This window comes from Polynucleobacter sp. JS-JIR-II-50 (assembly GCF_018687895.1).
Lineage (GTDB): Bacteria > Pseudomonadota > Gammaproteobacteria > Burkholderiales > Burkholderiaceae > Polynucleobacter.
In genome coordinates this window covers 854,618-910,450 of record NZ_CP061307.1, presented here as the reverse complement: position 1 = coordinate 910,450, position 55,833 = coordinate 854,618, and the positions used below count along the sequence as shown (strand labels likewise).

At 46.1% G+C, this 55,833-nt stretch carries 65 protein-coding genes, 3 tRNA genes and 1 riboswitch (2 of these 69 only partly in view); of the genes, 18 read left to right on the top strand and 50 right to left on the bottom strand.

Annotation, left to right across the window (positions count from 1 at the left end; all coding sequences use genetic code 11):
* The 3 genes in view from FD963_RS04800 to FD963_RS04790 are tightly spaced (at most 18 nt apart) and all read right to left on the bottom strand, a layout consistent with a single transcriptional unit that may run on beyond the window.
* On the bottom strand, positions 1-1,778 hold the 5' portion of the coding sequence (locus tag FD963_RS04800) for a DUF3857 domain-containing transglutaminase family protein (RefSeq protein ID WP_215363506.1). It extends 130 nt beyond the left edge of the window; the window shows 1,778 of its 1,908 coding nt (coding positions 1-1,778); the start codon lies at positions 1,776-1,778; its stop codon lies off the left edge, out of view.
* Positions 1,775-2,164 (bottom strand): hypothetical protein, encoded by a 390-nt coding sequence (locus tag FD963_RS04795; protein WP_215363504.1) that lies wholly within the window; start codon positions 2,162-2,164, stop codon positions 1,775-1,777. Before FD963_RS04795 ends, FD963_RS04800 begins: the two co-directional genes overlap by 4 nt.
* 18 nt (positions 2,165-2,182) lie before the next feature.
* Positions 2,183-2,470, bottom strand: a complete 288-nt coding sequence (locus tag FD963_RS04790) for a hypothetical protein (protein WP_215363502.1) — start codon at positions 2,468-2,470, stop codon at positions 2,183-2,185.
* A gap of 110 nt (positions 2,471-2,580) precedes the next feature.
* Here FD963_RS04790 and FD963_RS04785 point away from each other — a divergent pair, with 110 nt between their 5' ends.
* From FD963_RS04785 to FD963_RS04765, 5 genes are read left to right on the top strand one after another with little or no spacing between them, the layout of a single operon-like run.
* Positions 2,581-2,895: a hypothetical protein gene (locus tag FD963_RS04785; protein ID WP_215363500.1), complete on the top strand. Its 315-nt coding sequence runs from the start codon at positions 2,581-2,583 to the stop codon at positions 2,893-2,895.
* A 3-nt stretch (positions 2,896-2,898) separates the two neighbouring features.
* Positions 2,899-3,090 (top strand): hypothetical protein, encoded by a 192-nt coding sequence (locus FD963_RS04780; RefSeq protein WP_215363498.1) that lies wholly within the window; start codon positions 2,899-2,901, stop codon positions 3,088-3,090.
* A gap of 10 nt (positions 3,091-3,100) precedes the next feature.
* Positions 3,101-3,406: a hypothetical protein gene (locus FD963_RS04775; RefSeq protein WP_215363495.1), complete on the top strand. Its 306-nt coding sequence runs from the start codon at positions 3,101-3,103 to the stop codon at positions 3,404-3,406.
* Positions 3,403-3,960 (top strand): hypothetical protein, encoded by a 558-nt coding sequence (locus tag FD963_RS04770; RefSeq protein WP_215363493.1) that lies wholly within the window; start codon positions 3,403-3,405, stop codon positions 3,958-3,960. The genes FD963_RS04775 and FD963_RS04770 overlap by 4 nt, the downstream gene beginning before the upstream one ends.
* Positions 3,957-4,373 carry an HAD domain-containing protein gene (locus FD963_RS04765; RefSeq protein ID WP_215363491.1) on the top strand — a complete coding sequence of 139 codons (417 nt, stop codon included), beginning with the start codon at positions 3,957-3,959 and terminating at the stop codon, positions 4,371-4,373. The genes FD963_RS04770 and FD963_RS04765 overlap by 4 nt, the downstream gene beginning before the upstream one ends.
* A 7-nt stretch (positions 4,374-4,380) precedes the next feature.
* Here the strand turns inward: FD963_RS04765 and FD963_RS04760 are convergent, their stop codons facing one another.
* The 5 genes from FD963_RS04760 to FD963_RS04740 are packed head-to-tail and all read right to left on the bottom strand — an operon-like array spanning position 4,381 to position 6,154.
* Positions 4,381-4,794, bottom strand: a complete 414-nt coding sequence (locus FD963_RS04760) for a hypothetical protein (protein ID WP_215363490.1) — start codon at positions 4,792-4,794, stop codon at positions 4,381-4,383.
* A 19-nt stretch (positions 4,795-4,813) separates the two neighbouring features.
* Positions 4,814-5,164, bottom strand: coding sequence for a hypothetical protein (locus FD963_RS04755; RefSeq protein ID WP_215314936.1), 351 nt, complete (start codon positions 5,162-5,164; stop codon positions 4,814-4,816).
* Positions 5,157-5,624: a hypothetical protein gene (locus FD963_RS04750; RefSeq protein ID WP_215363488.1), complete on the bottom strand. Its 468-nt coding sequence runs from the start codon at positions 5,622-5,624 to the stop codon at positions 5,157-5,159. Before FD963_RS04750 ends, FD963_RS04755 begins: the two co-directional genes overlap by 8 nt.
* Positions 5,625-5,969, bottom strand: a complete 345-nt coding sequence (locus tag FD963_RS04745; RefSeq protein WP_215363486.1) for a hypothetical protein — start codon at positions 5,967-5,969, stop codon at positions 5,625-5,627.
* A complete protein-coding gene (locus tag FD963_RS04740; protein WP_215310583.1) occupies positions 5,969-6,154 on the bottom strand; it encodes a hypothetical protein in 186 nt (61 codons plus the stop codon). Before FD963_RS04740 ends, FD963_RS04745 begins: the two co-directional genes overlap by 1 nt.
* Positions 6,155-6,265: 111 nt before the next feature.
* On the opposite strand from FD963_RS04740, the gene FD963_RS04735 reads away from it, so the two are divergent.
* Entirely contained in the window at positions 6,266-7,237 is a 972-nt protein-coding gene (locus tag FD963_RS04735) for a YafY family protein (RefSeq protein ID WP_215363483.1), read from the top strand.
* Between the two features lie 5 nt (positions 7,238-7,242).
* Here FD963_RS04735 and FD963_RS04730 read toward each other — a convergent pair whose 3' ends face one another.
* From FD963_RS04730 to FD963_RS04700, 7 genes are all read right to left on the bottom strand, one after another.
* Positions 7,243-7,701 (bottom strand): hypothetical protein, encoded by a 459-nt coding sequence (locus FD963_RS04730; RefSeq protein ID WP_215363480.1) that lies wholly within the window; start codon positions 7,699-7,701, stop codon positions 7,243-7,245.
* Complete coding sequence (locus FD963_RS04725; protein WP_215363477.1) at positions 7,691-8,179, bottom strand: hypothetical protein; 489 nt, start codon at positions 8,177-8,179, stop codon at positions 7,691-7,693. The genes FD963_RS04730 and FD963_RS04725 overlap by 11 nt, the downstream gene beginning before the upstream one ends.
* On the bottom strand, positions 8,169-8,444 hold the full coding sequence (locus FD963_RS04720; protein WP_215363475.1) for a hypothetical protein: 276 nt from the start codon (positions 8,442-8,444) through the stop codon (positions 8,169-8,171). Before FD963_RS04720 ends, FD963_RS04725 begins: the two co-directional genes overlap by 11 nt.
* An 88-nt stretch (positions 8,445-8,532) precedes the next feature.
* Positions 8,533-8,895, bottom strand: coding sequence for a hypothetical protein (locus FD963_RS04715; protein WP_215363473.1), 363 nt, complete (start codon positions 8,893-8,895; stop codon positions 8,533-8,535).
* A gap of 110 nt (positions 8,896-9,005) precedes the next feature.
* A riboswitch (SAM-I-IV-variant riboswitch) is annotated at positions 9,006-9,103 on the bottom strand.
* A 28-nt stretch (positions 9,104-9,131) separates the two neighbouring features.
* Positions 9,132-9,659: a hypothetical protein gene (locus FD963_RS04710; protein WP_215363471.1), complete on the bottom strand. Its 528-nt coding sequence runs from the start codon at positions 9,657-9,659 to the stop codon at positions 9,132-9,134.
* Positions 9,660-9,681: 22 nt separating this feature from the next.
* Positions 9,682-11,139, bottom strand: a complete 1,458-nt coding sequence (locus tag FD963_RS10345; protein ID WP_251367324.1) for a DUF2779 domain-containing protein — start codon at positions 11,137-11,139, stop codon at positions 9,682-9,684.
* Positions 11,140-11,144: 5 nt separating this feature from the next.
* Positions 11,145-11,690 (bottom strand): HD domain-containing protein, encoded by a 546-nt coding sequence (locus FD963_RS04700; RefSeq protein ID WP_215363863.1) that lies wholly within the window; start codon positions 11,688-11,690, stop codon positions 11,145-11,147.
* 178 nt (positions 11,691-11,868) lie between these two features.
* Between FD963_RS04700 and FD963_RS10410 the strand changes: the two genes are divergently transcribed.
* Positions 11,869-12,072 (top strand): sigma factor-like helix-turn-helix DNA-binding protein, encoded by a 204-nt coding sequence (locus FD963_RS10410; protein ID WP_215363469.1) that lies wholly within the window; start codon positions 11,869-11,871, stop codon positions 12,070-12,072.
* Between the two features lie 21 nt (positions 12,073-12,093).
* Complete coding sequence (locus tag FD963_RS04690; RefSeq protein WP_215363467.1) at positions 12,094-12,357, top strand: hypothetical protein; 264 nt, start codon at positions 12,094-12,096, stop codon at positions 12,355-12,357.
* 31 nt (positions 12,358-12,388) lie between these two features.
* Here the strand turns inward: FD963_RS04690 and FD963_RS04685 are convergent, their stop codons facing one another.
* The 8 genes from FD963_RS04685 to cysS form a co-directional block, all read right to left on the bottom strand.
* On the bottom strand, positions 12,389-13,564 hold the full coding sequence (locus FD963_RS04685; RefSeq protein WP_215363464.1) for a hypothetical protein: 1,176 nt from the start codon (positions 13,562-13,564) through the stop codon (positions 12,389-12,391).
* 86 nt (positions 13,565-13,650) lie between these two features.
* Complete coding sequence (locus tag FD963_RS04680; protein ID WP_215314920.1) at positions 13,651-13,890, bottom strand: hypothetical protein; 240 nt, start codon at positions 13,888-13,890, stop codon at positions 13,651-13,653.
* A gap of 172 nt (positions 13,891-14,062) precedes the next feature.
* Positions 14,063-14,157: transfer RNA gene (locus FD963_RS04675), tRNA-Ser, on the bottom strand.
* Positions 14,158-14,229: 72 nt separating this feature from the next.
* Positions 14,230-15,480: an aspartate kinase gene (locus FD963_RS04670; protein ID WP_215363462.1), complete on the bottom strand. Its 1,251-nt coding sequence runs from the start codon at positions 15,478-15,480 to the stop codon at positions 14,230-14,232.
* 61 nt (positions 15,481-15,541) lie between these two features.
* Positions 15,542-16,852 carry a tRNA lysidine(34) synthetase TilS gene (tilS, locus tag FD963_RS04665; RefSeq protein ID WP_215363460.1) on the bottom strand — a complete coding sequence of 437 codons (1,311 nt, stop codon included), beginning with the start codon at positions 16,850-16,852 and terminating at the stop codon, positions 15,542-15,544.
* Positions 16,818-17,789, bottom strand: a complete 972-nt coding sequence (locus FD963_RS04660) for an acetyl-CoA carboxylase carboxyltransferase subunit alpha (RefSeq protein WP_215363458.1) — start codon at positions 17,787-17,789, stop codon at positions 16,818-16,820. The genes tilS and FD963_RS04660 overlap by 35 nt, the downstream gene beginning before the upstream one ends.
* 9 nt (positions 17,790-17,798) lie before the next feature.
* Complete coding sequence (locus FD963_RS04655; RefSeq protein WP_215363456.1) at positions 17,799-18,473, bottom strand: DNA-3-methyladenine glycosylase; 675 nt, start codon at positions 18,471-18,473, stop codon at positions 17,799-17,801.
* Entirely contained in the window at positions 18,473-19,894 is a 1,422-nt protein-coding gene (gene cysS / locus FD963_RS04650) for a cysteine--tRNA ligase (RefSeq protein ID WP_215363454.1), read from the bottom strand. Before cysS ends, FD963_RS04655 begins: the two co-directional genes overlap by 1 nt.
* 60 nt (positions 19,895-19,954) lie before the next feature.
* On the opposite strand from cysS, the gene FD963_RS04645 reads away from it, so the two are divergent.
* The 3 genes from FD963_RS04645 to FD963_RS04635 are packed head-to-tail and all read left to right on the top strand — an operon-like array spanning position 19,955 to position 22,123.
* Entirely contained in the window at positions 19,955-20,869 is a 915-nt protein-coding gene (locus tag FD963_RS04645; RefSeq protein ID WP_215363451.1) for a M48 family metallopeptidase, read from the top strand.
* Positions 20,841-21,344, top strand: coding sequence for a peptidylprolyl isomerase (locus FD963_RS04640; RefSeq protein ID WP_215363448.1), 504 nt, complete (start codon positions 20,841-20,843; stop codon positions 21,342-21,344). Before FD963_RS04645 ends, FD963_RS04640 begins: the two co-directional genes overlap by 29 nt.
* Entirely contained in the window at positions 21,341-22,123 is a 783-nt protein-coding gene (locus FD963_RS04635) for a UDP-2,3-diacylglucosamine diphosphatase (RefSeq protein ID WP_215363445.1), read from the top strand. The genes FD963_RS04640 and FD963_RS04635 overlap by 4 nt, the downstream gene beginning before the upstream one ends.
* Before the next feature lie 32 nt (positions 22,124-22,155).
* Here the strand turns inward: FD963_RS04635 and FD963_RS04630 are convergent, their stop codons facing one another.
* Positions 22,156-22,944: an inositol monophosphatase family protein gene (locus tag FD963_RS04630; RefSeq protein WP_072582299.1), complete on the bottom strand. Its 789-nt coding sequence runs from the start codon at positions 22,942-22,944 to the stop codon at positions 22,156-22,158.
* 140 nt (positions 22,945-23,084) lie between these two features.
* On the opposite strand from FD963_RS04630, the gene FD963_RS04625 reads away from it, so the two are divergent.
* Together FD963_RS04625 and cysE are read left to right on the top strand one after the other, a co-directional pair.
* Positions 23,085-23,837, top strand: a complete 753-nt coding sequence (locus tag FD963_RS04625) for an RNA methyltransferase (protein WP_215363442.1) — start codon at positions 23,085-23,087, stop codon at positions 23,835-23,837.
* A 23-nt stretch (positions 23,838-23,860) separates the two neighbouring features.
* Complete coding sequence (cysE, locus tag FD963_RS04620; RefSeq protein WP_215363440.1) at positions 23,861-24,625, top strand: serine O-acetyltransferase; 765 nt, start codon at positions 23,861-23,863, stop codon at positions 24,623-24,625.
* A gap of 97 nt (positions 24,626-24,722) precedes the next feature.
* On the opposite strand, the gene FD963_RS04615 is transcribed toward cysE, so the two are convergent.
* On the bottom strand, positions 24,723-25,322 hold the full coding sequence (locus FD963_RS04615; protein ID WP_215363861.1) for a peptidylprolyl isomerase: 600 nt from the start codon (positions 25,320-25,322) through the stop codon (positions 24,723-24,725).
* A gap of 55 nt (positions 25,323-25,377) precedes the next feature.
* Here FD963_RS04615 and FD963_RS04610 point away from each other — a divergent pair, with 55 nt between their 5' ends.
* Both FD963_RS04610 and FD963_RS04605 read left to right on the top strand, forming a co-directional pair.
* Positions 25,378-26,610 carry a cupin domain-containing protein gene (locus FD963_RS04610; RefSeq protein WP_215363438.1) on the top strand — a complete coding sequence of 411 codons (1,233 nt, stop codon included), beginning with the start codon at positions 25,378-25,380 and terminating at the stop codon, positions 26,608-26,610.
* A gap of 109 nt (positions 26,611-26,719) precedes the next feature.
* Positions 26,720-26,890: a hypothetical protein gene (locus tag FD963_RS04605; protein WP_215363436.1), complete on the top strand. Its 171-nt coding sequence runs from the start codon at positions 26,720-26,722 to the stop codon at positions 26,888-26,890.
* A gap of 61 nt (positions 26,891-26,951) precedes the next feature.
* On the opposite strand, the gene bamC is transcribed toward FD963_RS04605, so the two are convergent.
* The 9 genes from bamC to FD963_RS04560 form a co-directional block, all read right to left on the bottom strand.
* Entirely contained in the window at positions 26,952-28,097 is a 1,146-nt protein-coding gene (gene bamC, locus FD963_RS04600) for an outer membrane protein assembly factor BamC (RefSeq protein ID WP_215363858.1), read from the bottom strand.
* Complete coding sequence (gene dapA, locus FD963_RS04595; RefSeq protein WP_215363856.1) at positions 28,097-28,969, bottom strand: 4-hydroxy-tetrahydrodipicolinate synthase; 873 nt, start codon at positions 28,967-28,969, stop codon at positions 28,097-28,099. Before dapA ends, bamC begins: the two co-directional genes overlap by 1 nt.
* Positions 28,970-29,046: 77 nt before the next feature.
* Positions 29,047-29,610, bottom strand: coding sequence for a bifunctional 2-polyprenyl-6-hydroxyphenol methylase/3-demethylubiquinol 3-O-methyltransferase UbiG (locus tag FD963_RS04590; RefSeq protein WP_215363434.1), 564 nt, complete (start codon positions 29,608-29,610; stop codon positions 29,047-29,049).
* A 9-nt stretch (positions 29,611-29,619) separates the two neighbouring features.
* Positions 29,620-30,822: a tryptophan--tRNA ligase gene (locus tag FD963_RS04585; RefSeq protein ID WP_215363432.1), complete on the bottom strand. Its 1,203-nt coding sequence runs from the start codon at positions 30,820-30,822 to the stop codon at positions 29,620-29,622.
* Positions 30,823-30,875: 53 nt separating this feature from the next.
* Positions 30,876-31,727: a 3',5'-nucleoside bisphosphate phosphatase gene (locus tag FD963_RS04580; protein WP_215363430.1), complete on the bottom strand. Its 852-nt coding sequence runs from the start codon at positions 31,725-31,727 to the stop codon at positions 30,876-30,878.
* Between the two features lie 9 nt (positions 31,728-31,736).
* Complete coding sequence (zapE, locus tag FD963_RS04575) at positions 31,737-32,840, bottom strand: cell division protein ZapE (protein WP_215363428.1); 1,104 nt, start codon at positions 32,838-32,840, stop codon at positions 31,737-31,739.
* A complete protein-coding gene (lpdA, locus tag FD963_RS04570; RefSeq protein ID WP_215363425.1) occupies positions 32,841-34,277 on the bottom strand; it encodes a dihydrolipoyl dehydrogenase in 1,437 nt (478 codons plus the stop codon). It lies immediately after the preceding gene.
* A gap of 12 nt (positions 34,278-34,289) precedes the next feature.
* Entirely contained in the window at positions 34,290-35,492 is a 1,203-nt protein-coding gene (gene odhB / locus FD963_RS04565; RefSeq protein WP_215363422.1) for a 2-oxoglutarate dehydrogenase complex dihydrolipoyllysine-residue succinyltransferase, read from the bottom strand.
* Between the two features lie 48 nt (positions 35,493-35,540).
* Complete coding sequence (locus FD963_RS04560) at positions 35,541-38,396, bottom strand: 2-oxoglutarate dehydrogenase E1 component (protein WP_215363420.1); 2,856 nt, start codon at positions 38,394-38,396, stop codon at positions 35,541-35,543.
* A 299-nt stretch (positions 38,397-38,695) separates the two neighbouring features.
* On the opposite strand from FD963_RS04560, the gene FD963_RS04555 reads away from it, so the two are divergent.
* Entirely contained in the window at positions 38,696-39,394 is a 699-nt protein-coding gene (locus FD963_RS04555; RefSeq protein WP_215363418.1) for an excisionase family DNA-binding protein, read from the top strand.
* A gap of 81 nt (positions 39,395-39,475) precedes the next feature.
* Here FD963_RS04555 and FD963_RS04550 read toward each other — a convergent pair whose 3' ends face one another.
* From FD963_RS04550 to FD963_RS04475, 16 genes are all read right to left on the bottom strand, one after another.
* Positions 39,476-39,760, bottom strand: coding sequence for an H-NS family nucleoid-associated regulatory protein (locus FD963_RS04550; RefSeq protein ID WP_215363416.1), 285 nt, complete (start codon positions 39,758-39,760; stop codon positions 39,476-39,478).
* A gap of 183 nt (positions 39,761-39,943) precedes the next feature.
* Positions 39,944-40,357, bottom strand: a complete 414-nt coding sequence (locus FD963_RS04545) for a PaaI family thioesterase (protein ID WP_215363414.1) — start codon at positions 40,355-40,357, stop codon at positions 39,944-39,946.
* A gap of 37 nt (positions 40,358-40,394) precedes the next feature.
* Positions 40,395-40,471: transfer RNA gene (locus tag FD963_RS04540), tRNA-Pro, on the bottom strand.
* 24 nt (positions 40,472-40,495) lie between these two features.
* Positions 40,496-40,846: a MerR family transcriptional regulator gene (locus FD963_RS04535; RefSeq protein WP_215361724.1), complete on the bottom strand. Its 351-nt coding sequence runs from the start codon at positions 40,844-40,846 to the stop codon at positions 40,496-40,498.
* A complete protein-coding gene (locus FD963_RS04530; protein ID WP_072582283.1) occupies positions 40,824-41,147 on the bottom strand; it encodes an integration host factor subunit alpha in 324 nt (107 codons plus the stop codon). Before FD963_RS04530 ends, FD963_RS04535 begins: the two co-directional genes overlap by 23 nt.
* Positions 41,148-41,200: 53 nt before the next feature.
* Complete coding sequence (gene pheT, locus FD963_RS04525; protein WP_215363411.1) at positions 41,201-43,657, bottom strand: phenylalanine--tRNA ligase subunit beta; 2,457 nt, start codon at positions 43,655-43,657, stop codon at positions 41,201-41,203.
* 24 nt (positions 43,658-43,681) lie between these two features.
* Positions 43,682-44,728, bottom strand: a complete 1,047-nt coding sequence (pheS, locus tag FD963_RS04520) for a phenylalanine--tRNA ligase subunit alpha (protein ID WP_215363409.1) — start codon at positions 44,726-44,728, stop codon at positions 43,682-43,684.
* Positions 44,729-44,753: 25 nt separating this feature from the next.
* A complete protein-coding gene (gene rplT / locus FD963_RS04515) occupies positions 44,754-45,119 on the bottom strand; it encodes a 50S ribosomal protein L20 (protein ID WP_011902675.1) in 366 nt (121 codons plus the stop codon).
* A gap of 25 nt (positions 45,120-45,144) precedes the next feature.
* Positions 45,145-45,342: a 50S ribosomal protein L35 gene (gene rpmI, locus FD963_RS04510; RefSeq protein ID WP_046330084.1), complete on the bottom strand. Its 198-nt coding sequence runs from the start codon at positions 45,340-45,342 to the stop codon at positions 45,145-45,147.
* A 127-nt stretch (positions 45,343-45,469) separates the two neighbouring features.
* Positions 45,470-45,994, bottom strand: coding sequence for a translation initiation factor IF-3 (gene infC / locus FD963_RS04505; protein ID WP_174249837.1), 525 nt, complete (start codon positions 45,992-45,994; stop codon positions 45,470-45,472).
* A 42-nt stretch (positions 45,995-46,036) separates the two neighbouring features.
* Positions 46,037-47,959 (bottom strand): threonine--tRNA ligase, encoded by a 1,923-nt coding sequence (gene thrS, locus FD963_RS04500; RefSeq protein WP_215363406.1) that lies wholly within the window; start codon positions 47,957-47,959, stop codon positions 46,037-46,039.
* A 124-nt stretch (positions 47,960-48,083) separates the two neighbouring features.
* Positions 48,084-48,160: transfer RNA gene (locus tag FD963_RS04495), tRNA-Val, on the bottom strand.
* 18 nt (positions 48,161-48,178) lie between these two features.
* Entirely contained in the window at positions 48,179-50,212 is a 2,034-nt protein-coding gene (locus FD963_RS04490; RefSeq protein WP_215363403.1) for a bifunctional (p)ppGpp synthetase/guanosine-3',5'-bis(diphosphate) 3'-pyrophosphohydrolase, read from the bottom strand.
* Positions 50,213-50,239: 27 nt separating this feature from the next.
* Positions 50,240-52,114, bottom strand: coding sequence for an alpha/beta fold hydrolase (locus tag FD963_RS10405; protein ID WP_215363400.1), 1,875 nt, complete (start codon positions 52,112-52,114; stop codon positions 50,240-50,242).
* 35 nt (positions 52,115-52,149) lie between these two features.
* On the bottom strand, positions 52,150-52,800 hold the full coding sequence (locus tag FD963_RS04480) for a CoA transferase subunit B (protein ID WP_215363397.1): 651 nt from the start codon (positions 52,798-52,800) through the stop codon (positions 52,150-52,152).
* Between the two features lie 58 nt (positions 52,801-52,858).
* Positions 52,859-53,560, bottom strand: coding sequence for a CoA transferase subunit A (locus tag FD963_RS04475; RefSeq protein WP_215363394.1), 702 nt, complete (start codon positions 53,558-53,560; stop codon positions 52,859-52,861).
* 158 nt (positions 53,561-53,718) lie between these two features.
* On the opposite strand from FD963_RS04475, the gene FD963_RS04470 reads away from it, so the two are divergent.
* Entirely contained in the window at positions 53,719-55,389 is a 1,671-nt protein-coding gene (locus tag FD963_RS04470) for an electron transfer flavoprotein-ubiquinone oxidoreductase (protein ID WP_215363391.1), read from the top strand.
* 83 nt (positions 55,390-55,472) lie between these two features.
* Positions 55,473-55,833, top strand: partial view of a lactoylglutathione lyase gene (gloA, locus tag FD963_RS04465; protein ID WP_215363388.1) — the 5' portion only. The gene runs 26 nt beyond the window's last position; 361 of the gene's 387 nt are visible here — the first part of the coding sequence; the start codon lies at positions 55,473-55,475; the stop codon falls past the right edge of the window.

Below are 55,833 nucleotides of genomic sequence, written 5' to 3'. Positions count from 1 at the left end.
TTGTTCTTTACTTCGTTATAGGTAGCTTCATACTCAATGCCGCCCTTCTTATAACTGACATTAGGTGGAATACGCGTTACCTTGGTGTTGTTAGGAAATCTGATCTGATAGGACTCCCCCACCATTCTGGTAGAACAAACGTATGGCACGGTGAACTTCTCGGGCGGTCTATCGTTAGCAATAGCAGCCAACTCTCCAGGTGCCAAGCCAATAGGCACTGTCATTGCGCCAGGTCCTGGGACATTTGCTATCGCGTCTAAAGTGAACTCAGTATCGGTTGTAAAGGGTTTGTCTAGGTCATAGACATAACTAGTAGTGATCTTGCCTTCACCCGTCTGCCTAAATTTAGCCAACTGGTTTTTCACCAGCTTTTCTGAGTAGGATGTTTCAGCACCCTCATATTTATAACGAGCATTGATTGCTGCACTTCCAAAGTACATTGTGTGAGCCTTACCCGTAATACGCCCATCTTTCTCTATCTGCATAGAAATGCCAGTTGCCATCTCACTATCTTCTTTCTTAGGCTTGGGTGTACGCCCTACCTTTGCTAATTTAGTGAGTAGCACAGGCTTATCCATCTCATCCGAGGGCAACGTACCGTAGCTCGCCATCTCATCAGTAGAGTCTAGATAGAGATTCCAGGCTGGGATGTAGGTAATGACGTGATTAAATGGCCCGAGGACGGGATACTTTGGCAAGGTGTAGGCATTCCCTGAGTTAATCAATACACTGGTGGCATCGATTCCCTTGGCTGCTAGTAGTGTGATCAAGAGAGCGTTGTGATCTTTGCAGTCACCATAGCGGTTTTTCAGAACGCTATTGGCATCGTGCGGCACGATTCCACCATCAGCAAGATAGATCGCGACATACCGAATGTTTCTGGCTACCCAGTGATAGATTGCTTTGGCCTGTTCTTTTTTGAGGTCCAGTTTTGGATCATTTTGAACTTTCTTCTCTAGGCCTTTAGTAATTTCATCGGCCTGCTTCTGAATTTCTGGGGTGATGATGAATTTATCTTTAATGCGCTCTTCATAAGCCTTGGCAAAAGCTTCTTGACTTGGGAAGCTGGAAATATAAATGTGTGGAGCATAGTCGTTACTAGAGACCTGATATGGCTCTTTTTTCTTCATCTTGAGGTTTTGATAGGTGTAGCTCACATGACGTACGCCATCAACCACTTCATCTTTCGTTTGTTTAACGTCTTTAATGTCGGTATAGAGTTTTAAGTCTTCTGGATAACTGAGGTTGTACTCATAAGACTTCACTTCCACATTAGGCGAGAAGATTAACCTAGTATAGAAATAGCCTGGCAATAGAGGCTTATAGGTAGTGAGCTTAGTCTTGTAATAGGTCTTTGAGCCTGGCGTTACCTTTGGAAAGATGATGATCTTGTGTTTTTGATCGGAGAACATTGCTGCACCCGAGCTATTGTCATCTTCTACCGTACGTATGGCATTGGCAGCTACCGGGATCTTTTCTCCCTTAGGGGTGATTGTGTATGCCTCAAGTACCTCTAACTTAGATAGCGTGGAGTTATATGGCAAGTCGGCCTGTGACTCGGAGTCAACGACCAATTGAGACTTCACTAGAGTAGTTAGCTCATTGAACTCCACAACAGTTCCGTCTGGCTGAATAGTTTCCGTGATCACCGCCTTTTCAATTGCAGTAAGGGACTCTAGCTCTCCTCTGCCTGCACTGGTTATGCCAACATTAGCGAGTAATAAGAATCCTAGAAGGACTGCCGCAAGACTGCTGATAGATTGCACTGCGAATTTCATGGAGATTCCTTATTATTCGTACTCCTACTGGCAATCTCACCAGGCTCAGTTCCCCTCAAAAATGCAGTGCGGGTCTCTCTATCAAAATCAATCCAGTCGCATAGCAAGGTGGCACCACCCATTTCAAATACGCACATATCTTTCCAGCATTTTCGACCTTCTCTAGTGACAATGCCTTCAAAGCCCTTAGCCTCCCACTTCTCAACCAAACTCTCAATATCCATTGGGTTCATAGCGCCATCCCGAAACAAATGGTCGTCATACCAAACGCGACCGCCAATTAAGTTTTGATGATCTTTTAAACACTGCTCCCAACCACCGGGATATTTATCTCGGATAGTTTGGATGGGCACGATAAAGTCGATAAATTCAGTAGCAATTGACATCGAGGGATCCTATTCTTTTTACCTACGAACATAGTTGCGAATATAGGCTTTTCGTTTATTCACTTCACTGGTGAAAATAATTCCTGCGCTGTCATAGACCATCGCTAACGGCTCTTGCAGAAGCGTTTTCTCTGGCAAATAGGGGTTGCCATTACCATCCCTGAGCCTAAATTTAGGCAAACCCAAGATCTTTGAGGTATCAACATAGGCGGCAACTGCCAATGGCCTTGATAAAGGCACAGTGGATTGCCCGGTTGGAGAAACCTGCAGTGGCATGAAGGTAACGAATACAAGGGTACTTAGCATGGGCTCTTTATGAAATTTGTTAGTTTTTTCATTTTCTTGAGCCACTAGCTCATTAGGTGATCTTGTGGGTTTTTATTCTGAATCCACTGAAACTTTTTTAGGAGCTCCCTTTGAAATACCTCATCACCCTACTTTTGATTGCCCAAGCGGTTCTTTTGGTGCGCGGAGCTTCTGCCCAGGCTATTTATGGTCCGACTGGTGAATACCGCGGATATAGCCAAACATCGCCAAGTGGCGTAACTAATGTCTATAACGCTACCGGCCAAAATGTTCAGTCATTTCAGACTGATAACGGGCAGACAAATTTTTACAGCCCTCAGGGCACGTATCGAGGAACTTCCACTACCCCTATTTACGCAACCCCTAATACCTCGATTAATACTCCGCGCCAAGCACCTCAGGCGCCTTCAGTGAAAGGTTGGTAAGAAATGAAAAGATTACTTATTGCCGCCTTGTTGGCGAGCTTCATGATCCCTAGTTTTGCAAGGACTGATGGTGGAGGTAAGAAGACTTCGCAAAAATATAACAACCCGAGTGGTCATGAGAATTGCTACTACTGCTGGAAGGACTTAAGTACGACCTATACGCCCTCCCGCCACAAATACGCTAAAAAATCTTAAGGAGATCCAAATGAAACGATTACTTTTTATTGGCACCCTTCTTATCTCTAGCCTCAGCCATGCCCAAGTAACTATTTGGGAAAACTCGCCTTTCAATTACAACAATAGTCAGTACAACTACAACAACAGTTCGTATAACTACAATAACTCGCCATATAACTACAACAACAGTCAATACAACTACAACGCCAATAACGGCGTCTACGACAACAGCGGCAACCGTATTGGGTATGAGACCCAATCTCCGACAGGCGTAACTAATGTCTTTGATAACAACGGAAATCGGATTGGCTACTCGCCCAGCAAAAGACAATGATTGCAGAAATGATCATCGATACCGAGGAGTTTCTGGCGGTATTGAAACGATTAAAGCCCAGAAAAACGACGAAGGCTTCTTTAGCTGAAGAGCTTTATATTGCGCTCTTTAATGGTGAGGCCATCTTCTGTGTCAGAGGAGTTCAAACTAGATGCTTGGTTGAGAAAGCAATCAATTGGCGTGGCTACATTGAAGTTAATTCTGGGGTTGTACTGTCATTCTTGGCTGCACGTCCTGCGGGGCCGAATATTAAGCTGAGCGTTCGTGGTGATGTATTTCAGATAGAGAACATTAAAGTACCCTGTAAGACCATGCAATCCCCAGAGTGGATTACTGCTATGAGCTTTGAGGCCCACTTACATGATGACCCGAAAGCCAAACCTCACACCATCAATTTGTATTGCCCAAAATGCGGCAAGAAGCGCGGGGAATTCTTTAAACAAAAGATTGTGAAGCAAAGAGAACTGGGTGATCCACCGCCCCCAAAATATCCAAGCTCTAGAAGGTGCGCCGCTTGTAGGCACGAATGGCTAGAATTTAACGACCTGTTATGAATAAATTACTCTTCTTAGATTTTGATGGAGTACTTCACCCAACCCACTTCGCCGGTGAAGACCCTTTCAATAGGGTTCATCTACTTGAGGAAACTCTTGAAGGATCAAATATCGGTATTGTGATTTCTTCGAGTTGGCGCTTTACACACAGTCTTGAAAAGCTACAGAAACTATTACCAAACTCAATTTCCAGTCTGGTTATTGGCGTTACTGGATCACCAGTCATTGGCAAACATCCGCGCTATCAGGAAATTCGGGCCTTCTTACAATCTCATGGACATAGTAACTGGAGAGCTTTAGATGACTCCTACTGGGAGTTTCCAACTCCATGCCCAGAACTCATTCGCTGCAACCCAAATACCGGAATCTCAGAAAAGCAGATTCAAGAATTACGTCATTGGATGATTGCGTGACGACTGCTTATTGACCGTAAGTATTCCACCCGCCAGCACCATTGGGTAGAGTTTGTATGAGGTTTCCATTAGGCGTGTAGGTGTTGTAACCACCTGCACCACTCGGCAATGTTTGAGTCACCCCTCCATTGGGTCCATAGGTGTTGTAACCACCCGCACCATTTGGCAAGGTTTGCGTGAGCTGTCCATTCGGTGAATACGTGTTGTATCCGCCGGCGCCGTTAGGCAGTGTCTGAGTCAACTGTCCATTTGGCGAATAGGTGTTGTATCCGCCGGCGCCGTTGGGTAGTGTCTGAGTGAGCGCTCCGTTGCGGCCATAGGTGTTATAGCCACCCGCTCCATTTGGTAATGTCTGAATAGGTTGGGCGAAAGCAATGTTGCTTGCAACGCTTAATACAGCAAGGATGATTAATTTTTTCATGGTGTTTTTTCTTCAGTAATTAGAGCGCCATTGGCTCTAGATTAGGTTCGGGCTCATAGTCCTCGAACTCAAAACGCATTTGCCCAGATAAAGGGGTAAGACATCGCAAGAATCGATCTGGCACCAAACCCACTTTCTCATGCCTTAACTCCCCTTTTTTGGGTAGGTGATAACAAATCGTATGGCCCTGAGCCAATACTTGTACGCGCCAGATTGGCATGACCTCTGTATCAAAGCCTGGCCAACGCATCAAGCCCATAGGCTCAATCACCTTAACAATCAAGCCGCGATTAACCGAGAACTTGCTATCAGTAATCATGGCGATACAACCTAGCTCGCAACGTAAATGAATGTGTCCGTTTCTAGACATTCTTTAACCTTTTAAATTCAATATATTCATACTCTGTATGCTCTTCAAGAGTCTGCCCGATCAGGTCTATGACTTCATCTCTTAGAAAAAAACGTTTGACTCTATTTTTGTCTCGGATGAAGCCATCTTTAAATATGAGCCTTGGGTATCTAAAGCCGTTGTGGGTGTAACTATCAGTCCACACTTTAGGTGAGTAGGGCTCACTAATACCTGAATGAATCAAAAGACAGTAATCAAAATAGTTTTTATCGCTATCTGCGCGAGCGTTGCTATAGCTATTAATCGTGTCAGAAAAGTCATCGTTTAAAACAAATTCATATGAGCAATCCCATTTAATTGCACGCTTATCCAATATCTCCTGCTGCCGAGTAGTCCATGGTCCGCCAAAGTACAGCGCAATTGGCCTGCGATAGATCTTCTCGTCTTCCGGGAGAGTGTGTTGTATTACAGAATTTTGCAATTACTCAACACCTTCCAGATAGTCTTGTTCATACAACTCCATTTGCAATTGCTCTGACTCGGAGAATTCTTCTAATAGATATCCTTGGGGTGGAGTAAGTCGCCTGAGATAGATGTCAGGAGCTGGCCCTGAGGTGAATGATTCAATACCGGCGTCGCATTCATAAAATAGCGCACCACCCTCAGTGGCCACTTCGACATTCCAGGTATAGAGCAGTTCGCTATATCCTTGCCATTCCTGAAATCCGCCGGACGAAACAATGCGCACGATATTGCCAAGGTTTTCAGGAATCTTACAGTTCACAGTAATAGCTAAATCACCAACGGAGCAATTAAGCTTACTCATTAGCGCCTCCGATACTTAGCTCGCACTTTTTCACGTTGCACAAAAGAAACGTGCGCAATTAAAGCCTCACTGAAAAACATAAACAAGCCGATAAAGAAGGCTTGAACTAACCCCAAATCCAGTCCGCCCTGCTCAAGGCAATAAGCACTGATAAACATTAAGAATAGACCTAATAACTTAACCATTTTTCACTCCTTTTGTTGATATAGGTCAGATTAATGACCCGCTAGCTCACGAAATGAGCTATAAACTAACTAAAGTGATAAAAACAACAAATTAGCCATTAAGGGGTTCTTATGAGTGATATGGAAAGACTGCATCGCATTAAGTACATGATTCAGCAACGTAAATGCGTGCCTAGGGAAGACTTCCTTGATGAGCTTGAGATATCACCCGCCACCTTTAAGCGTGACCTTGAGTACCTCCGTAGCCGCTTAAAGGCGTCTATTGTTTATGACCGCTTTATGGGCGGGTATAAGTTTGAGAATCCAGATCAAGTAGACAAGATTGAGATGCCTGGGCTTTGGTTCTCTGAAAAAGAAGCGACCGCTTTAGTTTTGATGCAGCACTTGCTTTCATCTTTGGATCAGGGCGGATTGATTGGCCCGCACATAGAACCGCTTACTGCCATCATTGATGGCATTCTGGGTCAAAGCGAAACCTCAGCCAAAGAACTGCGTAAACGTATTAAGGTAATTGGCATGGGTTCGCGCAAGAACTCGATTGAGAACTTCTCTGAGATTGGCGCAGCCCTCCTTAAACGTAACCGCCTTGAAATTGACTATTACTCAAAGGGCAAAGGCGAGGATACGAAGCGAGAGATTTCCCCCCAACGGCTCATCTACTACCGTGAAAATTGGTACTTAGATGCTTACTGCCATATGCGCAATGACTTGCGTAGCTTTGCAATTGATGGGATTCGCAGTGCCGTGTTAACCAATAAGAAAGCCCAGGAAGTAGCCGAAAAGGACTGTCATGAGCACTTTGCCGAGAGTTATGGAATCTTCTCGGGCAAAGCCACACAAAGAGCTAAGCTTCGATTTACTCCAGAGCATGCGCGTTGGGTAGCTGGCGAACATTGGCATGGGCAGCAAGTCGGAAGCTTTGATAAGGATGGCTATTACAACCTTGAGTTTGACTACAACCAAGATCCAGAACTAATCATGGATATCCTTAAACACGGATCCGGAGTTGAAGTGATTAGTCCGGTAAGTCTAAAAAATAAAGTTAAAGCGGAGCTTGAGAGGGCATTTAAAATATATAAATAGCGGGCTTAGTTTTCTGAGCTGACTTTGCTTATGCACTCATCACAGTAATATTTACTATTTTTTTCCCATGCTTTAATACCAAGCTTTTTCGTGCACCAATAGCAATATAGATTTGTTGAGGGAATAAATTTTCTTTCTGTCAAATTTGGGGGCTCAGCTACATTTTCTTGCACACTTGGGCCCGAAAGCGAAATAAAAACAGGCTTTGGTTGAAAGTACATAAGCGCCCTCTTCCAGGCTTTAGGAATTAAGCGATAGTAGAAGATCGCATAAACACCCAATGCACCACCTACATATAAACCGGTCAATACCCAATGTTCCGCAATCCATGCCAGTATCGCTAAAACGACCATGTAGGCAATATAGATACCCAGTAATGCCAATAAATAAGGCCAGATTGCGGCTAGTATCAAAACCGAAATAATGGTGCCAATAATCCCACTAGAGTCATTGTCATCTGACATTGGATTTCCTTGGGGCCTGAGTACTCCAGTCATAGGCCAGATCGATAAAGAGCGCGGCCTCTTGTGAAAGAAATTGCGAAGAGGGAAAGATGCCAACCCTTCCTAAATCTAATCGATCGGCATCCCAGCAAGTTTGAATTGTTCTATTGGTTGAAACCTCTCCACCAGAATGGTGCTTCATCGCATAGCAAAGCGCATCTAGTTGCTTAGAGCTTAATTGATAGTAGTCACCATGAATACCATGTGCAAATTCTGCCGCCCGCTCTCCATGCTTGGGATCCCTGCCATCATTAAAACGGCAACTGTCATGCAAGAAGCCAAAGAGCTCAACCACCAATAAGTCAGCCTTACGAATTTGGCCTATATTTTTCCCGTGGTTGAGCACCCGCGCCCAATGATTGGCGCCATGGATCCCTTGCCAATCGAGCTTGAACTCGCTTTTAATAAGCGCAATTAATCCCGATCGATCAAAGTCCATCAAAGTCCTCGCTAAGAAGGCGCCTATCAATCTTCAAATGCAACTTTAGTGCGGTAGAAAAGTAATACAACTTTGGGTTTGCCTTTATGTAGTGGTATTCCTGCTCAGTTATTCTTAGGCTAACTCCTCTAGCCCAGTAGTAATGAGATCCCTGATCTTCTATTGCTATCCCGACATACTCATACTCGGATGATTTTTGAGGTCTCAGCACCCTTGGAAAACCATTTTTTTGTAACTGCTCTATATGTATTAGCTGAATATTCATTCGTTTCTCCTCTTTAGCCAATTTGACGAATGTCTGGGCCTGGCAATTCGGTTTAAATCCGCCCTTAAAAACATACTGCTCGGTTCGCTTAATGGATAACGGCCTCCACTACTTCAGGCTTTCCCTCGGGATTCTTTCTTTGGTTTGTCACCAAAAACTCCTTTGTTTCTAATGCGACGATTAAATATGCATCTGTTGCGGCTCTAAACGCGTCATGGCCATCTTCCTTGCTAAAGATGTAGGTAAGGCTATAAATTAGGTTATCCCCGTCTTCGCCATCTACAGTGATGGTGTTAACTTCATCGTTATCCACAATGCGCAGCCCTCTTGTAAATTCTGGCTTCTCTCCATCGACCCAGCTCATATCTAGACGGTCAATATCAAAACGTTGGCTACGAAATAGGTTATTAATCGTAAAACGAGCGCCGCCTAAGTATGTGTAATCACGCATAAGACCTCCAATATCAATTGATTAACTCTATAAATAAATTATCAAGACTGGGGGGCTCAAATATTGAGCTAGATCAATTTTGCCCAATAAAAAACCCACCAATTGGTGGGTTTGTCGCTTTTGATTACCCAATATGGGTCTCATCTTTTTAGCACCTTACTGCGTTAGCAGGTTGCTGTGGCGACAAAGCCATCTCTTGATGTAGATTCAATTATGCAGACTTTTGATTAGATTGGTCAAGCCCCCTTTTTAACCTTCTTCTTGTATTCATCATAAATCCGCATCATTTCAACCCTGTGCCTTAAGTCAATATCCCAGACCAGTACACGTATCGTAGTCTTCAAATCTGGATTCATAAGAACGCCCAATATTGATCTAATTTCTAACGCTGGCAGCTTATTCTGAACAAACCCAAAATGGGTAAAGCTCAACACTTCTGTGGATGTAGCATTTGCAGCAGCAATTAAGTCATTTATTAAAAATGTTTCATCCTTTCTACCATCGGTTTTAGGCACCAACAGAAGTAAGGGGTTAACTTCTTTAATTACCGCTATTTGCCCAACAGCATTACATTGTGATGAAGCAGCATTAATTAGATCTCGATCCCAATCAAAAAATCGAACTATTGCTGTCAAAGGTGTAAAGCCGCCCGTATTGGCTGTTGCGGATACAGCATCAAGGAAAAGAGACTCTCTATGCCATATCTTGTGCCCAATCTCCGTCTCATCCGGTTGGTTGTAAATTGCTCTAAAGATAATTTCCATAAATTAATTCCAATTGGTGGGTTTAAGGCTTATCAAGCGACCAAGCGTGCACAATATTTAACATTGCCATCGTATCTTGCTCGCAATACTTGAGCATAGCCTCCCGCACCTTCTCTTTTCGCTCTGGAGTAGTTTGGCTATGAATAGCTTCTTTATAAGCTTCTTGCGCCATGGCCCCATCACTAACCTCTAGATTTGCATAGTCCAATTCAGGTGCAATTGTGGGCAGGACGTCTTTGATTGACCAAGAACCCTTCATATCGGGATGGTAGTAATAATTACGCGCTATTGGTAGTAAATCAAAGAAGCGCTCAGGAATAGCCAATAGCCCTGAAGCGAGATGCGGAAAGGTTGCGGCCAACTCTTTAATACGCGCACCCTCAAATCCAGCGTTGTAAACAATTACGGGTCCATCTTTAGAGACAGCCTCTATCATTGTTTTTGCAAACATTTCCCGGGGGTCATCTCCCGAAAGATCTAAAAATTCTTTATGGGCCATTGATCCATCGGTCTGCTCGATATGGCATGACCACTGAAACGGGAGCTGCATATAGGGGCGTGTGCCTGCCCAAATCGGTACTGCAAAACCAATGGTCTCAAAATCAAGGTAATAGCGTGGGTATGGCAAGGCCTGTATTTGTGAAATTGCCTCTTGCTCCAAGACAGCATTCCCGCTCAGGGTTGACGCATGAACCTTAAGATGTTTTGGATTACTTAAACGATCCGCAGGTACTTCGCGCAAATCTTTGTAGCCATCACCCCTTAATTCGGAAGCAATTACTTTGCCGTAGGGCAAGATTTCCACTGGATACTCCACGCCCTCTTCAGGCGGAGAGCAATAGGCAATAAAGTCACAGGTAAATGGATCTGTACATTGTTCTCCAGGCACAATCGCGGGCTCAACTGGGGAAGCTAAGGTTATTTCGGCGGCGTCAACCCAAGACTGCACTTGAGACATATTCGGCTTTACCTGGTTTGATAAATCAGCCTCAGCAAATAAACCTTCGTAATTTCCATCGCCTTGATAGACAAATTTATTATTGATATAAGCTAAGGCCATACTCGTTGGCGAACAACCCGCCTTCTCCATGACCCAACTTTGAACTGTTACATCATCAACATGGTAGCTCTTCACGCCAGTAGAAGATTTGACTTCCACTAGACGATATCCATCTTTTTCAGGGAAGAGTAAATCTGCGCGAATCATGACATTCTCCTCGAAGAAGGCACCTTCGAAAATTGTTTGGTGTTTCGATACAGCCTCTTTAGTTTGGGCGATAGCCTCTGCACGATTAAGAGTCTCTATAAAGACTCCGCCAGGATGATTCTGGCGAGCAATATCTCCAACTTTGTTGCCCTCATCAAATCTAACCTGGGTTGCTGCGCTAATTTGGATGAGCTCAGGCCGATTTATTTGTAGCCATAGGCGTTTAGGACACTGACGGTGGGAAATGATCTTTGACTTGCTAAGACTTGCCATGAGAGTTACTTGCCGATCTCAGTTTGATACTCGGCCCTGCCTTTTTTAACTAAAGCATCAAAAACTTTCTCTAACTTGGAGTTCGTCCCTCTAATTCCAGCAACCACAGCAGCCGCCCATTCAAAGTATTCCTGCTTCCTTTTGGTATCCCAACCACTTGGGGGTGAAGCCAAGATATCCCGAAGATTGCAAATCTTATCGGCAAGTTTAACTAACTTAGCCTCATGAGATGAATGAGGGGCGTGTGCAATTTGCTGCAGCTTGCGCTCAGCCTTAGGTAGCGCCTTATCGTCCGTAACTTCTAAAACGATTGAGGCTACGTTTTTTCCGAATGCTTTAGTTAACTCTTCAGCCGTAGTTTCAGTGTCTTCGATTGTGTCATGCAACAAGGCAGCGCAAAGGACATCCCAATTTAGAACGCTTCCCTCATTAACAAGAACATCTACTAAGGCAATTGGGTGATTTATATATGGCGAAGCCTCAACATCCTTGCGACGTTGATCTCGGTGCTTGGTTGATGAGAATGTTAGAGCCGATACAAATTGATTAATCATGATTCATTCTAGCGAGTTTAGGAGTCGCTTTAAATATAGATTAAGCATTAGATAGCTCAGGAAATGAGCTTAGTCCAAAAAGGTTTCTATAAATTACTCAAACAATTTCATATCGTGCAATGCAAGTATGTCATGCTAGATATGGCACTACTTTTTATTTTTATACGAGGAAACCATGCCCAACAACAAAAATGCCTTTAGTAATCGACTCGCTACCAGTAATGCACCTAGCCAAACGAGCCACACCCTTCAAGAGGTTGCAGACATAATGGAAATTTCTAAGGAGCGGGTCAGACAAATTGAGGCAAAAGCGCTTAATAAGATTAGACAGCGATTTCTACTGAATGGTTTTACTCAAAATAATCTTCTCAATAATTAACTGAAGCGCAAGAACGATCTCATGAATATTAAAAAAGGTGTTTACCAATTTGTTATTGTCGAGAGCTTCCTCCCTAAATCAACAGCAGGAAGACATGGCCCTGTTCATATTCGTCCCGTACCCGACCAGCCTTTCCCACAGCATTTATTTGTTGAGTGCTCTAAGGATCTTATGACTAAATTTCCAGTTGGAACACGATTCAAGATCAAAGCGAAACTTACCGACCGAGAAGGAACACCTTTTATCTATTCATACCATGGATGGAAATATGAAGTATTAAAGTGACTCCTATCAGAATTTTTTAGCTCTTATGAATCTATTTCAGGTTAAATCTCTCTATCCATCGCCCCGCCCTCTTAATTGACATACGACGTGGATCGGTTGAATTCACTTGATGCATTGCCCATGCCCGCCATTTCTTGTAGCCAGGAATCTCTTTACTTGATTCTTCGACCTTCTTGTCTAAAGCCTGAATCAATTCATGCATTTTTTCAGCCCTTCCAATATCTTTAAGAGCTTGGCTCATTAACTTAAGGCGATTTTCAATTAGGCGATCAGTCGCTTGTTTTCGGCGTAGAGTGTCTTTAGCTTTTCTTTCAGCAATTTTATCTATCGCCTCATTTTTCTTATCAACTTGACGTTGATATAACCATTCGATATTACTTCTCTTGCGCTCCTCAATGTCCATCAATAGCTCAATAGCGAGGTCTCTTAGAATTTCTGGGGTGATATCTACATATTCTCGATAGTCTTTGTTCTCCGACATTCGATCTTGGTCACTTGTCCAACTAAAGCCATAAGCCTTTCCGGGGGTGCTCTTCCTGCGATAAAAGTGATTGCCATCATCAAAGCAAACGAATCTAAAGTAGTGGTAACTACCATCCATGTCGACGCTCATAGATTGCGTTCTAGGGCCGTGAACTTTTACTCTGAACCCCAACTTCTCGAAGTAAGTAAAGAAACTATTAAGTGCTGACAACAGTCTTAGCCCCGCAGGATGTTGATACCTAGGCTTATAAAAGCAGTATTTTTCTTTTGCGATATCAGCGTCGTAGCCCAGCAATCTCTCAGTAATTGGATGGGGCTTGCTAATGCTTTTGGGAATAGGGATTAAGGGAACGAGAGCCTCAATCTTCAACCTCACCTCATCAATCGTCTCATCGAATTTTGGAGGAGGTGGCAACTCCATTTGAGCTAACTGCTCATCCGTTTTCTCTGGTTCGTCGAAATAACCATACCGACTGCGAGAACCCCCGCCAATATGGACAAATTGAGATTGGAATGGGTACAAAGTTGGCAACTCGGTCTTATCAACCTTCTTTCCATTCGCCAGTTTTGCCCAATACCCAAGGCCAGGCGTAGGCACTTTAGCTGCCTTGCAGATTTTTCTTAATCCAACATCGGATAAATCAAATTCAGCCGCTAGCTGAGTCATCGGCTTTGACCATACCAGGTCATACATTTCTTGCCTAGTTAGCGTTCTGGGTGTCATATTCGCCTTTCAATCTGAAATCAAAATAAAGAATTGATATTCAAATTGTAGGAATATGGTGTCGTTACAACAACCCTAAAGCCAGATCAATCTTCGTTAAAGCGCTCACGCGTCCAAAGTGCCCTGCCCTCGACCTTACCGGTGCAGATCTTTGTTTTTTGATGTGACTGCTCTGATTGGACTGCCTCTGCAAATGCTTTTTCCTGAGCCTCTTCATCTGCCTTTAGCTTTGCCAACTCTGAAGCTGGAATGACCTCTTTACTCTCAATCATCTGCTTGAGAGTTTTCATGCCTTTTATTTTCCCTACAAATTCAAGATCGTCCATAGTGATATCTTATCTAGAGATCAAGTTACGTAGTTGCAAATCCAAAAACAAGCATTGTTTAGGTGGTAAGCGTACTGGTAAGCGGGCGTATTTTTTGAAAAAGAAAAAGCCCCGGTTAGGGGGCTATGTCTTTGTTGTATAAAGCAAAAAGCAGAAAGTTTGCCAAAGTTATTGGCGGAGACGAGAGGATTCGAACCTCCGATCAGAGTTTTAGCCCCGATGCTCCCTTAGCAGGGGAGTGCCTTCGACCAGCTCGGCCACGTCTCCGTACTTCTTACTATTACAACGCCCCGTAGTTTAACGGATAACCGCTCCTGAGGGGTTTATTACGCTTTTTACTTACTTCTGATCCAGTTCAAATGCTTTGTGCAAGGCGCGTACAGCTAATTCCATGTATTTTTCATCAATGACCACAGAGATCTTGATTTCGCTAGTAGAGATCATCAAGATGTTGATGCCCTCTTCCGACAAAGTGCGGAACATCTTGCTGGCAATGCCAACATGGGAACGCATACCAACGCCGACTACTGAAACTTTAGAGACCTTTGGATCGCCAGAGATTTCTTTTGCTTCGATGTGCGCTTGCACGGTGTTCTTGAGCAAGTCCAATGCTTTTTGATAATCAGAACGCGGCACAGTAAAAGTAAAGTCTGTTTTACCTTCAACCGATTGGTTCTGAATAATCATATCCACATCGATATTGGCATCCGCAATCGGACCAAGAATTTGATACGCAATACCTGGACGATCAGGAACTCCAAGAACGGTAATCTTCGCTTCATCACGCGCAAAGGCGATGCCGGAAATAACTGCGGCTTCCATAGTGCTGTCCTCTTCAAATGTAATCAAGGTGCCCGACTTCATCTCGATGTCTAAAGGCATCAATGGGTCCGTCAAAGAAGACAGAACCCGGGTTTTAACTTTGTACTTACCTGCAAACTCCACTGAACGAATCTGCAATACCTTTGAACCTAAGCTTGCCATTTCCAGCATCTCTTCAAAGGTAATCTTGTCTAAGCGACGTGCATCTTCACAGACACGTGGGTCGGTTGTGTACACACCATCAACGTCTGTGTAGATTAAGCACTCATCAGCTTTCAGAGCTGCTGCCATGGCAACTGCTGAGGTATCCGAGCCACCACGACCTAAGGTCGTGATATTGCCGTTAGGATCAACGCCCTGGAAACCAGTAACAACAACCGCACGACCAGCATTAAGGTCTTTGAGAATCTTGTCACTCTCAATACTCTTGATGCGCGCTTTGGTAAATGCAGAATCCGTGTGTACCGTTACTTGCCAACCAGCGTAACTCACCGCATCGATACCCTCACGGATTAATGCCAGTGCTAATAGGCCAGAGCTAACCTGCTCACCAGTAGATGCAATTTGATCTAACTCGCGCGGGTTTGCATCCGGATTAATTTCTTTTGCAAGGCCGAGTAAGCGATTGGTTTCTCCAGACATGGCTGAAGGCACAACAACTACTTGGTGTCCTGCACGCATCCATTTGGCAACGCGCTTGGCAACATTGGCAATGCGCTCAGTTGAGCCCATTGAGGTGCCGCCATACTTATGAACGATAAGAGCCATAAAAACCGTCTATTTAACTATCTGTAACAAGGAAATGAATCCTTGGAGGTCTAAAAAGGGCTTATTTTACAGGGTTTTGCACCCATTCCGGGAGTACTCGCCTTCCGGCGGATGTGAGATGTGGGTAACTCAGCCCTATACCCGCCACGGCGATCAATTCATCGTTGATATAGAGCAAGGGTGCCTGACGCTCCCAGGGTGGGATATCAGCCTCCTGGTAGAGGTTTTTAAGGGTTTTACGGGGCGTCCTAGGCTTAATCTGGATCTTCTCTGAGCCTAGGCGCTCCCTGAGGGTAATTTGATTGTTCTCTTGGGCAGTTTTTACCCAATCTGCTGGCAGACCCATTTGCTTGGAATTCGCTGGTAATGTTTTGAGAACCCAACGCCCTTCTTCTGAATTGGATACTTGCAGTGCCCCACGCCATAGGTAGATTTTTGTCTCGTCATGCAACCACTCTAATTTGGCATCTGCTTTGACTTTAGCGAGATCACGCCACCAGGCTTGTAGGCGCTCTTGAGATGGCATCGCCAACTGTTGCGTTTGCAACCAATAGCGCAAGACATTGTTTGCTGCTGGTAAGTCATCTTTAGCTAAATTGAGTAAGGGCGCTACTTTCAATTGATCTTTATTGAGAATACTTTTGCCATCTTGTGTTGCTAGTCGGTTAAGTAGTGTTTGTGCTTCGCCAAGAAGCTCTGCACTGCGGGCCATATTAGCCAATGCTTCTGGTTGAATCTTTTCTAGTGCTGGAATGATTCTTTTGCGAACGGCATTACGGCGATATTTTGTATCTTGATTGCTGGGATCTTCAATCCATTGGAGCTTATGTTCTTTTGCGTAAGCCTCAAGCTCTTGTCTACTTTGATTTAAAAGTGGTCGCCATAGGGTGAGATTTTGCTTGCTTGTAACTCCCCTACTTGTTGGCATACCGGATAAGCCAGCTACGCCAGACCCCCGCAGGAGCTGCAGGAGAACGGTTTCTGCTTGATCGTTTTGGTGATGGGCCAAGAGTAAATCTTCGATGCCATATTCTTCACAGAGGTCGGCAAGGGCTTCGTAACGCCCTGCTCTTGCCCTTGCCTCGACATTACCTTTAGCTTCTTCGGTGTTGAGGTGAAGTAGTCTGAAATCAAAATGGATCTTATATTTTTTTGCTAGCTTCTCACAAAAGATTAACCACTCATCTGCTGATTTTTGTAAACCATGATGAATATGAAAGGCATAAATTTGGTTTTTGTTTGGTGCTGCTACCTTAGCTTGCGCTTTGCAAACCGTGTCGAGTAACACAACCGAATCGAGGCCGCCACTTAAGGCAACCGCAATTCGTTTTCCCGGCTTAGGGCTTTGCTGTGATTTCCTTGAACTTGCCATAGCTCATCAAACGCTCATGACGACGTTCAAGTAATGCATCTACCTTCATGCCATCAAAAGTTTTTAAAGATTCAGCAAGTGCTTTGCGCATATTGCTCATCATATTGTCGTAATCCCGATGTGCGCCACCAATAGGCTCAGCAACGATCTTGTCGATTAGACCCAAAGCCTTTAAGCGTTGCGCTGTGAGGCCAAGCTGTTCAGCAGCCTCAGGAGCCTTATCGGCGGTCTTCCAGAGGATAGATGCACAGCCTTCAGGAGAAATTACTGAGTAAGTGGAGTTTTGCAACATTAAGACCACATCACCCATAGCAATTGCTAACGCACCACCGGAACCACCTTCACCAATAATAGTGGCGATGATTGGAACTTCAAGCTCTGCTTGCACAAACAAATTACGGCCAATCGCTTCAGACTGATTACGCTCTTCTGCATCAATTCCAGGAAATGCACCTGGGGTATCCACAAAAGTAAATACCGGAATGCCAAACTTTTCTGCAAGACGCATGAGGCGCATTGCTTTGCGATAACCTTCTGGACGGCTCATGCCAAAGTTTCTGAGAGCACGCTCTTTAGTATCGCGACCCTTTTGATGACCAATCACCATGCAAGGCTGATTTTCAAAACGGGCTAATCCAGCGATGATCGATTGATCATCTGCAAAAGTGCGATCACCATGTAGCTCATGAAAGTCGGTAAATAAAGCGCCAACATAATCTAAGGTATAAGGACGCTGTGGATGACGCGCCACTTGAGAGACCTGCCAAGGAGTCAAATTGGCATAAACATCTTTTGTTAACTGCTGACTTTTTTCGGCAAGCGTTTTAATCTCATCGGAGATGTCTACCGATGACTCATCTTGTACAAAACGCAGCTCATCAATCTTTGACTCTAATTCGGCGATTTGCTGCTCAAAATCCAGGAAAGTCGTTTTCATAGTCTGATTTTAATGTTCAACTGGGGCGGGGTCGATACTTCTCCACATATACCAGGTAGCTACCGTACGCCACGGGGCCCAATTGGCAGCCACCTCCCTCGCCTCATGGCGGCTAACAGGCTCACCGCTGAAGTAATTGAGGGAAATAGCCTTAATTAGACCAACATCGTCTAGAGGGAGGATATTAGGGCGAACCATATTAAAAATGAGGAACATTTCAGCAGTCCAGCGGCCAATTCCCCGGATTGAGCTTAATTCCTTGATAACGCTCTCGTCGTCCATGTCTTTCCACTGATTAGCGTGCAGACGTCCAGAATCAAAGTGATCTGCTAAATCGCGGATGTACTCCACCTTGCGCCCAGATAATCCAGCGGCGCGCAACTCCTCTACAGAGAGCGCTAGGATATTTTTAGGGGTGACTTTCTTTTTGCTGGCGGCAACCACTCTATTCCAAACAGTTTGAGCTGCTGCAACTGAAATTTGCTGTCCAACAATCGATCTTGCCAAAGTATTAAATGAATCGCCGCGCGTCACTAAAAACCCAGATCCAATTTTAGGAATCAGTTTTTTCAGAATACGATCGTGCTTCATCAATTCTTTGCAAGCCTGCTCCCAATAGTCTGGAGCAATTTCCTCAAGAATTGATTCTGCTTTTTCCGCTTTTATTTCTTTTACCGCAGTCATTAAGCCCTACGCCATTCTGTTAAGCCGCCGGGTTTATCTTCGAGAACAATTCCTTGCTCTAGCAATGTCTTGCGAATCAAATCTGCTTGAGCAAAATCTTTTGCCTGTTTAGCAGCCACACGAGCCGCAATATGTTCTTCAATTTGCGCAGGACTTAAGCCATTCTGATCTTTGGAGCCCGCTTGCAAAAATGCAGTTGGGTCACGCTGTAAGAAATTTAGAGCGGCGCCAAGGGCCTTCATTGTATTGGCGAGTAATTGCTTTTCTTCGCCTTGCGCACGGTTGACTTCGCTAGCCAGGTCAAACAAGACTGCAATCGCTTCAGGCGTATTGAAATCATCATTCATGGCATCCGCAAAACGCTTAGCCCATGGATTGTGTGGATCTAGATTGATTGATTGGGCTTTTGGGGCTTGAGCCAAGGCAGTGTATAGACGACCAAGCCCTGAGCGCGCCTCTTCTAGTTGTGCGTCACTGTAATTAATCGGACTACGGTAATGCGCCTTTAGCATGAAGAAACGCAGTACTTCTGGATCAAAGCTTTTTAAGACATCTCGTATTAAAAAGAAGTTGCCCAATGATTTGGACATTTTCTCTTCGTTCACCCGAATGTGACCATTATGCATCCAGTAATTAACAAAGGGAACATCATCTTCTTTGCGATCTTTGCCATACAAAGCGCCTTCGCTTTGAGCGATTTCGTTTTCATGATGCGGGAATTGTAAATCGGCGCCACCACCATGAATATCAAAATGCTCGCCCAGTAAGTCGCAAGACATTGCTGAGCACTCAATATGCCAGCCTGGTCGGCCTTCGCCCCATGGCGATTTCCAGCGAGTATCAGCCGGCTCTTCTGCTTTAGCACTTTTCCATAAAACGAAATCCAGTGGGTCACGTTTGCCATCACCCACTGCCACCCGCTCACCAGCATTTAATTCATCAAGCGTCTTACCGGATAGCTGACCATAACGCGGCAATAAACGCACCGCAAAATTCACATCACCATCATTGGCTTGATAGGCCAAGTCGTTTTCAATGAGTTTGCCAATCATGCCCTGCATTTGGGCGATGTAATCGGTAGCGCGCGGCTCTTGATCGGGATGCATTAAACCCAACTCATCGGAGTCAGCATGCATCGCATCGATGAAGCGATTAGTTAATGCGGAAATGGGTTCGCCATTCTCAATGGCACGGTTAATGATCTTGTCATCAATATCAGTGATATTGCGCACATAAAGGACTTCATAGCCACTAGACCTGAGCCAACGCACCACCATATCAAAGACAATCATGACCCTGGCATGACCAATATGGCAAAAGTCATAAACCGTCATGCCGCAGACGTACATCTTGACCTTGCCCGGCACTATGGGCTTAAAGACCTGTTTAGAACGGCTAAGGGTGTTATAGATTTGCAGCATAGGGCTATAAAGGTGGGGCAAGTAGCGCCAATTTGTTAGACTGAGCGCTGAGTATATCGAATGAGCCCGTTTCACACCCCTTCCTCTATGCCCCACAACGCCCCAGCGCCACACCTTGCCCTGAATAAGGTCTTAGTCCCAGCTTTTGCCACTTTGGTGTCACTGGTACTGATGACAGGCTGCAGCACGCCCGCCCAGCAACGTGCTGATGCAGAAATTCAGGCATTAAATGCCCAGGAGACGAAGTCAGGCCAATTGGCTACACAACCCTATTTAGGTGGTTACAGTCCAACTGATCCCCCTAGGTTGTCGGCTGATGTGGGCTATGACCCATTAAATCCAGAGTTATCAGAGACCGTTGGCGTCCCCTTCTTATCCTTCTTAATTATTGAGCCGGACCCCATCACCAAAAATGCGGTGCCTTCCGATGTAGAAAAACTCATCAAGGCACGTAAATACCAAGATGCGGTTACCCAAATCAATCTTGATCTCAAGAAGACGCCACGCAATGTGCAATTGCGTTTTGTAAAAGCGCGCTTACAAATTGAAATGCGTCAATTCGATCAAGCTAAAAAAACCTTGATTGAAATTACTCAGCAGTTTCCTGAATTGCCAGAACCTTATAACAATCTTGCAGCGATAGCTGCTAACCAAGGTCAATGGATTGAGGCGCGAGATTATTTAGAACTTGCATTAAAGCTACGTCCTAGCTATGCCATTGCCTCGGCCAATCTGGGTGAGATCTATATTCGCCTTGGCGCTCAGGCGTATGAAGATGCCGCGAAAAATGCAACACTGAATCAGCGTCAGTACTCCAACCGCGCTAAAGCACTCTTAGATGTACTGAAGCCTCCCGCAAAGCGTCCTGTTAATCGCGCCCTCAATTCCGCAGATTCTCTGCCAAGTAATAATCCATCCACTAACCTTCCAGAAAGTAGACCTAATAATGGCGAAAGTACTCTTAAAAACCAATAAGGGTGAGATCACCCTCACTCTTGATGCGGCTAAGGCACCGAAAAGTGTTGCCAACTTTTTGCAATACGTAAAAAGCGGTCATTACGATGGCACGATTTTCCACCGCGTCATTGATAACTTTATGGTGCAAGGCGGCGGCATGACTGCCGGCATGAAGCAAAAGCCAACAGGTGCAGAAATTGAAAACGAAGCTAATAATGGCCTCAAGAATGATCGCTACACTGTAGCCATGGCGCGTACCAGCGATCCTCATTCTGCAACTGCTCAATTCTTCATCAATGTGAATGACAACGATTTCTTAAACCACACTGCTTCAAATGCCCAAGGCTGGGGTTATGCGGTATTCGGCAAAGTTACTGGCGGTATGGATGTCGTTGACACTATTCGCAAAGTGAAGACTGGTAGCTCCGGCTTTCATCAAGACGTTCCTACTGAAGATGTTGTGATCGAGAAGGCTACTGTTCTCGAGGAATGATTCCGCAACACGCGAGCGCACTGCTCATATCAGACTTACACCTCACGCCGTCAATGCCCCTGACGGCGCAACGCTTTTTTGACTTCTGTGAAAAAGAAGCCCCTAAGGTTGAGGCTGTATTTATTCTGGGCGACTTATTTGAGTATTGGGTAGGTGACGATGCATCCGCATCCTCACCTTTTCAACAAGAAGTTCAGCGTGCCATCGCCAATCTTTCTGCCAAAGTAAAAACGTATTACCTACATGGCAATCGAGATTTCTTAATCGGCAAAAGCTTTATTAAGAAAACTGGTATGACATTCTTGCCAGATCCTAGCGTTGTTGAATTAGCTTCATACAAATGGGTCTTAGCCCATGGTGATGCTTTATGTACCGCAGACTTTGGCTATCAGGTATTTCGTAGTTGGGTTAGAAAACCTTGGGTGCAAAAACTCTTTTTAACCTTGCCCCTCAATTGGCGCAGAGGTGTTGCCCAATATCTACGTAGCAATAGCCATAGCCAATATCAAACACAGCAACGCTCGGCTGCAAGTCAACTCAAAATGGATGTCACGCGAGAAGCTTGTGCGGCTGTGATGAAGGATCAATCTGGAGACAGATTAATTCATGGGCATACTCACTTGCCAGCCCATCATGAAGAATCTTTAGGTACCCAGACATGGCAGCGCTGGGTTTTATCCGACTGGGATCTCGATCATCCCGAGAGCCTTCACCCTAGGGCAAGCGCCCTACTGATCGATAGCGCAGGAGTGCGCTATCTCGACCTGATTAAGCACTAAGCGCTATTAACTTCTCGGGTCTAGAAATTCAACTAAGAAACTGAGTATTTAGAAAGTGACTGCACCATCTGCGCAAAGATACGTGGATTGGCGGCCATCACTTCACCGCTTTTCAGAAAGCCCTCTTCTCCGCGATAGTTACCAATCAGTCCGCCTGCCTCAGTGATCAGCAATGCACCAGCAGCCATGTCCCATGGCTTGAGATCGCTCTCAAAAAATCCATCATAACGACCAGCTGCTACATAAGCCAAATCCAATGATGCAGCGCCCGGGCGACGCAATCCCGCGCATTGACGTGACATTTCAGCAAAGATCTTTAAATACTTTTCTAAGTCCTGGTCTTCACGATACGGAAAGCCGGTACCGAGCAAAGAATTTGCCAAGCGATCTTGCGTGGCTACACGCAAACGCCGACGATCCAAATACGCGCCCGCACCACGGGTAGCGGTGAATAATTCATCACGTGTGGGGTCATAAACGACGGCTTGTTGAGTCACGCCATTCACTGCGAGCGCAATTGAAACCGCATACTGTGGAAAGCCGTGAATGAAATTGGTTGTGCCATCTAGCGGATCAATGATCCAAACGTTTTCTGCATCTGCATTGTGTTCGCCTGTTTCTTCAGCCAAAAATCCATGGGTTGGATAGGCTTCGCTGAGCGTTTCAATGATGGCCGCTTCTGCGGCTTTGTCCACCTCGGTGACGAAATCGTTGTGTTGCTTACGGTCAACTTGCAAGCGCTCCAAATTCAAGGAAGCACGATTAATGACTGTTCCAGCGCGACGGGCGGCCTTGACGGCCACATTTAACATGGGATGCATAGTATTGATGGACAAATTAAATAAGAACAAGCTCCTTGTAATGCCTGCAAAAAGGTAAATTGCATGACAATACGAAGCTAACGGATTGATTCTAAACGATTAGCATCTATTACCCCCCATAAACCTCCCCATTGGCATTGATGAATATCGACAAATCTGAACTACTACGCTGGGTTTTAGTCGAAACCAGCCACCCAGGAAACGTGGGTTCTGCAGCTCGCGCCCTCAAAACCATGGGGTTTGGAGACCTGCGCCTCATCAACCCCAAGATTAAAGGTGTAGCAGCAAATGCGGATGCCATTGCTTTAGCCAGCGGTGCGGCAGACATTCTTGAAGGCGCCTTAGAAAGCGGTTCTTTGGCCTCTGCCGTAGAGGGTTGCTCCCTGGTTTTGGGCTTAACTAGCAGAGATCGAGAGTTTGGCCCGCCAGCCATGGACTGGGAAAGCGCAAGGAGCCTAATAGCCAATACGACATTAGGAGGGGGACAGGTTGCCCTGCTCTTTGGCCCAGAGAGAACCGGCCTGGATAATGATCATTTGGCCTTATGCACCCATAGAGTGTGGTTAGACGCCAATCCAGATTACCCATCTCTTAACCTAGCCCAGGCACTCATGGTCTGCGCCTATACCCTCAGGGAAACACTCAGCCAGCATGCAGGTGTGCGCAATGCCTTAGCAGGCCGGGAAGAAATGGCTGATTTTGCTGATCCCGCTGCAGTTGCCGCAATGGTGGAACATTGGCGCGAAGGTCTGGAGGCTATTGGCTATTTGGACCCAGCCAACCCCAAGAAACTGATGCCCCGTATTCAAGCGCTGTTTGCCCGTAGCCGCCTTCATAAAGAAGAGATTGATCTGCTGCGCGGCATTGCAAAACAGATGCTCCTGAGAAAATAAGCGCATCCCGTTAAAATCAAGCTATGTCAAATCCACTATTCGACCAAGTCGACTCCATTATTGCCAGAGACCCAGCAGCCCGCAATCGTCTCGAAGTCATTACTTGCTATCAAGGCCTGCATGCAGTTTGGTTGCATCGCATCTCTCATTTTCTGTGGAATCTTGGACTGAAATGGCTTGCTCGCGTGCTGTCCATGTTTGCACGTTTTTTCACTGGGATAGAAATTCATCCTGGCGCAAAGATTGGTCGCCGAGTATTTCTAGATCATGGACTTGGGATTGTGATTGGTGAGACCACTGAAATTGGTGATGACTGCACAATTTATCAAGGCGTTACCTTGGGCGGCACTTCGCTTTATAAGGGCGTTAAGCGCCACCCCACCCTTGGTAAAGGTGTTGTGGTTAGTGCTGGCGCAAAAGTTCTCGGTGGATTTACTGTTGGCGATGGCGCACGCGTTGGATCCAATGCGGTGGTATTAAAAGAAATTCCTGCGGGTGCAACCGCTGTTGGTATACCCGCGCGCATCCTGCATCCAGATTTACCGCAAAGTCCCGATAGCAAAACAAAAGAATACTTTTCTGCTTATGGTGTCACCCCGAATGTAGATGATCCTGTATCAATGGCCCTGAAGGGCTTAATTGATGCCACGATCGAACAGGAAGCCAAGATTGCAGCGCTAGAGAAGGCGATAGCCAAGTTAAGCAACACGCCTGCTGGCGCTGATGCTGAAGGCTCTAGCGATACCAAACGCGATCTAGATGCAATTAAGCAGTGGCTGAGAGAGTAGCGATTCTGGGTTACCCTAGGGAAATCTTGCAAAAGAAATGATGCAAAGAAAAAGGAATAGCATGCTATTCCTTTTTTTATTCAAGTTTGATTTTGAATTAATGCAGCGTACGTGGGCCAGTGCTATCACCGCCTAATGCGCCGCCTGGAAATTCTTCATCTTCATCATCGCCCTCATCATTAGGCATCCCAAATGAGAAACTTTCACCGCCTTCTGGATGACGATTTTCAATTTCATCATCAGTAGCCGCGCGAACATCTTCAACTTGAACCCAAAAACGTAGCGCCATACCAGCTAGCGGATGATTGCCATCCAACACGACCTGGCTATCCGCAACATCCGTAACGGTATAAATTAAAGGCTCATCGTCTTCAGGATCATCTACAGTCGCATCTTCATCTGCATCAGGCACACCTTCAAACTGCATTCCTACTTCTAAAGGCTCAGGGAAACGGGCGCGTGGCTCGATCTTTAACAACTCAGGATCATATTCACCAAAGGCCTCACTAGGCTCGAGCTGAATCGTTGCCTCATAACCAATATCTTGCCCATCAAGCAGAGTCTCAATTTTAGGAAAAGTGCCTTCATAACCACCGTGCAGGTATACCATCGGAGAATCAGGTTCCTCGATGACATTGTTTTGCGCATCGGTTAACTTATAGCGAAGGGATACGATAGTATTTTTTTCAATCTTCATGCGGAATTTGTCGAACATTCGTTTTTTAATCAGTTTCTAAACAGCTTTTTACTTTATGACCTCATTTTACTTGAGCAAACCCTATGAGCCACCTCAGGCTCCCTCAAAGCTCCCTTTAGGCGAGCCCTGGGCCTTATTTGGGGGTATTAGTCCAGACCAGTTCATGACGCGATACTGGCATAAAAAGCCCCTTCTCATCCGCGGGGCGATTCCGGCATTTACCCTCTCAGCCCGGGATGGAGATCCACTAGATAGCCCCATTCCCACCAAAGAGTTACTCAAATTTGCCCTGCAAGAAGAGGTAGAGGCGCGTTTGGTTAAATCCAATCCATGGAGCTTTAATAACGGACCGTTTACTAAAAGGGCCATTCCATCGATCGACAAACCCAACTGGACTTTGCTGCTTCAAGGAATGGAGGCACATCATCCAGCAGCTTCAAAAATTCTGTCTTGGTTCCGCTTTATTCCCGATGCTCGCTTAGATGACTTAATGATTAGCATTGCTGGCATTGGAGGCGGCGTTGGGCCCCACTTTGATTCTTACGACGTATTCCTAATTCAAATGTCTGGCAGAAGGCAGTGGAAAATTTCAGAACAAAAGGATCTGAGTCTCAACCCTAATCTACCGCTAAAAATTCTGCGCAACTTTAAGCCCGAACAAGAGTGGACTTTGGAACCTGGCGACATGCTGTATTTACCACCGCATGTTGCTCATGATGGCATTGCACTAGATGCGGGTTGCCAAACATGGTCTGTTGGATTTCGTTCACCCAGCTTTAAAGAGTTACTTCAAGAAGGCTTGTGGCGCTTAGCAGAATCTTTGGAGGATGTTCCCGCCTTAGAGAACAAGTTTGCAGACCCAAAACAAGGTGCAACTCATACTGCGGAGCAGTTGCCGGAAGAGCTCATCAAACAACTGACCTCAAAACTCAGAGAGCTTAAATTAGACCAAATTGATGGGTTTCTGCCGGGGATTACCGCCTACCTTTCAGAGCCCAAACAACAGGCTCTGTTTGATGCCCCCGATGAGCCGCTAAAGCCCCAAGAATTCCTTAGAAAGCTTGGGTCCAGCAAACTACTACCTCACCCACAAACCCGTATTCTGAGCCTTGGGAAACAGGTGTATTGCAATGGAGAATCTATGACCCAGGGACAAGCCCCAGATATTCTTTCGGCCTGGCAAACCCTCTCCGCCCATAAAGAGCTCAGGGCAAGTAGACTCAAACAGCTTGATCAATCCAGTCTTTATGAGGCTTATTTAGCCGGCTGGTTGGTTTTTGAACACTGAATACGGAGATGGATATAATATTTACTGGAAACTACTTAGGGACATTCCCTCGGTATATCCAAAGAACAATTACCGGTAATTGTTATTAATTTTTTAAAGGAAATTACAAATGAAGAAGTCACTCGTATTCGCTGCTATGTTAGCAATCGCCTTGGCCGCTTGCGGTAAAAAAGAAGAAGCAAAACCTGCTGAAGCTGCTGCTGCTCCAGCTGCACCTGCTGCTGAAGCTCCTGCTGCTGCTCCAGCTCCAGCTGCTCCTGCTGCTGACGCTAAGAAGTAATCTTCTTCATGAAGAAAAAAAGCCGCTGAAAAGCGGCTTTTTTATTTGCTTGAGAAAACTATTACTTCGTTAGCTGCTCCGTTAACAAAGTCAGCAATTGGTAACCAGCAGGCGTATTTTCTGGCTTGCCATCCGCATTCTGTACATAGACATTTGCAGAATTCTCACCAGTACTCTTCACAAGCACCTGATATTTTTTTGCCTTCATACCAGATTCATCTTTACTGCTAAAGAGATTGGAGAAGAAGCCTTTGGTATCACCCAAGTCTTTAGGGTTCACGTAACGAACATAGTAAACACCGCTAGAGCGATTACGATCTTCCACGGTGAAATTAGAGCGATCCAAAGCCAATCCAACATCACGCCAAGCGCGATCAAAGCCAGCGCTGAGCTCGATATAGGCTTGGTTAGTCCCTTCTTGAACAAACTTTGCTTTAGGCGTTTTTGGGCCAAGAGGCACTGCAACCATTGCTTTAGCTTGCTCTTGCGTCATGCCTAAGCGCTCCATCAAACGAGCCAAGAATGCAGCCTCTAACTCGGGATCGTTTGGACGAGCAGTCCAAATAGTAGAAATACAATTTCCAGTGGCGTCAGAGGTACATTTTTCAATCGCACCACGCTGGGTGATGTAAATCTCAGTCTCGCCCGGCTTAGATACTTCTAGGCGAGTTTTGTATTTATCACGCTCACCAGTGTCATATATAGAATCGATTGCACCGCCAATAGTTGAGCGAATCCAATCTTGCGCAATCTTTGCGCGATTTTCTGCCCAGTCTGTTTCCATGATGCCAGTTGATGGTGAATCTATCACCAACAAGAAACCATTCTCTTGCCAAAAATCTTTTACTTGTGGATAGAGCTCAGGGGCTGGTTTTTCAACAACCAACCAACGACGCTCACCATCACGCGCAATTCGCATACCAGGAATACCCGTCATGACATTGCTGCGCATCTGCGTTGATTTTTTAACAGCGGCATTATATTCAGACATCGTAGCCGTACCATCCTGAACGATGTAGCGTCGATCAGCCTGCGCCGTGATCAAGTCGGGTGGATATGACAAATTAGGACCGCGCACAGCGCCCGCGCTCTTGTAGTCAACAGTATCGTTACTAGTAACTGACTTACAAGCAGTCAATGCAGAAGAAGCAATAACGATTAAAGCCAGAATCGATAAATATCGACGGAATAGTTGGAGCAGATTCATCATAATAGGTTGGCCTGTTTTAACGCTGCCTTCAAAGGCTCGCGTAAGGAATTGCTTAAAGGTGTTAATGGCAAGCGAATACCAGCAGTAATCTTGCCCATCTCGTGTAATGCCCACTTCACTGGGATTGGGTTAGCCTCTGTGAACATGGCCTTATGGACCGCAATCAATTGGTATTGAATTTCACGGGTTCTTTTCACATCATCAGACATGGCAGCCACACAGAGCTCATGCATTAAACGCGGAGCAATATTGGCCGTGACAGAAATGTTTCCCTTACCGCCCATCAACATCAGCATGGCCGCGGTGAGATCATCACCAGAAAATACGGAGAAGTCTTGATGGCCGGCACGCTTGAGATCATTGATCAATAAGGTGCCGCGCTCTAGGCTACCTGTTGCCTCTTTAATACCGATAATGCCTGGCACACCCGCTAAACGAACCACGGTATCACCAGCTAAATCAGCAACCGTTCTACCGGGAACGTTATACAAGATCACCGGCAAATCGACTGACTCAGCAATCTTTTTAAAGTGAGCAAACATGCCATCTTGCGTTGGCTTGTTGTAATAAGGCACTACCTGCAAACTCGCATCCGCGCCAACCTGCTTAGCAAATTTGGTTAATTCAATAGCTTCAATCGTAGAGTTGCCACCGGTACCAGCAATCACTGGAATACGTCCAGCAATCTGCTCTACTGTCACGCGAATGAGCTCACAATGCTCTTCAACAGAAACTGTTGGAGACTCACCGCTAGTGCCGACAATAACAATGCCGTCAGTACCTTCAGACACATGCCAATCTAACAAGGAACGCAAGCTAGCGTAGTCCAAGCTGCCATCTTCGAACATGGGAGTCACGATAGCCGGCATACTGCCAGCGATGGGCTTTTTGCTACCTTTGGAATGAGCTGTATTTGTCACCGAATATGCACCGATTTTTAGCTGTCTTAACCCTGAAATTGTAACGGAATGCGCTGTTTTAGCTCACCTTTTACCGCGCACAGGCGCTGAACCATGGCTGGTTTGGGTTGATCTACGTAAATATCCTCATAAGCCACTACCTTAAGACCATGAAGGGAGGCAAAAGTGAGCAATTCCCCTGGATTTAAGAGGAAATTAGGGTTGGATGGCTTACCAAATTCTTCATTCCCCAGGGCGAAGGTTTCGTAGATCAAAACACCACCCTGTTGAAGCATTTTGGGCAATTGGTCTAAGTGCGGACGATAGAGGTAGTTTGTCACTACGATCGCGTTGAACTCTAAACCAATCAGGGGCCAATCAGCCTGCTCAAGATTGAGATGCTTTGGAGTGATTAACGGGTTGCCAATAGAGCCTACTACTGTGACATCTTGATCAACCGCCAAGACATCGTGACCCATGCCTGCCAATAACTCAGAGTGTCGACCTGATCCGCAAGCTAAATCCAGCACCACCCCACCCTTTGGAATGAGAGGCGCAAATCTCCTTACCCAAGGCGAGGCATTCAAAATGGCATCATGTGGGCTAGGCAAGATCAAGACTCAATCGTATGCAAGGCCCATTGCTTCGCGAACCTCGCGCATAGTTTCCTGGGCAACCTTGCGCGCTTTGTCGCAACCATCAGCAATGATGGAACGCAGCAAACTAGGGTCATCCAAATACTTCTGTGCACGCTCAAACATTGGTTGCTGCTCAGCCAAAATTGAATCGATTACTGGTTGCTTGCACTCAAGGCATCCAATACCAGCAGATTTACAGCCCTTATCAACCCATTGTTTCGTTTCTTCATTGGAGTAAACAGTGTGCAGTTGCCATACGGGGCAACGTGCCGGATCCCCTGCGTCGGTTCTGCGGACGCGCGCTGGATCGGTTGGCATCGTACGAATCTTTTTAATCACATCTTCGGGATTTTCGCGAATGCTGATGGTATTGCCATAAGACTTAGACATCTTCTGACCATCGATACCAGGCATCCGTGATGCCGTTGTGAGCAATGCTTGTGGCTCAGGCAGGATAATTTTGCGAGCACCCTCTAAAAAGCCAAAGAGCCTTTCGCGATCAGCCATCGACAAACTCTGCGCTTCTTGTAGCAACGCTTTGGCTTGCTCCAATGCCTCATCATCACCACGCTCTTGGAATGCTACTCGTAATTCCGCATACATTTTGGCGCGCTTGCTGCCTAATTTTTTAACTGCCTCTAAGGCTTTTTCTTCAAAGCCGGGCTCGCGTCCGTATAAATAATTAAAGCGACGCGCTACCTCACGAGTCATCTCTACGTGTGGTACTTGATCTTCACCAACAGGCACCAACTGTGCGCGATACATCAATATATCGGCAGCCTGCAGCAATGGATAACCTAGGAAACCATAAGTCTGGAGATCTTTTTCCTTGAGTTTCTCAATTTGATCCTTGTAGGTGGGCACCCGCTCAAGCCATCCCAATGGGGTTCCCATAGAAAGCAATAGAAAAAGCTCAGCGTGCTCAGGCACTTTGCTTTGAATAAACAAAGTCGCCTGATTGGGATCAACACCTGTTGCTAACCAATCAATCACCATATCCCACACAGACTGCTCAATAACATCCGGAGTCTCATAATGAGTAGTTAATGCATGCCAATCAGCCACAAAAAAGAAGCATGGATACTCGGACTGCAAGCGCACCCAATTCTTTAAAACACCATGGTAGTGACCCAAGTGCAGGCTACCGGTTGGTCGCATGCCAGAGAGAACGCGTTCAGCAAACATCTGTATTCTTTTTCTAAGTGGTTAAGTAATGATGGAGTTAATGGATTAATCGTTTAATGAAATGCGGACCATACTGGCGTGAGGTGGTCCGGTAAGTGCGGCAAACTGCCCAAATCTATATGACTCTCACTTGGATCATGAAAATCGGAGCCCCGAGAGGCCAAAAATCCGTATTGCTGGGCAATCTTTGCAAAAGTTTTGTACTGGTCCGGACTATGGCTACCAGTAATCACCTCAATCGCCAGGCCGCCAATATCCTTAAAGTGTTTATAGAGCTCATCCATTTGCATGGCATTGAGTCTACTGTAGCGACCAGGATGCGCAATCACCGCCACCCCACCTGCCGCCTTAATCCAGCTAACCGCATCATCGAGCTTAGCCCACTGATGAGGTACATATCCTGGCTTACCTTCAATTAAATAATTTTTAAATACATGCTCGGTATTGCGACACACACCCTGCTCCACCAAGAAACGTGCAAAGTGTGTTCTTGAAATCAAGTCATGATTGCCTGCAAAATGAAGTGCGCCTTCATAAGCGCCAGGTATACCTGCTTTGAGTAATTGTTCGGCCATGAGTTTGGCGCGATTACCTCGGCCATCACGAGTACGGCGAAGTCCTTCGATGATGCCAGTATGTTCAGCATCAATTCCAAGACCAACAATATGAATCGTCTCTCCCATCCAAGTGACAGAAATTTCTACACCAGTAAGGTAATCGATGTTTAATGCGCTAGCTGCTTCTCGAGCACGTTTCTGACCACCCAACTCATCGTGATCTGTCAGCGCCCACAAATGCACCCCATTGGCTTTAGCGCGCTCCGCTAATTGTTCGGGCGTCAAAGTGCCGTCAGAAATGACTGAATGGCAATGCAAGTCGGCATTTAGGGGTGAAAAGCTGCTCATGACCCTATTTTAGGTCAAGCTGGTATCAATTACCCGGCGCGGCGCATCTAGGTAGTCACGAGACTGCATCTCAATCAAACGGGACACGGTTCGAGAGAATTCAGCTGTAATTTGGCCCTCAGTGTACAAATCTGGGGCTGGAACCTCAGCAGATATGATGAGCTTGATCTTGTGGTCGTATAAGACGTCGATTAGCCAAATAAAGCGGCGGGCTTCATTTGTCATTCTTGGAGGCATATAAGGCACCCCAGACAGGATCACCGTATGGAACTGGTTCGCAATCTCTAGATAATCATTTTGTGAGCGTGGGCCACAACACAAAGTTTTGAAGTCGAACCAAACTACGCCATCAGCCATATGAAGCGGTCGTAATTCACGGGACTCAATATTGAGGACAGGATTACGAGCCTCTTTTTGATTACCAATTAAGGTTTGGAACATTTGACCAAGCGTTGCTTGCGTTTCCGCATTGACCGGGGTCAGATAGGCTTCGACTTGCGCCATCTGCACACGGCGGTAATCATTGCCTGCATCTACGTTCAAGACATCGAGCTTTTCTTCCAACAGCTTAATTGCAGGAATCAATCGATCTCGATGTAAACCATTCGGATAGAGCTGATCTGGACGATAGTTCGATGTCATCACAAACTGTACGCGGTCAGCAAAGAGTGCGCTGAGTAAGCGATAGAGAATCATCGCATCGGCAATGTCGTTGATGTGAAACTCATCAAAACAAATGAGGCGATAACGATTTGAAATACGCTTAGCAAGCTCATCTAGTGGATCTGACATTCCTGAGAGTTCATGCAATTCACGATGCACTTCCCGCATAAACTCATGAAAATGAATGCGGATTTTCTTTTCTAATGGTGAAGCCGCATAAAAGCAGTCCATTAAGAAAGATTTGCCACGCCCTACGCCACCCCACAAGTAAATGCCACGAGGAAGCATTGGTTTAAAAAACTTTTTCTTTAGGCTATTGCTGCGGATTTCTTTGTAAGCAATCCATTCATCTTCGCATTCCTGAAGACGCTCTACAGCACGAAGCTGCGCGGGATCACTTTGATACCCGCGCGCCTTTAACTCTTGTTGGTAAAACTCAATGGTTTTCAATTACATATTTAATGCACGTGAATCTGTCGCCAATGCTGCTTCACGCATCACTTCAGACAAACTTGGATGTGCATGACAGATACGAGCAATATCTTCTGCTGCTGCTTTGAATTCCATTGCAACCGCTGCTTCAGCAATTAAGTCAGAAGCATTGGCACCAATAATATGTACGCCAAGAATCTCATCAGTCTTAGAATCAGCTAATACCTTAATGAAACCATCAGCACGACCCATGCCTAATGCACGGCCGTTAGCAGCAAAGGGGAACTGACCTGCTTTATAAGCAATGCCTGCCTCTTTGAGTGCTTGTTCAGTTTTACCAACCCAGGCAATTTCAGGATCGGTATAGATCACCCAAGGAATGCAGTTGTAATCGATATGAGGCTTTTGACCGGCAATCACTTCAGCAACCAAGACGCCTTCGTCTTCTGCTTTGTGTGCCAACATAGGGCCGCGCACTACGTCACCAACAGCATAAACGCCTGGCGCAGCAGTAGCACAAGTGTGATCATCAATTGGAATGAAGCCACGCTCATCCACTTTGAGGCCAATCTTGTCTAAACCCAATTTATCGGTGTTAGGTACACGACCAACGGAAACAATTAAGCGCTCACATTCCAACTTAGCAGTCTTACCAGCGCTATCGGTGTAATTGACCACCACACCCTTCTTGTCGGCCTTAACATCGCTAATCTTTACTCCAGTATGAATATCTAAGCCTTGCTTAGCAAAGAGCTTTTGAGCTTCTTTAGCAATACCGATATCGCAAGCACCCAAGAATGAAGGCATTGCTTCAAGCACGGTCACTTCAGCACCAAGACGGCGCCATACAGAGCCCAACTCCAGGCCGATTACACCAGCACCGATTACGCCTAATTTCTTAGGGGCAGAGTCGAACTTCAATGCGCCTTCGTTATCGCAGATCAAGACGTTATCCACAGTAACGCCTGGGAGGTGGCGAGCTTTAGATCCTGTTGCAATGATCACATTTTTTGCAGTAACCGTTTCTTTGTCTTTGCCATCAATCTTTACTTGATAACCATCAGCGCCCTTGCCCTCGAATGAAGCGTGACCTTTCAACAAGGTGATCTTGTTTTTACGGAACAAGTACTGAATGCCACCCGTCATTTTGGTAACGATATCGTCTTTACGAGCGATCATCTTTTTAGAGTCGATGCTTACCGCACCCACTTTAATGCCATGATCTGCGGCGTGATGGCTGATCTTCTCGAACTCTTCCGAAGACGCCAACAACGCCTTAGAAGGAATACAACCCACGTTTAAGCAGGTACCGCCCAAACGTGTTTCACCTTTAGGATCATCATAGGAACTAGATTCAGCACAGGCAACCTTAAAACCAAGTTGCGCTGCACGAATTGCGGCGATGTAGCCACCAGGGCCAGCACCTATTACTACTACGTCAAAAGCTTGGCTCATGATCTTCCCTTCTTACAAATCAAGGAGAAGACGTGAAGGATCTTCTAAAGCATCCTTCATAGCAACTAAACCAAGCACAGCCTCGCGGCCGTCAATGATGCGGTGGTCATATGACAAAGCTAAGTAGTTGATTGGACGAACAACTACTTGGCCGTTTTCAACAACGGCACGATCTTTAGTTGCATGAATACCCAAAATAGCGGATTGCGGTGGGTTGATGATCGGAGTAGACAACATCGATCCGAATACGCCGCCGTTAGAGATGGAGAATGTACCGCCAGTCAACTCTTCAATCGACAATTTGCCATCGCGAGCCTTAGCACCGAACTCGGCAATTTTCTTCTCAATGTCAGCCAAATTCATTTGGTCAACGTCACGCAAAATCGGAACTACCAAGCCACGCGGTGAACTTACTGCGATACCGATATCAAAGTAACCGTGGTAAACGATGTCATTGCCATCAACAGAAGCATTCAAGAGTGGGAATTTCTTCAAAGCATGTGTTGCTGCTTTCACGAAGAAAGACATGAAGCCCAACTTCACACCATGAACTTTTTCAAACTGATCTTTGTACTTATTACGCATAGCGATTACTGGAGCCATGTTAACTTCATTGAATGTAGTCAAAATGGCGTTATTAGCTTGGGACTCAAGCAAACGCTCAGCAATACGAGCACGCAAACGACTCATTGGTACACGCTCTTCTGGGCGATCACCCATTGGAACAGGTGCGCTAGGTAATGCAGCAGATTTAGTGCCGCCTGCAGAAGCATTCAATGCATCACCTTTGGTGATACGGCCATCACGACCAGAACCGGCAACTTGACCAGCGTCGATATTTTTCTCGGCAAGAATTTTTGCAGCAGAAGGAGCGGCCGCTACGCCAGCTTTAGCAGCAGGAGCAGCTGCTTTTACTGGGGCTGCAGCAGGAGCAGCAGCTGGAGTAGGTACAGCAGGAGCAGCAGTGGCAACAGCAGTGCTGTCAATCTTTGCAATCAATTGCTCAGCAACAACAGTACCGCCGTCAGCAACGACGATTTCTGTCAAGACACCAGCGGAAGGTGCTGGAACTTCAAGAACGACTTTATCTGTTTCGATTTCAATCAAGATCTCGTCTTGACCAACAGCGTCACCCACCTTCTTTTTCCATTGCAACAAAGTCGCTTCAGCAACTGACTCGGAGAGTTGTGGAACTTTAACTTCGAAAATAGCCATGATTAATCCTGTTTATATGTATGTGTGTATGTTGAGTTATGAAGACGATTATTTCGTGATCACGTAACCTTTGAGTTTGGCAAATGCCGCATTCAGTAAAGACTTCTGCTGTTCTTGGTGGAGATGGGCATAACCACAAGCTGGTGATGCTGATGCAGGACGGCCTGCATAGCCCAACTTCATGCCATCAGACATGTTCTCCAAGATGTTGTGCTGTACAAAGAACCAGGCACCTTGGTTTTGTGGCTCGTCTTGACACCAGACTACGTCTTCCAATTTCGGATACTTCTTCATCTCAGCAGTCAATGCTTTGTGCGGGAATGGATACAGCTGCTCTAAGCGAATGATCGCTACATCAGCAATCTTCTTCTCAGCGCGCTGCTTAACCAAGTCGTAATAGACCTTGCCAGAACACATGACTAAACGAGTCACTTGCTTCGCATCGATAGAATCATCACGCTCACCAATGATGGTTTGGAAACCGCCTTTAGTGAATTCAGATAAAGGTGATGCAGCTTCTTTGTTACGCAACAATGATTTAGGAGTCATCAAGATCAGCGGCTTGCGGAACTGACGAATCATTTGACGACGCAACACATGGAAGATCTGCGCTGCAGTAGTCGGCTGAATCACTTGCATATTCGTATCGGCACATAACTGCATAAATCGCTCAAGACGAGCAGAGGAATGCTCTGGGCCTTGACCTTCGTAACCGTGAGGCAACATCATGACCAAACCATTCGCACGACCCCACTTCACCTCACCAGAGGCGATGAACTGGTCAATCACCACTTGAGCGCCGTTAGCAAAGTCACCGAACTGAGCCTCCCAAATTGTTAAGGTGTTTGGCTCTGCAGCGGCATAGCCGTATTCAAAACCCAGGACAGCCTCTTCAGAAAGAATCGAGTCAATCACCACAAATGGCGCTTGATCTTTAGTAACGTGCTGAAGAGCGACATAAGTACCGGTATCCCACTTCTCACGATTTTGCTCATGCAATACCGCATGACGGTGGGTAAAGGTGCCTCGTCCGCTATCTTCACCAGATAAACGCACTGGATAGCCGCTTGCAACCAAGGATGCGAAAGCCATGTGCTCACCCATACCCCAATCCACATTCACCTCACCACGACCCATGGCAGCACGATCGTTATAGACCTTAGCAACCAATGGATGCGCCTTGAAACCTTCTGGAATAGTGGAAATCTTCTCAGCCAAACGCTTCCACTCTGTTAATGGAATCGCTGTATCAGCTTCATCGGTCCACTTCTTATTTAAGAACGGAGACCAATCGACTGCAAACTTGCCTTTGAAGTTGCTCAGCACTGGATCGGAGGTTTGCTTACCTTCATCCATTGCAGCGCGGTACTCTTTGACCATGAGGTCACCAGTACCAGCAGGCAATACCCCTTGAGTTTCTAATTTATCTGCATACAACTTGCGTGTGCCAGGATGTGCGGCAATGATTTTGTACATCAGCGGCTGAGTCATTGCGGGCGTATCTTGCTCGTTGTGACCCAATTTACGGAAGCAGATGATGTCAACCGCAACATCCTTATGGAACTTCATGCGGAACTCAACAGCCAACTTAGTCGCCAACACTACTGCTTCAGGATCATCACCGTTTACGTGCAATACCGGGGCATCCACAATTTTCATAATGTCCGTGCAATACAAGCTTGAACGCAAGTCACGCGGATCTGAAGTTGTGAAACCAATCTGGTTGTTAATCACGATGTGCATTGTGCCGCCCGTGGAATAACCACGAACCTCTGACATTGCTAATGTTTCTTGCATCACGCCCTGACCTGCAATCGCAGCATCACCGTGAACCAACACTGGCATCACTTGCATACCCAACATATCGCCACGACGTTCCATACGGGCACGTGCAGAACCCTCAACTACTGGGTTAACGATCTCTAAATGGGATGGGTTAAATGCCAATGACAAGTGAACCGGACCGCCAGGAGTAGAAATGTCGCTTGAGAAACCTTGGTGGTATTTAACGTCACCTGCAGGCAATGTTTCTGGTCCCTTGTGCTCAAACTCAGCGAACAAGTCCTTAGGCATTTTGCCCAAGGTGTTGACCAATACGTTGAGACGACCACGGTGGGCCATACCAATCACGATCTCTTGAATACCTTTATTGCCTGAATCACGAACCAACTCATCCATACAGGCAATAAAGCTTTCGCCACCCTCGAGGGAGAAGCGCTTTTGACCAACATATTTAGCCTGGAGGTAGCGCTCTAAGCCTTCAGCAGCAGTGACGCGATCCAAGATTTGACGCTTCTCATCCACGTTAAATTGTGGGGTTGAGCGAATGGACTCTAATTTTTCTTGCCACCACTTCTTAATCTTCTGGTCGGCAATAAACATAAACTCGACACCGATCGTGCCGCAGTATGTCTCGCGCAATGCTTGGAGCAGATCGCGCAAGGACATTTCGTTTCTACCGAAGAATGTATTGCTAGTATTGAAGACGATATCCATATCGCCATCAGTAAAGCCATAGAAAGCGGGATCTAACTCAGGAATGTCCTGGCGCTCTGTTCGCTTTAATGGATCTAAGTTTGCCCAGCGATTGCCGACGTTACGGTACGCGGCAATTAACTGCTGAACAGCAACGCGTTTGCGGCCCATCTCTGAGTCAGCCGAATCAGAAATCGTTCTAATTGGACCTTGCTTAGCGCGCTCAGCAAATGAGGCAACAATAGGTGCATGGGCAATGTCAGTTCGAGATGAACCGTCTACCGCAGGAACCTGTTTCACGTTATCAAAATAATCTCGCCAATGATCAGCTACGGAAGCCGGATCGTGCAAGTAGGATTCGTAGAGTTCCTCTACGTAGGGTGCGTTTCCGCCGAAGAGATAGGAATTATCTCTCTGATCCTGCATCATGATGCTCACCTTTCATCGGGTTTCCCGAATAAAAACTGTGGTTAAAACCATTCGTTTCACGGCTCTACCGTTTAGCGAATTGATCTGTGCGAATACTGTTGCTACAGGTGTAATTTAACACGAATGACCATTGATACATAAAGGGCTTTCCCTGATTTCAAGGAATTTTGGGGTATCTCCCTATAAAAGAGAATTAATAAGAACTTTCCTACCCCGCTTTAAAGGTTTACCGACAGATTCAATTGATTTTGATTTTTATTCTCTAAATCTTCAAACAATTAAATGAAATTAAGGGAAATATGAAAACAATTACCCCAGAAACGGAATATCTCAGTACTCGCCAAAGCGCCAAGGTTTTACAGGTTTCCTTAGGCACTGTGCAAAAAATGGTGGAATTGGGTGAACTCATTGCTTGGAAAACCCGTGGCGGCCACAGACGTATATTGGCTAGCTCTTTAGAGCAACAATTACAGCGCAGGAAAAGGGCTATGCGCCAAAAGACCACTCAAAACTGTGTAGCCATGGGGATATTTAGAAGATCCGAGAATGGGCAAGAGTTATTAGAATCTATTGCCGATTGGCAGCTCAAAGTAGATATGGAAATGGCAGTGGATAGCCTGGAGGGCTTAATGAAAGCAGTTTCCATTGTCCCCGATTTAATCTTTTTAGATGCCCTCATTCCGCCTATAGAGCAAGTCCATTTAATCCATTATCTTAGTAAAAACAAGGACACACAGCGCATACCTATTCTAGTAGATGAAGGTTTCATAAAGCTACACCCTGGCGTGGTTGCCCTGGCGGACGAGAACTCTGGTGTTAAGCATTCTTTGAACGAAAGCATTAAAAAGGAGCTTGAAGACGGTTTAATTGACCTAAATCCACTGATTATCGGCTACCCCGCAACCAATCCAGAGGCTGAAGGAAGCTGGCTCCATGGCAATCGGCATGAGTTACTAGAACCCCTTTTTGTGGAAGCCTTGGCAAGGAAATGCGCTTAAAAGCCAATTGAGGTAAAAAAGAGCAAATAAAAAGGCCGCTTAAAGCGGCCTTTAGCACTAAAGCTTAGGTAAAACAAGCACTTAGATCAAATAGCTTCCACGATCTCTGCCCTCAATCCACTTTGGCGCCTTACCGCGACCAGTCCAGGTTTCGCCTGTAGATGGATTGCGGTATTTAGGAGCCACTTTACCGCCAGCGCTCTTTACGCCAGCTTTACGGCTAAATAGATCGGATGCCGTTAAGCCATATTGCTCAATAATGACTTTGGCCTTGGCAATGCCATCAGCCTTTTCATGGGCTATTGCTTCTTTAATCTGTTTATCCAGCTGCTCGCGTTGGGCTAAAAGCTCTTTATAAGAAGACATATTCTTTTCACTCTCCGAATAATAGGTTGATTTATAGGGCTTATATAAGCCATATTAGATGATGATTATATATACATTAATCAATCAGGCAATATATATTATTCAGAATAATTAACTATATTTATTAGGGCTATATCAGCTCAGGTTAATAAAAGACATAATCTTTATAAATATTATATTTAATTAAACTGTTTTTGATTCTCTGAGCATAAAGGTGCCACTGGATTTAGCGGTTATCTCCCCCGCTTCATTCAAAACAACGGCTTCGCAGTAGTTAATTGTCTTTCCTGGCTTAAGGATAGTGCCCTCCACCACGATTTTTCCGGTACTGGGACGCAGGAAGCTGACCGACATATCAATCGTCATCGCCCCCAAGGGAACCTCGGAAATGCTCCGAGCTGCAGCCCCCATTGCAAAATCCAGGAGTGTCATGATGACGCCGCCATGGGCAATACCAAAGCTGTTCTCATACTCAGGCTTAAGGTCTAAGCTAATTCGTGACTTACCATCCTTTGCATATTCGGGCACCACACCCAAATGCGCCAAAAAAGGAATCTTAAGGCCAAAGTATTCAATGGGTTTTGTATCGCTTGTCATAGAAATGGTGTTTTTGAGATGGTGGGATTAGTTTGAATGGTCGGGGCGAGAGGATTTGAACCTCCGACCACATGCACCCCATGCATGTACGCTACCAGGCTGCGCTACGCCCCGACGAAAGCAAAATTGTAGCAGTAACTATTTAGAGAGAATCTGCAGAACCGCTTGCAATTCTTCGCGTAGACGCAGGTCGCCGCGAGCCTCTTCAAGGCGATTGCGGGCACCGCTGATCGTAAAACCCTCTTCATAGAGGAGAGAGCGAATCTTTCTGATCAAGACAACTTCATGATGCTGATAGTAGCGACGGTTACCCCTGCGCTTCTGGGGGCTGAGTTGAGTAAACTCCTGCTCCCAATAACGAAGAACGTGAGAGCGAACGCCACAAAGATCGGCAACCTCACCAATAGTGAAGTAGCGCTTTGCTGGTATCGGGGGAAGTTGAGAGCTCAGCAGCGCTGAGCTAGCATCAAACTCGGTTTTCTCGAGCATGTGACTCCACTACATCTTTAAGCTTTTGACTTGCGTGAAATGTAACTACGCGTCTAGCTGCAATCGGAATCATTTGACCTGTCTTTGGATTTCGGCCAGGACGAGCCGATTTATTGCGCAACTGGAAGTTACCAAAACCAGAAATCTTAACTTCTACGCCTGCTTCAAGAGATTGGCCAACACGATCAAAGAAAGCATCAATCATATCTTTTGCTTCGCGCTTATTCAGGCCAACCTGATCAAACAGAGCTTCAGAAAGTTCATTCTTGGTAACGGTATCATTAGAAATCAATTCAGTCATTGCTTGTCTCTTTGGTAACTAATTAATTATTTAATTTATGCCTAATATTAAACCTAGCGCAAACGGGCTGCGCACTTTTTCTCAACTGCGCCCAATAAAGTAGCCATTACCGCATCAATTTGGGGATCCTGCAATGTCTCATTAGAGTTTAAGAGGGTTACTCGGAAAGCCAAACTCTTCTCATCATCCGCCATACTGCTTGAACCAGCCTTAGGCTTGAACTCATCAAAGAGCTCAATATTACGCACAAAATTTTGTTTGCTAGCGGCCATGGCATCTAACAGAGACTGTGCAGAGACGCTATGCTTCACAACCAATGCCAAATCACGTTGCACTGCGGGGAATTTACTCAACTCCTCAGGCGCCGGCAAGCCAAGTTCACAAATAGGAGCTAGGTCTAATTCAAATAAAACAGGTGCCTGCGGTAACTCGTAAGCCTGTTGCAAACCGGGATGAAGCTCTCCGATGAATCCTACTTCAATGCGATTCTTGGCTGTAGTCAAGAATATCCTCGCACTGCGACCTGGATGCAAGGCTGGATGTTGCGCAGCTTCTGTTACGAAATGCAGGGGATCTAAAACACGTTCAAGATCACCTTTAACGTCAAAGAAATCAACCGCACGGGTTGCATTGGCCCATTGCTCCGGAACAAATGCACCGTAAGCAAGGCCACCAATCTTTTGTGGCTGCTGGAAACCGGCTACTTTGCCAGCTTCTTCTTGAACATTAGGATCGCGCTTAAATACGCGGCCAGTCTCAAACAAACGTACGCGCCCTGCTCCGCGATTCAAATTAGCCTTGAGGTTATTTAACAAGCCACCCCATAACGTGCTACGCATCACACCGTATTGACCGGCAATAGGATTTAGCACTGCAATGATGTCTTTTTCAGTGGCGCCAGTTAAACGCTTTTCACTTTCGAGATCCGTGAAACCAAAATTTACCGCCTCTTGATAACCTTGGAGAGCCAAACGCTGGCGCAATAAATGAACACCCCGTTTTGCTTCTGGTTTAGCACTCATCTTCAATGAGGCTACTGGCGGTTGATCCGGAATATTTTCAAAGCCATACATGCGTGCGACTTCTTCAATCAAATCTTCTTCGATCTCAATATCGAAACGATAGCTTGGGGGTGTTACGACAAATGCATCACCCTCTTGCTTAAACTCAAAACCAAGGCGCTGAAATACATCAGTAACGACGTCAATTGTTAGTGGAATACCAATCACTTTTTCTGCTCTAGCCAAACGCATTTTGACTGGCTTACGCTCTGGCGTATTCAAAACCTGATCATCTACTGGACCAGCTTGACCACCACATACCCCAATGATTAAGGCGCTGAGATACTCTAGACAATTAACCGTATTTTGTGGATCTACACCGCGCTCAAAGCGATGAGCTGCATCGGTGCTGAAATTAAAGCGACGCGCACGCCCCTGAATAGCTGATGGTAGCCAATAAGCAGCTTCAACATAGATATTCTGAGTGTTATCGGATACGGCGCAATGATTGCCGCCCATGATTCCTGCAAGAGCTACCGGGCCATTCTGATCAGCAACCACGCCAGCTTCCTGCATCTTGCCTGCAGAGTCGGGCCCCTGCAAAGTGACGGTCTGACCATTTAATAATTCAAGCGTTTCACCTGCTTTAGCCCAACGAACAGTGATATCGCCATTCAATTTATCAATATCAAACACGTGCGTAGGTTGACCCATCTCTAGCATGACGTAGTTAGAGAGATCTACTAATGCAGAAATACTTCTTTGACCGGCACGCGATAAACGCTGCACAATCCAGTCAGGCGTTTTAGCTTGTGGATTTACACCACGAATCACACGACCAGCAAAACGTCCACAGAGTTCTTTATCTTCTACGGTAACTTTGCGCTTGTCGTCAATTGATACTACTGGTGGAGTCCACTTGGGAGCACACAGTGCCGCACCAGTAATCGCGGAAACTTCTCTTGCCATGCCCATCAAAGAGAGGCAATCGGCTTTATTTGGAGTTAATTTAATAACAAAGATTTGATCATCAAGATCCAGATATTCACGAATATCTTTTCCAACTGGCGCATCCGCCGGTAACTCTAAGATGCCTTCGTGATCATCTCCCAAACCGAGCTCACGACCAGAGCACAACATACCTTGGCTTTCAACACCGCGCAGCTTGCCTACTTTGATCATGAATGGCTTGCCGCCGGCTTCAGCAGGAGGCAATTCAGCACCAACCATCGCGCACGGAATCTTGATCCCGGCACGCGCATTGGGCGCACCACAAACAATTTGTAACTCTTGACCAGTACCAGCGTCTACTTTACAAACACGTAAACGGTCTGCATCAGGATGTTGCTCCGCGGACAATATCTGCGCAATCACGATCTTAGTAAATGCAGGTGCTACTGAATGCTGCTCTTCAACTTCTAAACCAGCCATTGTCATTGCATGACCAAGCGCATCACTATCGAGTGATGGGTTTACATACTGACGAAGCCAAGATTCAGAAAATTGCATAGCGGTATCTAATTAATGATTTGGTTATGCAGGGAACTGCGCTAAGAAACGCAGATCGTTTTCAAAGAAGAGGCGCAAGTCTTCTACACCGTAACGCAGCATCGTTAAGCGCTCTAGACCAGATCCAAATGCGAAGCCGGTATAGCGCTCTGGGTCGATACCCATATTACGCAAGACGTTTGGATGAACCTGCCCTGCTCCGGAGATTTCTAACCAACGGCCGGCAAGCTTACCGCTACCGAAGGCCATATCAATTTCAGCAGAAGGTTCTGTGAATGGGAAATAGGAGGGACGGAAGCGAACTTGCAATGCATTCGTTTCGAAGAAGGTTCTTAAGAAATCTGTATAAACACCTTTAAGGTCTGCAAAGGAAACACTCTCAGCAATCCACAAGCCTTCAACCTGATGGAACATCGGCGAATGCGTTGCATCACTATCTACGCGGTAGGTTCTGCCTGGCGCAATCACTTTGATTGGCGGCATTACATCTGCATTAGCGTATTTCTTAACATGCTCACTGGCATACCGAACCTGAATGGGGCTGGTATGTGTACGCAATAGCAAAGGCTTCCCATGAGCATCTTTACCATCGATATAAAAGGTGTCCTGCATTGAGCGTGCAGGATGATTCTCAGGACTATTTAAGGCGGTGAAATTAAACCAATCGGTTTCAATCTCAGGGCCATCTGCTACATCAAAACCAATGGAGCGGAAGATCTCTTCAACACGTTCCCAGGTGCGCATCACAGGATGCAAGCTACCTACTGCTTGGCCACGGCCGGGCAAAGAAACATCGATAGACTCCGCTGCAAGACGTTGCAACAAGACAGCATCAGCCAAAGCTTGGCGGCGCTCTTGTAATGCAGCTTCTACTTGGGTTTTGATTTGATTAATTTGGGCGCCAGCACTCTTGCGTTCATCAGGCGACATTCCACCAAGCGCTTTTAAACGCTCAGTGAGAACACCTGACTTACCGAGATACTTGGCTTTCGCGTCCTCAAGAGCTGCCGCATCGGCAGCTCCGAGGAAATCACGTTTAGCATCCTCGACAATGTGGTCGAGAGAAACCATTGCAGCTTAGTTTAGAAAACTAAGATTAAGCTGCAGCGTTTACTACGGATTTAATCCGAGTAACCAAAGCAGCAAAAGCCGCTTTGTCAGCAATGGCCATATCAGAAAGCACTTTGCGGTCGAGTTCGATCGCAGCTTTCTTCATACCATTCATGAATACGCTATAGGTCATGTCATGCTGACGTACTGCCGCGTTGATACGGGCAATCCACAATGCGCGGAATACACGTTTCTTATTGCGACGGTCACGATAGGCATATTGACCAGCACGCATAACCGCTTGCTTAGCAATACGGAATACGTTCTTACGACGGCCACGGTAACCTGTAGCGGCATCGGTGATTTTCTTATGACGGGCTCTTGCTGTAACCCCACGTTTGACTCTTGGCATTTATTTCTCCTAATCTAGTCTGAGGTTAAGCGTATGGAAGCATGGAGCGAATTGACTTAACGTCAGCTTTCGCAACTTCGGTGGTACCACGTAAGTGACGCTTATTCTTTGTGGTCTTCTTGGTGAGGATGTGGCGTTTGAAAGCCTGTCCTCGTTTAATCGTTCCGCCTGCGCGAACCGTGAAGCGCTTTTTTGCGCTACTCTTGCTCTTCATCTTGGGCATAAAGCACCCCTTCAATTACTTGTGCAACATAGGTGGTAACCGACGGTTACTCTTCCTGTACCCAGAAGCACTTCAAACTACCGATATCTTTCGATACCTCCCTACATAAGAACCAGGTAGAACCTAGTTACTTAGCCTTACGGATGGGGGCCAATACCATCACCATCTGGCGACCTTCCATCTTTGGAAACTGTTCGACTTGGCCGTATTCAACGAGATCCAACTTCAAACGCTCCAACATTCTGACTCCGATTTCTTGGTGGGCCATTTCACGACCCCGAAACCGCAGCGTAATCTTTGTCTTATCGCCATCTTCCAAAAAGCGGATTAGATTGCGTAGCTTCACACCGTAGTCACCATCATCAGTACCAGGGCGGAACTTCACTTCCTTCACCTGAATGACTTTTTGCTTCAGCTTAGCTTCATGCATCCGCTTGGCTTCTTGGTATTTGAATTTGCCGAAGTCCATGATACGGACTACAGGTGGCACAGCCGTCGGAGCAATTTCAACCAAATCGGTCTCTTTCTCTTCTGCCAAAGCCAAGGCTTCACTCAACTTAACTACACCGATGGGCTCTCCATCAATTCCAATCAAACGCACTTCAGGAGCAGTAATTTCCCGGTTAATGCGCTGCAATTTTTCAGTAGCGATCTTCTTAATTCCTTTAAAAAAACAATAAAAACCGTTCTAACCCTAGCTAAGCTCGGGTCCGACTTTCTGGGATATATCCTGCTGGAGTCGGGCAACGAAGGTATCAAGAGGCATTACGCCTAAATCCACTCCGCCACGGGCACGAACGGCCACCGTATTGCTTTCAGACTCTTTGTCACCTACAACTAGCAAAAATGGAGTCTTCTGTAATGCGTGCTCGCGTATTTTATACGTAATTTTCTCGTTCCGCAAATCCGATTCAACTCTAAACCCTTGTTTTTTCAGTAATTGCTGCACTTTTTGTGCATATGCAGCAGAATTTCCAGAGATATTGAGCACTACAGCCTGGGTTGGAGCTAGCCAAACCGGCATGTTTCCAGCGTGATTTTCGATCAAAATGCCGATAAAACGCTCTAAAGAGCCCACAATTGCCCTATGGAGCATGACTGGGGTCTTGCGAGTATTGTCTTCGGCAACATATTCAGCGCCCAATCGAGCCGGCATTGAGAAATCCACTTGAATCGTGCCGCACTGCCAAGTACGGCCAATCGAGTCTTTAAGGTGATATTCGATCTTAGGACCATAAAAAGCACCCTCGCCTGGCAATTCTTCCCATTCCTGGCCTGAGGCCTTGAGGGCGCCACGGAGAGCCTCTTCTGCTTTATCCCAAATAGCATCATCGCCTACACGCTTAGCGGGACGTAAGGCTAACTTTACTGCCACCTCGGTAAACCCAAAATCTTGATACACAGCGCGCACTGCTTTATCAAAAGCAGCAACCTCTGATTGAATTTGATCTTCAGTACAGAAGATATGCCCGTCGTCTTGAGTGAAGCCGCGTACGCGCATCAAACCATGCAATGCACCTGATGGTTCGTTACGGTGACATTGACCAAACTCACCAAAACGTAATGGCAACTCACGATAGCTATGCAAGCCAGAGTTATAAATTTGTACGTGACCAGGACAGTTCATCGGCTTTAATGCATAAGCGCGATTCTCCGACTCCGTCGTGAACATATTTTCTTTATAGTTTTCCCAGTGGCCTGATTTTTCCCAAAGGCCGCGATCCAAAATCTGCGGAGCTTTTACTTCTTGGTAGCCCTCTTGCTGATACACGCGACGCATGTATTGCTCAACTTCTTGCCAAATGGACCAGCCTTTTGGATGCCAGAAAATTAAACCTGGCGCCTCTTCTTGAAAATGGAATAAATCCAGTTGCTTACCTAGGCGGCGGTGATCGCGCTTCTCAGACTCTTCGAGCATATGCAAGTAAGCATCTTGATCTTCTTTACGTAACCATGCGGTGCCGTAAATACGCTGCAGCATCTCATTCTTGCTATCGCCACGCCAGTAAGCGCCAGCCAGCTTCATGAGCTTAAATACCTTGAGCTTGCCGGTAGAAGGCACGTGCGGGCCACGGCATAAGTCCGTGAACTTGCCTTCGGCATACAAAGAAACATCTTCACCCTGCGGAATGCTGGCAATCAATTCTGCTTTGTAGTTTTCGCCCTGCTTCTTAAAAAACTCTACAGCGTCATCGCGCGGCATTACGGTGCGAGTCACTGGCTCATCTTTTTTAGCGAGCTCAGTCATTTTCTTTTCTAAAGCGACTAAGTCGTCGGGAGTAAAAGGGCGGTGATAAGAGAAGTCATAGTAAAAACCATTCTCGATTACTGGACCGATAGTGACTTGTGCTTCTGGAAATAATTCTTTTACGGCGTACGCCAACAAGTGAGCAGTGGAGTGACGGACAATCTCAAGAGCCTCTGGACTCTTGTCAGTGATAATGGCTAATTGACTGTCTTTATCAATCACAAAACTGGTATCCACCATCTTGCCATCGACGATACCGCCTAAGGCAGCTTTCGCAAGACCGCTACCGATGCTTTGCGCAACATCAGCAACGCGAACTGGTGCCTCAAACTCACGTTTTGATCCATCGGGCAGAGTAACTACAAGCATGATGACCCCATCTTATTTACTGAACTTCATTACTGACATCTTTCCCAAAAAGAAAGCGCGGTAGCTTTTGGGCATCCGCGCCTCTTTGAAGCCATGAATAGCACTTCTTTTGGGTCTTATTCGTTGGTAGGCTCGATTGGACTCGAACCAACGACCCCCACCATGTCAAGGTGGTGCTCTAACCAGCTGAGCTACGAGCCTATACAGCCATAGAGTTTATCACCGGCGGCGCACTTGGGTGACCCCTTTGACCTCTTCTAGGCTGTTTTGCACGACTCTCAGCACTTCAGAATCCTTAACTTCAATCGTTAAAAGGATCTGGGCGAGACCTTTTTTGGCTGATTTACGTAAATCAATCACATGAACCCCCTGCCTAGTCAGAATTTCAAAGAGCTCCCGCATTAACTCTGGGCGATCTAAGCCGGTCACCACCAAATCAGCTGGAAAGACGCGTTTTTGCTCTTGATTGACCACAGGATCAGCAGCAGAAGCAGTCCAAGCCGTTTGAATGACTCGCTCAGGCGCTCTCTCCAGCAAACCTCTAAAGGTTTTGCATGAGCGACGGTGAATTGAAACACCTCTACCTTGAGTCACAAATCCCGCAATAGTGTCTGGTGGAACAGGTCGGCAGCAGCGCGCTAACTGGGTCAATAATGAATCCACGCCAACGACTAAAACATCGCCACCTCGCCCCGCTTTATGACTGCTATTGCGTAAAACAATTTCAGGTATTGGGGATGGGGTCTTTAATTCGGGGATTGCCTCAGCTCTACCCTCTACAGCTTTTCCAGATTGCCCAGCCTCTTCATCATCAAGTGCATTAAACCAAGCACGTACTCGTTGGCGTGCTCTTTGTGAACGTACATAGTGCTTATCAGGGCTAATCCAATCGCGTGATGGGCCACCGTGTTTGACAGCAATAATTTCAATGGTTTGACCGTTCTTCAATGCTGTCTCGAGCGGCACCATTGCGCCATCTACACGCGCACCCCGGCAACGATGACCAAGATTAGTGTGAACCGCATAAGCAAAGTCAATTGGCGTTGAGCCCTTCTCTAAAGAAATCACTTTCCCTAAAGGCGTAAGAACATAAATATGGTCATCAATCTCATGGTGCTTAAGCTGCTCCCAAGCATCCTCTTTCCAAGAGATAAGCTGGCGAGCCCAAGCGATTTGCCTTTCGTAGGCAACCTCTGCGCTATGCGTGCCTTGCTGGTGAGTAACGCTTGGCTTATTTGTTTTGGCAGGATTTGGGGGTGTGGTCATACCTACATATGCACCCTCCTTGTAGCGCCAATGCGCAGCTAAACCATATTCAGCCTGCTGATGCATTTCATGTGTGCGCACTTGAATCTCAAATGCGGTACTGTCTTCGTTCATTACTACTGTGTGCAACGATTGATAACCGTTAGGCTTAGGGCGCGCAATGTAATCATCAAATTCTCTGGGTACGGGCTGCCAAACGTTGTGCACGATGCCTAATACAGCGTAGCAAGATTTGACATCGGCGACCAATACCCGAAATGCTCTGACATCATAAAGATTGGCAAAGTCTAATGATTTACCTTCCATCTTTTTCCAGATGCTGTAAATATGTTTTGGTCTTCCAAGAACTTCGCCCTCAATCTGCGCAGCCTTTAATTCTTGCTGTAGTTGCAAGACGATTTGGTCGATGAATGATTGGCGCTCAATGCGTTTAGCATCCAACATCTTGGCAATATCACGATAAGTCTGTGGTGAGAGCGCTCGAAATGCTAAGTCCTCCATCTCCCACTTCATTTGCCAAATACCCAATCGATTAGCCAATGAGGCATCGATGCTCAAGATCTCTTTAGCCCAGGCAGCGGGCATCTCGATCTTCTCTTGCGTAATCCAGCGCAATGTCTGCAGACGGGAGGCGAGATAAATCAGAACTACCCGCAAATCATCGCCAAATGCCAAAAGCATTTTGCGCAACATTTCTTCTTGGCCAGTAACACTTAAGCCACCATCATCACGGACTAGCTTTGCTTGGGCTTGTCGTAAGCCGCGATATCCAATGAGCAGTTTCGCGGACTCTTCGCCAATGAGCTTTATGAGGGCTTCTTTGCCATGGGTGCGGGCAATATTGCTTGCAGCAATTAGTGTCGCCTCATCCAGATTGAGAGACTGTAATACCTGCAATACGCCGGCTGCGTGCAATTCTGACGGCTCACCATACCAGGCATCTACGAAAACTGACTCTTTTGTCGAATTGCTGGGGACATTTGCCATTGGCAATAAGGGGTGATTAAGAACTAATTAACTGAAAAATTCTTTTGCTAAAGCAATCTGCTCGGGTTTCACAAACGCGGGTGCATGTCCCACATTGGGAATCTCAATACTGCGCGCATAAGGATTGACTTTGCACATCTCGGCAACCGTAGCAGCGGAAAGTAAGTCAGAGTTACCGCCTCGGACAATCAACATCGGAATATGAATTTGCTTGAAGGCATGCCACATCGCCATCTCACCTGCTTTAGCCATGATGGGGTTTACTGATGCAAACGGCACTGAGATATCCGGGTCGTAATGCATGATCCATTTACCATTCTTCTGAACTAACATGGGGCCGTTATAAATCTCCCACTCTTCGGGAGTGTGCTCGCCAAAAGTAGCGCAGATTTCATTCAAGCGCTGGAGTGCGTGACTTCGATCTGAAAAAGTAAATGGCTGACCAACGTAAGAGCCTAAGCGTTTGATTGCCTCTGGCTCAATCTTAGGACCCACATCATTGATGATCATTCTCCGTATGGGTGAGTTTGGCATTGCGGCATACACCATGCCAATCAAGCCACCCATTGAAGTTCCCAGCCAATCCACTTGTGCAACGCCAAGCTTCTTAACTAACGCAGCAATATCAGCAACGTACTGTGGCACAGCATAGAGCATTGGATTACTTAAGCGATCCGATTCACCCCTACCAACTACGTCTGGACATACTACGTAATAGTCTTTGCACATTGCCTGCGCAAGCGTCTTAAAGTCGCTGCCCCGTCTTGTTAGGCCGTGAACACACAGCAATACTTTGTTGCCAGGGTTTCCCCAAGCGTGATAGGCCATACGATGCGTGGAATCGCCACTAGCGCACTCTACGTAAAAGGTATCGCCGTCATGAAATACATTTGCTGCCTGAGCTTCGTTATGAATTTCATGATGGAGATGATCATGCTCATGATCGTGGTCATCACCGACCTCTTCAGGCTGCAAGGTCACATGATCGATGCCGTACTTATCCAAAAGCATCGTATTGATTCTGGCCATAATTTCTGGCCACTTCTGCATATCAGCGATTTCAATATGGCCAATCAAGGCTGGGAAGCTAGGGGTCATTTCCCACACATGCAAATCATGTACCGCGAGTACGCCTGGAATATTTCTTAAATCAGTACCCACTTGTAAGTAGTCAATATGAAGAGGCACACCCTCCATCAAAAAATGGTAGGACTCATGCAGAATGGAGATGGTGGACTTGAGAATAAGCAGCGATACCAAAATAGAAAGAATGGCATCGATCGGCATCCAGCCGGTAAGCTGAATCACGACACCAGCAATCAATGCCGCAACTGATCCCAAGAGATCGCCCATGACGTGGACTAGTGCTGCACGGGTATTCACGCTTTGCTTATCGCGAGACAAAACCCATGCCACAACGATGTTCATCAGAAGACCGATTGCAGCAACAACCGTGACAGTCAAACCATCCACTTTATGGGGATTAGCAAAACGACTGACCGCCTCGATGACGATCCATAACACCAAAGCTAGCATCGCAATACTATTAACAAATGCTGCTAGCGCTTCAGCACGCCCAAAACCAAATGAATGCTTCGGAGATGGTGGGCGGCGAGAAATAATTTGGGCTAGGAGCGCTAAACCTAAAGCGGCAGCATCAGTCACCATGTGACCAGCATCAGAAATCAGCGCTAATGAATTGGCGAAATAAGCAGCGGCACCCTCAACCCCTGAAAAACCTAAAGTCAGGACTAAGGCAATTAAGAGTAGGTTTTGATTAGAGGCTTGCTTGCTATGGGTATGCCGTGCATCACCCTTCTTGTGGGCATGCAGGGAAGGATCTACCCCAGATTGATTATGGGGTTTAGATGGCTTCGAATGGAAATGATGGGAGCCCGACATGGTGAACCCATTATTCCATTAATTGATGGCGCTGATTAGAAACCCGTTGTATCAACAGGGGCTCCCGTTTTAGCGATAACCTCTTCTTTGGTCACGCCTGGAGCCAATTCAGTTAATTTCAAACCTTTAGGGGTGATGTCAAGAACACAAAGATCGGTAATGATCTGGCTAATAACGCCTACGCCCGTTAAAGGCAATGTGCAATGCGGCAAAATTTTGAGCTCTTCAGTGCCATCTTTTTTCTTGGCAACGTGCTCCATCAGCACAACCACATGCTTAACACCGGCCACCAAATCCATTGCGCCGCCCATGCCCTTGACCATTTTTCCTGGAATCATCCAGTTGGCTAAATCACCATGTTCGCTTACTTGCATTGCACCTAAGATCGCGATATTAATTTTTCCACCACGAATCATTCCAAACGAATCGGCAGAAGAGAAAATCGATGAGCCAGGCAAAGTCGTAATGGTTTGCTTACCAGCATTGATTAGATCGGCATCAATGGTTTCTTCAGTTGGGAATGGTCCAATACCCAACAAACCATTTTCAGACTGAAGCCAAACTTCCATATCTTTAGGTACATGGTTCGCAACCAAAGTAGGCATACCAATGCCCAAGTTCACGTAGTAACCATCTTTTAATTCTTTAGCAGCACGCGCTGCCATCTCATCTCTAGTCCAAGGCATTTCGATCTTCCTAAGTATTTTGTTCTATTGCTGTTCTATTGCTTTAGTGTTCGGGGGATTACGCTGTTGCAGTCATCGTGCGCTGTTCAATGCGCTTTTCTGGTGTTTTATGCAAAACCAAACGGTGGACATAAATACCGGGTGTATGAATCTCATCAGGATGGAGTTTGCCGTTCTCAACAATCTCTTCTACTTCAGCAACGGTGATCTTGCCAGCCATAGCCACCACTGGATTGAAGTTTCGTGCTGTGTAGCGATAGACTAAGTTACCGGACTTATCTGCCTTCCAAGCTTTTACTAAAGAGATGTCTGAGACGATTGAACGCTCCATGATGTATTTCTCACCATCGAATTCTTTTTCTTCCTTACCCTCGGCAACCAAAGTACCAACACCGGTTTTGGTATAAAAAGCAGGGATGCCACAACCACCGGCACGCAATTTTTCAGCCAAAGTTCCTTGCGGCGTGAATTCCAACTCCAATTCGCCGGCTAAAAACTGACGTTCAAATTCTTTGTTCTCACCCACATATGAGGCAACCATTTTTTTCACCTGGCGTGAATTGAGCAATAAACCCAAACCAAAGCCATCAACTCCAGCGTTGTTAGCAATTGCAGTGAGATTTTGGACGCCCAGATCCTTAACTGCCTGAATCAAGGCCTCAGGAATGCCACAAAGACCAAAACCGCCAACGGCCAATTTTTGTCCGTCTTTTAAGATGTCCCGCAGGGCATCTACTGCAGATGGGTAAGTTTTATTCATAACTTTTGTCCTAATATTGCCAAAATGAGTAAAAAAGCAATCATAACGCTTAAGACGCCGTGGGCTAGGCGGTCTTGGCACTAATTCGGATTTTGTCAGTTAGAACTAAACTAATAGGGCTTAAATGCCCCATTTTTAAGAAATTTCGGAGAAATTGAATGAATTCTGCAGAGTTGGTAGAGCAATATGGTCCCAGAGACTCTATGGACTATGACCTGGTCATCGTTGGGGGTGGCCCCGCAGGTTTGTCGGCCGCCATTAAAGCCAAGCAATTAGCCAGCTCCTCAGGAAAAGAAATCAGTGTGTGCGTATTGGAAAAGGGTTCTGAAATCGGAGCCCACATTCTTTCTGGCGCCGTCATGGACCCCAAAGCACTCACTGAATTATTCCCCAACTGGAAAGAGCTGGGTGCACCGCTCGATACACCCGTCACGCAAGATCAATTTCTATTCTTGACCAGCGATAACTCATACCAAGTTCCAAACTGGATGTTGCCGCACTGCTTTAAAAATGAAGGCAACTATATTGTCAGTCTTGCTAACGTGACCCGTTGGCTGGGACAACAAGCCGAGAATCTCGGCGTTGAGATTTTCCCCGGTTTTCCAGCCGCAGAAATTCTCTACAACGAGCAAGGCGCAGTCCATGGTGTCATCACTGGATCAATGGGTTTAGACAAAGAAGGCAATCCAACGGATCAGTTTCAGCTTGGCATGGAATTACGCGGCAAGTACACCCTCTTTGCCGAAGGCGCGCGTGGCCATCTTGGCAAACAACTGATTGCTAAGTTTGCATTAGATAAGGATGCAGACCCACAAAGCTATGGCATTGGCATTAAAGAGCTTTGGGAGGTTGAACCCTCCAAGAGTAAGCCTGGACTTGTAGTGCACACCGCCGGCTGGCCTTTGGAGAGCGATACCTATGGCGGCTCATTCCTCTATCACTTAGGTGATAACAAGGTTGCTGTTGGATTAGTGGTGGGCTTGTCTTATAAGAATCCCTACCTCTCTCCTTTTGAAGAATTCCAACGCTATAAATTACATCCAAAGATTCGTGAAACTTTTGAAGGCGGTAAACGCATTTCTTATGGCGCACGCGCACTGACTGCTGGTGGTTTAAATAGCCTTCCTAAGACTGTATTTCCTGGCGGTGCACTCATTGGTTGTGATGCTGGCTTCCTCAATGCATCTCGCATCAAGGGAAGTCATGCAGCAATTAAGACTGGCATGCTTGCTGCTGAAGCAGCAGTTGCTGCTATCAATGAGAATCGCTCTGAGGATGTTTTGTCTGCGTACCCAACCGCATTCCAAAATAGTTGGCTGCATACAGAACTCAATCAAGCGCGCAACTTCAAGCCATGGATGTCAAAAGGACTTTATGTTGGCACGCTGATGGTGGGATTAGAGCAAAAGCTTTTGGGTGGCAACACGCCATGGACCGTGCATTTAAAACATGCTGACCATGAATGTTTGGAGCCTGCAGCGCAACACAAGCCGATTGACTACCCTAAGCCAGATGGCAAGATTACGTTTGACCGCCTCTCTTCAGTATTTATTTCCAATACCAATCATGCTGAAAATCAACCAGTTCATTTAACACTGAAGAATGAATCCATTCCTGTGGGCGTGAACCTGGAAACCTATGCAGGACCCGAGCAACGCTACTGCCCTGCTGGCGTATATGAGTTTGTCGAAACCGATGGTAAGGCTCGCTTGCAAATTAATTCGCAAAACTGTGTGCATTGCAAAACTTGCGACATTAAAGATCCCACTCAAAATATCGTCTGGGTTACGCCTGAAGGTGGCGGCGGACCGAACTACGCATCCATGTAAAGCAATGCAATACAACAAACCCCGGTTCCATACCGGGGTTTTTCATCTCAACACGAATAAATAAATAGCGTTATATTTAACCCATGATGATCCTACATACTATGCTTCGCGTTGGCGACCTAAATCGCTCAATCAACTTCTACACCAAAATATTGGGTATGAATTTAGTACGCACTACCGAACGTCCGGAACAAAAATATTCGCTGGCTTTTGTGGGTTTCGGTAAAGGGAATGGGGATGGCCAGTCGGAGATTGAGCTGACTTACAACCATGGCGTTCAATCCTATGACCTAGGCACAGCCTATGGACACATTGCAATTGAGGTTCCAGATGCCTATGCTGCTTGTGCTGCCATCAAGACGGCCGGCGGCAATGTGACCCGTGAGGCTGGACCAGTAGCTGGCGGTGACACCATTATTGCGTTTGTTACCGACCCTGATGGCT

Excerpts from the sequence above, each read along its gene's own strand:
- FD963_RS04795 (WP_215363504.1), bottom strand. The coding sequence starts at position 2,164 with ATGTCAATTGCTACTGAATTTATCGACTTTATCGTGCCCATCCAAACT.
- FD963_RS04790 (WP_215363502.1), bottom strand. The coding sequence starts at position 2,470 with ATGCTAAGTACCCTTGTATTCGTTACCTTCATGCCACTGCAGGTTTCT.
- FD963_RS04780 (WP_215363498.1), top strand. The coding sequence starts at position 2,899 with ATGAAAAGATTACTTATTGCCGCCTTGTTGGCGAGCTTCATGATCCCT.
- FD963_RS04775 (WP_215363495.1), top strand. The coding sequence starts at position 3,101 with ATGAAACGATTACTTTTTATTGGCACCCTTCTTATCTCTAGCCTCAGC.
- FD963_RS04770 (WP_215363493.1), top strand. The coding sequence starts at position 3,403 with ATGATTGCAGAAATGATCATCGATACCGAGGAGTTTCTGGCGGTATTG.
- FD963_RS04765 (WP_215363491.1), top strand. The coding sequence starts at position 3,957 with ATGAATAAATTACTCTTCTTAGATTTTGATGGAGTACTTCACCCAACC.
- FD963_RS04760 (WP_215363490.1), bottom strand. The coding sequence starts at position 4,794 with ATGAAAAAATTAATCATCCTTGCTGTATTAAGCGTTGCAAGCAACATT.
- FD963_RS04755 (WP_215314936.1), bottom strand. The coding sequence starts at position 5,164 with ATGTCTAGAAACGGACACATTCATTTACGTTGCGAGCTAGGTTGTATC.
- FD963_RS04745 (WP_215363486.1), bottom strand. The coding sequence starts at position 5,969 with ATGAGTAAGCTTAATTGCTCCGTTGGTGATTTAGCTATTACTGTGAAC.
- FD963_RS04740 (WP_215310583.1), bottom strand. The coding sequence starts at position 6,154 with ATGGTTAAGTTATTAGGTCTATTCTTAATGTTTATCAGTGCTTATTGC.
- FD963_RS04735 (WP_215363483.1), top strand. The coding sequence starts at position 6,266 with ATGAGTGATATGGAAAGACTGCATCGCATTAAGTACATGATTCAGCAA.
- FD963_RS04730 (WP_215363480.1), bottom strand. The coding sequence starts at position 7,701 with ATGTCAGATGACAATGACTCTAGTGGGATTATTGGCACCATTATTTCG.
- FD963_RS04725 (WP_215363477.1), bottom strand. The coding sequence starts at position 8,179 with ATGGACTTTGATCGATCGGGATTAATTGCGCTTATTAAAAGCGAGTTC.
- FD963_RS04720 (WP_215363475.1), bottom strand. The coding sequence starts at position 8,444 with ATGAATATTCAGCTAATACATATAGAGCAGTTACAAAAAAATGGTTTT.
- FD963_RS04715 (WP_215363473.1), bottom strand. The coding sequence starts at position 8,895 with ATGCGTGATTACACATACTTAGGCGGCGCTCGTTTTACGATTAATAAC.
- FD963_RS04710 (WP_215363471.1), bottom strand. The coding sequence starts at position 9,659 with ATGGAAATTATCTTTAGAGCAATTTACAACCAACCGGATGAGACGGAG.
- FD963_RS10345 (WP_251367324.1), bottom strand. The coding sequence starts at position 11,139 with ATGGCAAGTCTTAGCAAGTCAAAGATCATTTCCCACCGTCAGTGTCCT.
- FD963_RS10410 (WP_215363469.1), top strand. The coding sequence starts at position 11,869 with ATGCCCAACAACAAAAATGCCTTTAGTAATCGACTCGCTACCAGTAAT.
- FD963_RS04690 (WP_215363467.1), top strand. The coding sequence starts at position 12,094 with ATGAATATTAAAAAAGGTGTTTACCAATTTGTTATTGTCGAGAGCTTC.
- FD963_RS04685 (WP_215363464.1), bottom strand. The coding sequence starts at position 13,564 with ATGACACCCAGAACGCTAACTAGGCAAGAAATGTATGACCTGGTATGG.
- FD963_RS04680 (WP_215314920.1), bottom strand. The coding sequence starts at position 13,890 with ATGGACGATCTTGAATTTGTAGGGAAAATAAAAGGCATGAAAACTCTC.
- FD963_RS04670 (WP_215363462.1), bottom strand. The coding sequence starts at position 15,480 with ATGGCTCTTATCGTTCATAAGTATGGCGGCACCTCAATGGGCTCAACT.
- tilS (WP_215363460.1), bottom strand. The coding sequence starts at position 16,852 with ATGGCAAGTTCAAGGAAATCACAGCAAAGCCCTAAGCCGGGAAAACGA.
- FD963_RS04660 (WP_215363458.1), bottom strand. The coding sequence starts at position 17,789 with ATGAAAACGACTTTCCTGGATTTTGAGCAGCAAATCGCCGAATTAGAG.
- FD963_RS04655 (WP_215363456.1), bottom strand. The coding sequence starts at position 18,473 with ATGACTGCGGTAAAAGAAATAAAAGCGGAAAAAGCAGAATCAATTCTT.
- cysS (WP_215363454.1), bottom strand. The coding sequence starts at position 19,894 with ATGCTGCAAATCTATAACACCCTTAGCCGTTCTAAACAGGTCTTTAAG.
- FD963_RS04645 (WP_215363451.1), top strand. The coding sequence starts at position 19,955 with ATGAGCCCGTTTCACACCCCTTCCTCTATGCCCCACAACGCCCCAGCG.
- FD963_RS04640 (WP_215363448.1), top strand. The coding sequence starts at position 20,841 with ATGGCGAAAGTACTCTTAAAAACCAATAAGGGTGAGATCACCCTCACT.
- FD963_RS04635 (WP_215363445.1), top strand. The coding sequence starts at position 21,341 with ATGATTCCGCAACACGCGAGCGCACTGCTCATATCAGACTTACACCTC.
- FD963_RS04630 (WP_072582299.1), bottom strand. The coding sequence starts at position 22,944 with ATGCATCCCATGTTAAATGTGGCCGTCAAGGCCGCCCGTCGCGCTGGA.
- FD963_RS04625 (WP_215363442.1), top strand. The coding sequence starts at position 23,085 with ATGAATATCGACAAATCTGAACTACTACGCTGGGTTTTAGTCGAAACC.
- cysE (WP_215363440.1), top strand. The coding sequence starts at position 23,861 with ATGTCAAATCCACTATTCGACCAAGTCGACTCCATTATTGCCAGAGAC.
- FD963_RS04615 (WP_215363861.1), bottom strand. The coding sequence starts at position 25,322 with ATGAAGATTGAAAAAAATACTATCGTATCCCTTCGCTATAAGTTAACC.
- FD963_RS04610 (WP_215363438.1), top strand. The coding sequence starts at position 25,378 with ATGACCTCATTTTACTTGAGCAAACCCTATGAGCCACCTCAGGCTCCC.
- FD963_RS04605 (WP_215363436.1), top strand. The coding sequence starts at position 26,720 with ATGAAGAAGTCACTCGTATTCGCTGCTATGTTAGCAATCGCCTTGGCC.
- bamC (WP_215363858.1), bottom strand. The coding sequence starts at position 28,097 with ATGAATCTGCTCCAACTATTCCGTCGATATTTATCGATTCTGGCTTTA.
- dapA (WP_215363856.1), bottom strand. The coding sequence starts at position 28,969 with ATGCCGGCTATCGTGACTCCCATGTTCGAAGATGGCAGCTTGGACTAC.
- FD963_RS04585 (WP_215363432.1), bottom strand. The coding sequence starts at position 30,822 with ATGTTTGCTGAACGCGTTCTCTCTGGCATGCGACCAACCGGTAGCCTG.
- FD963_RS04580 (WP_215363430.1), bottom strand. The coding sequence starts at position 31,727 with ATGAGCAGCTTTTCACCCCTAAATGCCGACTTGCATTGCCATTCAGTC.
- lpdA (WP_215363425.1), bottom strand. The coding sequence starts at position 34,277 with ATGAGCCAAGCTTTTGACGTAGTAGTAATAGGTGCTGGCCCTGGTGGC.
- odhB (WP_215363422.1), bottom strand. The coding sequence starts at position 35,492 with ATGGCTATTTTCGAAGTTAAAGTTCCACAACTCTCCGAGTCAGTTGCT.
- FD963_RS04560 (WP_215363420.1), bottom strand. The coding sequence starts at position 38,396 with ATGATGCAGGATCAGAGAGATAATTCCTATCTCTTCGGCGGAAACGCA.
- FD963_RS04555 (WP_215363418.1), top strand. The coding sequence starts at position 38,696 with ATGAAAACAATTACCCCAGAAACGGAATATCTCAGTACTCGCCAAAGC.
- FD963_RS04550 (WP_215363416.1), bottom strand. The coding sequence starts at position 39,760 with ATGTCTTCTTATAAAGAGCTTTTAGCCCAACGCGAGCAGCTGGATAAA.
- FD963_RS04545 (WP_215363414.1), bottom strand. The coding sequence starts at position 40,357 with ATGACAAGCGATACAAAACCCATTGAATACTTTGGCCTTAAGATTCCT.
- FD963_RS04535 (WP_215361724.1), bottom strand. The coding sequence starts at position 40,846 with ATGCTCGAGAAAACCGAGTTTGATGCTAGCTCAGCGCTGCTGAGCTCT.
- FD963_RS04530 (WP_072582283.1), bottom strand. The coding sequence starts at position 41,147 with ATGACTGAATTGATTTCTAATGATACCGTTACCAAGAATGAACTTTCT.
- pheT (WP_215363411.1), bottom strand. The coding sequence starts at position 43,657 with ATGCAATTTTCTGAATCTTGGCTTCGTCAGTATGTAAACCCATCACTC.
- pheS (WP_215363409.1), bottom strand. The coding sequence starts at position 44,728 with ATGGTTTCTCTCGACCACATTGTCGAGGATGCTAAACGTGATTTCCTC.
- rplT (WP_011902675.1), bottom strand. The coding sequence starts at position 45,119 with ATGCCAAGAGTCAAACGTGGGGTTACAGCAAGAGCCCGTCATAAGAAA.
- rpmI (WP_046330084.1), bottom strand. The coding sequence starts at position 45,342 with ATGCCCAAGATGAAGAGCAAGAGTAGCGCAAAAAAGCGCTTCACGGTT.
- thrS (WP_215363406.1), bottom strand. The coding sequence starts at position 47,959 with ATGCTTGTAGTTACTCTGCCCGATGGATCAAAACGTGAGTTTGAGGCA.
- FD963_RS04490 (WP_215363403.1), bottom strand. The coding sequence starts at position 50,212 with ATGGCAAATGTCCCCAGCAATTCGACAAAAGAGTCAGTTTTCGTAGAT.
- FD963_RS10405 (WP_215363400.1), bottom strand. The coding sequence starts at position 52,114 with ATGTCGGGCTCCCATCATTTCCATTCGAAGCCATCTAAACCCCATAAT.
- FD963_RS04480 (WP_215363397.1), bottom strand. The coding sequence starts at position 52,800 with ATGCCTTGGACTAGAGATGAGATGGCAGCGCGTGCTGCTAAAGAATTA.
- FD963_RS04475 (WP_215363394.1), bottom strand. The coding sequence starts at position 53,560 with ATGAATAAAACTTACCCATCTGCAGTAGATGCCCTGCGGGACATCTTA.
- FD963_RS04470 (WP_215363391.1), top strand. The coding sequence starts at position 53,719 with ATGAATTCTGCAGAGTTGGTAGAGCAATATGGTCCCAGAGACTCTATG.